52 protein-coding genes (2 of these 52 running past the window's edge) are annotated in these 56,797 nt (G+C 63.9%); 35 read left to right on the top strand and 17 right to left on the bottom strand.

Going from position 1 to position 56,797, the window contains the following annotated elements; genetic code table 11:
- Window positions 1–31, bottom strand: the beginning of a protein-coding gene (locus I5R65_RS01775) for a LysR family transcriptional regulator (protein WP_196872011.1). It extends 884 nt beyond the left edge of the window; only the first 31 of its 915 coding nucleotides appear in the window; its start codon is at window positions 29–31; the stop codon falls past the left edge of the window.
- Window positions 32–225: 194 nt separating this feature from the next.
- On the opposite strand from I5R65_RS01775, the gene mdlC reads away from it, so the two are divergent.
- The 4 genes from mdlC to I5R65_RS01755 all read left to right on the top strand — a co-directional run bounded on the left by mdlC (window position 226) and on the right by I5R65_RS01755 (window position 5,921).
- Window positions 226–1,824, top strand: a complete 1,599-nt coding sequence (mdlC, locus tag I5R65_RS01770; protein WP_196872010.1) for a benzoylformate decarboxylase — start codon at window positions 226–228, stop codon at window positions 1,822–1,824.
- An 82-nt stretch (window positions 1,825–1,906) separates the two neighbouring features.
- On the top strand, window positions 1,907–3,358 hold the full coding sequence (locus tag I5R65_RS01765; protein WP_196872009.1) for an aldehyde dehydrogenase: 1,452 nt from the start codon (window positions 1,907–1,909) through the stop codon (window positions 3,356–3,358).
- Window positions 3,359–3,567: 209 nt separating this feature from the next.
- The gene (locus tag I5R65_RS01760) at window positions 3,568–4,947 is read left to right on the top strand and encodes an MFS transporter (protein ID WP_196872008.1); all 1,380 of its coding nucleotides are present in this window, start codon (window positions 3,568–3,570) and stop codon (window positions 4,945–4,947) included.
- On the top strand, window positions 4,944–5,921 hold the full coding sequence (locus tag I5R65_RS01755) for a ketopantoate reductase family protein (RefSeq protein WP_196872007.1): 978 nt from the start codon (window positions 4,944–4,946) through the stop codon (window positions 5,919–5,921). Before I5R65_RS01760 ends, I5R65_RS01755 begins: the two co-directional genes overlap by 4 nt.
- Before the next feature lie 63 nt (window positions 5,922–5,984).
- Here the strand turns inward: I5R65_RS01755 and I5R65_RS01750 are convergent, their stop codons facing one another.
- Complete coding sequence (locus tag I5R65_RS01750; RefSeq protein WP_196872006.1) at window positions 5,985–6,737, bottom strand: SDR family NAD(P)-dependent oxidoreductase; 753 nt, start codon at window positions 6,735–6,737, stop codon at window positions 5,985–5,987.
- A 182-nt stretch (window positions 6,738–6,919) separates the two neighbouring features.
- Here I5R65_RS01750 and I5R65_RS01745 point away from each other — a divergent pair, with 182 nt between their 5' ends.
- From I5R65_RS01745 to I5R65_RS01710, 8 genes are all read left to right on the top strand, one after another.
- Window positions 6,920–8,386 (top strand): aldehyde dehydrogenase, encoded by a 1,467-nt coding sequence (locus tag I5R65_RS01745; RefSeq protein ID WP_196872005.1) that lies wholly within the window; start codon window positions 6,920–6,922, stop codon window positions 8,384–8,386.
- A 2-nt stretch (window positions 8,387–8,388) separates the two neighbouring features.
- Complete coding sequence (gene xylB, locus I5R65_RS01740) at window positions 8,389–9,915, top strand: xylulokinase (protein ID WP_196872004.1); 1,527 nt, start codon at window positions 8,389–8,391, stop codon at window positions 9,913–9,915.
- Window positions 9,912–10,616 carry a phosphoglycolate phosphatase gene (gene gph / locus I5R65_RS01735; RefSeq protein ID WP_196872003.1) on the top strand — a complete coding sequence of 235 codons (705 nt, stop codon included), beginning with the start codon at window positions 9,912–9,914 and terminating at the stop codon, window positions 10,614–10,616. The genes xylB and gph overlap by 4 nt, the downstream gene beginning before the upstream one ends.
- Window positions 10,613–11,452 carry a MurR/RpiR family transcriptional regulator gene (locus I5R65_RS01730; protein WP_196872002.1) on the top strand — a complete coding sequence of 280 codons (840 nt, stop codon included), beginning with the start codon at window positions 10,613–10,615 and terminating at the stop codon, window positions 11,450–11,452. Before gph ends, I5R65_RS01730 begins: the two co-directional genes overlap by 4 nt.
- Window positions 11,453–11,500: 48 nt before the next feature.
- Window positions 11,501–12,214, top strand: coding sequence for a ribose-5-phosphate isomerase RpiA (gene rpiA, locus I5R65_RS01725; protein WP_196872001.1), 714 nt, complete (start codon window positions 11,501–11,503; stop codon window positions 12,212–12,214).
- A gap of 175 nt (window positions 12,215–12,389) precedes the next feature.
- Window positions 12,390–13,469: a sugar ABC transporter substrate-binding protein gene (locus I5R65_RS01720; RefSeq protein ID WP_196872000.1), complete on the top strand. Its 1,080-nt coding sequence runs from the start codon at window positions 12,390–12,392 to the stop codon at window positions 13,467–13,469.
- 71 nt (window positions 13,470–13,540) lie between these two features.
- The gene (locus I5R65_RS01715; protein WP_196871999.1) at window positions 13,541–15,061 is read left to right on the top strand and encodes a sugar ABC transporter ATP-binding protein; all 1,521 of its coding nucleotides are present in this window, start codon (window positions 13,541–13,543) and stop codon (window positions 15,059–15,061) included.
- Between the two features lie 40 nt (window positions 15,062–15,101).
- Complete coding sequence (locus I5R65_RS01710) at window positions 15,102–16,112, top strand: ABC transporter permease (RefSeq protein ID WP_196871998.1); 1,011 nt, start codon at window positions 15,102–15,104, stop codon at window positions 16,110–16,112.
- 99 nt (window positions 16,113–16,211) lie between these two features.
- On the opposite strand, the gene prpF is transcribed toward I5R65_RS01710, so the two are convergent.
- The 3 genes from prpF to I5R65_RS01695 all read right to left on the bottom strand — a co-directional run bounded on the left by prpF (window position 16,212) and on the right by I5R65_RS01695 (window position 20,809).
- Complete coding sequence (prpF, locus tag I5R65_RS01705; protein WP_196871997.1) at window positions 16,212–17,402, bottom strand: 2-methylaconitate cis-trans isomerase PrpF; 1,191 nt, start codon at window positions 17,400–17,402, stop codon at window positions 16,212–16,214.
- Window positions 17,399–20,020 carry a Fe/S-dependent 2-methylisocitrate dehydratase AcnD gene (acnD, locus tag I5R65_RS01700; protein WP_196871996.1) on the bottom strand — a complete coding sequence of 874 codons (2,622 nt, stop codon included), beginning with the start codon at window positions 20,018–20,020 and terminating at the stop codon, window positions 17,399–17,401. The genes prpF and acnD overlap by 4 nt, the downstream gene beginning before the upstream one ends.
- Before the next feature lie 66 nt (window positions 20,021–20,086).
- Window positions 20,087–20,809 carry a GntR family transcriptional regulator gene (locus I5R65_RS01695; protein ID WP_196871995.1) on the bottom strand — a complete coding sequence of 241 codons (723 nt, stop codon included), beginning with the start codon at window positions 20,807–20,809 and terminating at the stop codon, window positions 20,087–20,089.
- A 262-nt stretch (window positions 20,810–21,071) separates the two neighbouring features.
- Between I5R65_RS01695 and I5R65_RS01690 the strand changes: the two genes are divergently transcribed.
- From I5R65_RS01690 to I5R65_RS01615, 17 genes are all read left to right on the top strand, one after another.
- A complete protein-coding gene (locus I5R65_RS01690; RefSeq protein ID WP_196871994.1) occupies window positions 21,072–21,809 on the top strand; it encodes an IclR family transcriptional regulator in 738 nt (245 codons plus the stop codon).
- 120 nt (window positions 21,810–21,929) lie between these two features.
- A complete protein-coding gene (locus I5R65_RS01685; protein ID WP_196872148.1) occupies window positions 21,930–22,682 on the top strand; it encodes a glutamine ABC transporter substrate-binding protein in 753 nt (250 codons plus the stop codon).
- A gap of 184 nt (window positions 22,683–22,866) precedes the next feature.
- Entirely contained in the window at window positions 22,867–23,532 is a 666-nt protein-coding gene (locus I5R65_RS01680; RefSeq protein ID WP_196871993.1) for an amino acid ABC transporter permease, read from the top strand.
- Window positions 23,532–24,305: an amino acid ABC transporter ATP-binding protein gene (locus tag I5R65_RS01675; protein WP_231395033.1), complete on the top strand. Its 774-nt coding sequence runs from the start codon at window positions 23,532–23,534 to the stop codon at window positions 24,303–24,305. Before I5R65_RS01680 ends, I5R65_RS01675 begins: the two co-directional genes overlap by 1 nt.
- Entirely contained in the window at window positions 24,295–24,942 is a 648-nt protein-coding gene (locus I5R65_RS01670) for a HutD family protein (RefSeq protein ID WP_196871992.1), read from the top strand. Before I5R65_RS01675 ends, I5R65_RS01670 begins: the two co-directional genes overlap by 11 nt.
- Before the next feature lie 116 nt (window positions 24,943–25,058).
- Complete coding sequence (locus I5R65_RS01665) at window positions 25,059–26,489, top strand: formimidoylglutamate deiminase (protein ID WP_196871991.1); 1,431 nt, start codon at window positions 25,059–25,061, stop codon at window positions 26,487–26,489.
- Between the two features lie 10 nt (window positions 26,490–26,499).
- A complete protein-coding gene (gene hutG, locus I5R65_RS01660) occupies window positions 26,500–27,300 on the top strand; it encodes an N-formylglutamate deformylase (protein ID WP_196871990.1) in 801 nt (266 codons plus the stop codon).
- A gap of 234 nt (window positions 27,301–27,534) precedes the next feature.
- Window positions 27,535–27,972: a universal stress protein gene (locus tag I5R65_RS01655; RefSeq protein WP_196871989.1), complete on the top strand. Its 438-nt coding sequence runs from the start codon at window positions 27,535–27,537 to the stop codon at window positions 27,970–27,972.
- A gap of 219 nt (window positions 27,973–28,191) precedes the next feature.
- The gene (nhaA, locus tag I5R65_RS01650; protein WP_196871988.1) at window positions 28,192–29,376 is read left to right on the top strand and encodes a Na+/H+ antiporter NhaA; all 1,185 of its coding nucleotides are present in this window, start codon (window positions 28,192–28,194) and stop codon (window positions 29,374–29,376) included.
- Window positions 29,377–29,866: 490 nt separating this feature from the next.
- A complete protein-coding gene (locus I5R65_RS24375; protein ID WP_255525470.1) occupies window positions 29,867–29,992 on the top strand; it encodes a hypothetical protein in 126 nt (41 codons plus the stop codon).
- Window positions 29,993–30,551: 559 nt separating this feature from the next.
- Window positions 30,552–31,496, top strand: coding sequence for a sugar ABC transporter substrate-binding protein (locus I5R65_RS01645; protein ID WP_196871987.1), 945 nt, complete (start codon window positions 30,552–30,554; stop codon window positions 31,494–31,496).
- A gap of 148 nt (window positions 31,497–31,644) precedes the next feature.
- Complete coding sequence (locus I5R65_RS01640; RefSeq protein WP_196871986.1) at window positions 31,645–33,213, top strand: sugar ABC transporter ATP-binding protein; 1,569 nt, start codon at window positions 31,645–31,647, stop codon at window positions 33,211–33,213.
- 53 nt (window positions 33,214–33,266) lie between these two features.
- Window positions 33,267–34,256, top strand: a complete 990-nt coding sequence (locus I5R65_RS01635) for an ABC transporter permease (protein WP_196871985.1) — start codon at window positions 33,267–33,269, stop codon at window positions 34,254–34,256.
- 16 nt (window positions 34,257–34,272) lie between these two features.
- Window positions 34,273–35,292 (top strand): LacI family DNA-binding transcriptional regulator, encoded by a 1,020-nt coding sequence (locus tag I5R65_RS01630; RefSeq protein ID WP_196871984.1) that lies wholly within the window; start codon window positions 34,273–34,275, stop codon window positions 35,290–35,292.
- Between the two features lie 10 nt (window positions 35,293–35,302).
- Window positions 35,303–36,214, top strand: coding sequence for a ribokinase (gene rbsK / locus I5R65_RS01625; RefSeq protein ID WP_196871983.1), 912 nt, complete (start codon window positions 35,303–35,305; stop codon window positions 36,212–36,214).
- 27 nt (window positions 36,215–36,241) lie between these two features.
- Window positions 36,242–36,634, top strand: a complete 393-nt coding sequence (rbsD, locus tag I5R65_RS01620) for a D-ribose pyranase (RefSeq protein ID WP_196871982.1) — start codon at window positions 36,242–36,244, stop codon at window positions 36,632–36,634.
- Window positions 36,635–36,780: 146 nt separating this feature from the next.
- Window positions 36,781–38,793, top strand: coding sequence for an AsmA family protein (locus I5R65_RS01615; protein ID WP_196871981.1), 2,013 nt, complete (start codon window positions 36,781–36,783; stop codon window positions 38,791–38,793).
- 12 nt (window positions 38,794–38,805) lie between these two features.
- Here I5R65_RS01615 and I5R65_RS01610 read toward each other — a convergent pair whose 3' ends face one another.
- Window positions 38,806–39,636 carry a VOC family protein gene (locus I5R65_RS01610; protein WP_196871980.1) on the bottom strand — a complete coding sequence of 277 codons (831 nt, stop codon included), beginning with the start codon at window positions 39,634–39,636 and terminating at the stop codon, window positions 38,806–38,808.
- A 230-nt stretch (window positions 39,637–39,866) separates the two neighbouring features.
- Between I5R65_RS01610 and I5R65_RS01605 the strand changes: the two genes are divergently transcribed.
- Complete coding sequence (locus I5R65_RS01605) at window positions 39,867–41,915, top strand: hybrid sensor histidine kinase/response regulator (protein WP_196871979.1); 2,049 nt, start codon at window positions 39,867–39,869, stop codon at window positions 41,913–41,915.
- A 451-nt stretch (window positions 41,916–42,366) separates the two neighbouring features.
- Here the strand turns inward: I5R65_RS01605 and I5R65_RS01600 are convergent, their stop codons facing one another.
- A complete protein-coding gene (locus tag I5R65_RS01600; protein WP_196871978.1) occupies window positions 42,367–42,771 on the bottom strand; it encodes an HD domain-containing phosphohydrolase in 405 nt (134 codons plus the stop codon).
- A 453-nt stretch (window positions 42,772–43,224) separates the two neighbouring features.
- Here I5R65_RS01600 and I5R65_RS01595 point away from each other — a divergent pair, with 453 nt between their 5' ends.
- Entirely contained in the window at window positions 43,225–43,638 is a 414-nt protein-coding gene (locus I5R65_RS01595) for a DUF2306 domain-containing protein (protein ID WP_196871977.1), read from the top strand.
- A gap of 14 nt (window positions 43,639–43,652) precedes the next feature.
- Here the strand turns inward: I5R65_RS01595 and I5R65_RS01590 are convergent, their stop codons facing one another.
- From I5R65_RS01590 to I5R65_RS01565, 6 genes are all read right to left on the bottom strand, one after another.
- A complete protein-coding gene (locus tag I5R65_RS01590) occupies window positions 43,653–44,348 on the bottom strand; it encodes a VIT family protein (protein ID WP_196871976.1) in 696 nt (231 codons plus the stop codon).
- A gap of 231 nt (window positions 44,349–44,579) precedes the next feature.
- Window positions 44,580–45,020, bottom strand: a complete 441-nt coding sequence (locus tag I5R65_RS01585) for a YeeE/YedE family protein (RefSeq protein ID WP_196871975.1) — start codon at window positions 45,018–45,020, stop codon at window positions 44,580–44,582.
- 23 nt (window positions 45,021–45,043) lie between these two features.
- On the bottom strand, window positions 45,044–45,478 hold the full coding sequence (locus tag I5R65_RS01580) for a YeeE/YedE family protein (protein ID WP_196871974.1): 435 nt from the start codon (window positions 45,476–45,478) through the stop codon (window positions 45,044–45,046).
- A 2-nt stretch (window positions 45,479–45,480) separates the two neighbouring features.
- Window positions 45,481–45,798: a helix-turn-helix transcriptional regulator gene (locus I5R65_RS01575; protein ID WP_196871973.1), complete on the bottom strand. Its 318-nt coding sequence runs from the start codon at window positions 45,796–45,798 to the stop codon at window positions 45,481–45,483.
- A gap of 156 nt (window positions 45,799–45,954) precedes the next feature.
- Window positions 45,955–46,206 (bottom strand): hypothetical protein, encoded by a 252-nt coding sequence (locus tag I5R65_RS01570; RefSeq protein ID WP_196871972.1) that lies wholly within the window; start codon window positions 46,204–46,206, stop codon window positions 45,955–45,957.
- 199 nt (window positions 46,207–46,405) lie between these two features.
- Window positions 46,406–47,299 (bottom strand): LysR family transcriptional regulator, encoded by an 894-nt coding sequence (locus I5R65_RS01565; RefSeq protein WP_196871971.1) that lies wholly within the window; start codon window positions 47,297–47,299, stop codon window positions 46,406–46,408.
- A gap of 99 nt (window positions 47,300–47,398) precedes the next feature.
- Here I5R65_RS01565 and I5R65_RS01560 point away from each other — a divergent pair, with 99 nt between their 5' ends.
- From I5R65_RS01560 to I5R65_RS01550, 3 genes are all read left to right on the top strand, one after another.
- The gene (locus tag I5R65_RS01560) at window positions 47,399–48,979 is read left to right on the top strand and encodes an NADH-quinone oxidoreductase subunit L (protein WP_196871970.1); all 1,581 of its coding nucleotides are present in this window, start codon (window positions 47,399–47,401) and stop codon (window positions 48,977–48,979) included.
- A gap of 23 nt (window positions 48,980–49,002) precedes the next feature.
- A complete protein-coding gene (locus tag I5R65_RS01555; protein ID WP_196871969.1) occupies window positions 49,003–51,534 on the top strand; it encodes a YbcC family protein in 2,532 nt (843 codons plus the stop codon).
- 70 nt (window positions 51,535–51,604) lie between these two features.
- Entirely contained in the window at window positions 51,605–52,075 is a 471-nt protein-coding gene (locus I5R65_RS01550) for a hypothetical protein (protein WP_231395032.1), read from the top strand.
- 18 nt (window positions 52,076–52,093) lie between these two features.
- Here I5R65_RS01550 and I5R65_RS01545 read toward each other — a convergent pair whose 3' ends face one another.
- The gene (locus tag I5R65_RS01545; RefSeq protein WP_196871968.1) at window positions 52,094–52,969 is read right to left on the bottom strand and encodes an MBL fold metallo-hydrolase; all 876 of its coding nucleotides are present in this window, start codon (window positions 52,967–52,969) and stop codon (window positions 52,094–52,096) included.
- A gap of 123 nt (window positions 52,970–53,092) precedes the next feature.
- Window positions 53,093–54,070, bottom strand: a complete 978-nt coding sequence (locus tag I5R65_RS01540; protein WP_196871967.1) for a site-specific integrase — start codon at window positions 54,068–54,070, stop codon at window positions 53,093–53,095.
- A gap of 186 nt (window positions 54,071–54,256) precedes the next feature.
- On the opposite strand from I5R65_RS01540, the gene I5R65_RS01535 reads away from it, so the two are divergent.
- Window positions 54,257–55,321, top strand: a complete 1,065-nt coding sequence (locus I5R65_RS01535; RefSeq protein ID WP_196871966.1) for a DNA-binding protein — start codon at window positions 54,257–54,259, stop codon at window positions 55,319–55,321.
- 45 nt (window positions 55,322–55,366) lie between these two features.
- Here the strand turns inward: I5R65_RS01535 and I5R65_RS01530 are convergent, their stop codons facing one another.
- Window positions 55,367–56,161, bottom strand: coding sequence for a sulfite exporter TauE/SafE family protein (locus tag I5R65_RS01530; RefSeq protein WP_196871965.1), 795 nt, complete (start codon window positions 56,159–56,161; stop codon window positions 55,367–55,369).
- Between the two features lie 11 nt (window positions 56,162–56,172).
- Window positions 56,173–56,797: the final stretch of a bifunctional protein tyrosine phosphatase family protein/NAD(P)/FAD-dependent oxidoreductase gene (locus I5R65_RS01525; RefSeq protein ID WP_196871964.1), read on the bottom strand. Its footprint extends 1,043 nt past the window's final position; 625 of the gene's 1,668 nt are visible here — the last part of the coding sequence; its start codon lies off the right edge, out of view; it ends in the stop codon at window positions 56,173–56,175.

The raw sequence follows: 56,797 nt of genomic DNA, 5'->3' as shown, positions 1-56,797 counted from the left end.
ACATTTCCAGCTGCTGCAGGTTGAAACTCAATGAAGTCTCCAGGTGATGGCGCGGACAGTGCGGATAGGGGTGAGGGCGGCAGGATGGCTCACCAACAGGTCAGCTACACATTACCAAATGTTATGACTTTTATCCAATTTGGCAATTTTCAAAGACGTGACGAGCTTACATACTGCCTCCCATCATCCACCCGGCCCAGCCATGAGGCCTTCCACAGGATCTGTATGCAGGAGACACCATTGCCCGCCATCACCGTGCGTGATGCCGTATTCGACCTCATGCGTCGACTCGACATGAGCGCCGTCTTCGCCAATCCCGGCTCCACCGAATTGCCGATGTTCCGCGACTTTCCCGCCGACTTCCGCTACGTCCTCGGCTTGCAGGAGGCCGTGGTGGTCGGCATGGCCGATGGCTACGCCCAGGCCAGTGGCAAGGCCGCCATGGTCAACCTGCATTCGGCGGCCGGGGTCGGCAATGCCATGGGCAATATCTTCACCGCCTTTCGCAACCGCACCCCGCTGATCATCACCGCCGGCCAGCAGGCACGCTCCATCCTGCCTTTCGACCCGTTCCTGGCGGCCTCGCAGGCGACCGAACTGGCCAAGCCCTACGTCAAGTGGAGCGTGGAGCCGGCGCGCGCGGCCGACGTTCCCCGTGCGCTGGCGCGGGCCTATCACATCGCCATGCAGGAGCCGCGGGGCCCGGTCTTCGTCTCCATTCCCGTGGATGACTGGGAGCAGCCGGCCGAGCTGCTGGCCGCCACCGAAGTCACCACCTGCAGCCGGCCCGAAGCGGGTGCCATCACATCGCTGGCCGCCGCGCTGGCCTGTAGCCGGCGTCCGGCCATGGTGGTCGGTGCGGAACTTGACCGCGCCGGGGCCTGGGAGGAGGCCATCCGTCTGGCCGAGTCCTGTCACGCACGGGTGTTCGTCGCACCGATGTCCTCGCGCTGCAGCTTCCCCGAAGACCATAGTCTGTTTGCCGGTTTCCTGCCGGCCATGCGCGAGAAGATCGTGCAGCTGCTGGAGGGTCACGACCTGGTCTTCGTGGCGGGGGCACCGGCTTTTACCTATCACGTTGAAGGCAGTGGCCCACACCTGCCACCGGGGGCGACGCTGTACCAGCTCATCGATGACCCGGTGACCGCCTCCTGGACCCCGCAAGGCACGGCCATCGTGGGCAATATCCGGCTGGGCCTGCAAGACCTGCTGGCGCAGATGGCGCAGCACCCGCCGGCGACCCGCCCGCAGCCGGCCCTGCGTGAAGCGCGCACACGCCCCGCCCCGGAGGCGCCGATGTCCACCGCCTTTGCGATGCAGACCCTGGCCGACGTGCGGGCGGCAGAGGACATCGTGGTCGAGGAAGCCCCCGGCTCTCGGCCGACCATGCAAGCCTACTTGCCCTTCAACCGGCCCGGCAGCTTCTACACCATGGCCAGCGGTGGTCTGGGCTATGGGATGCCGGCGGCAGTGGGTGTGGCGCTGGCACGGCCGCACCAGCGCGTGATCGGGCTCATCGGCGATGGCTCAGCCATGTATTCGCCGCAAGCCATCTACAGTGCGGTACAACTGGGCCTCCCCATTACCTTCGTGATCATCAACAATGGCCGCTACGCCGCGCTGCAGGACTTCGCACCGGCCTTCGGCTTCGGCGCTGACGATGTGGTCCAGGGCACCGACCTGCCGGGACTGGATTTCGTCGCGTTGGCGCAGGCCATGGGATGCCAGGGCGTGCGCGTGAGCGATCCCGCCGAATTGGCCGGCGCATTGCGCGCGGCCTTGTCTGCCCATGCACCACGCCTGGTGGAAGTGTTGGTGCGATGAGCTTTCTGCCTGGCTGCGCCCACGCGACGCTGAACCGAACATCGTGAACCGAACCCCGAAATAAAGACAACAGGAGGAGACCATGAAGGAAGTCAACATGCTCATCAACGGCCAGCGCCGTTTCGCCGTAGACGCTGCCTGCTTCGAGCGGCGCAATCCGCTCGACCATAGCGTGGCCTCGCGCGCGCCAGCGGCCACCGTGGCCGATGCCCGTGCGGCGGTGCAGGCGGCGGCCGACGCCTTTCCCGCCTGGGCAGCCATCGGCCCTGGCGAGCGCCGCAGCTTGCTCACCCGCGCAGCCGATGCGCTGCAGGCCCGCGCCGAGGCGTTTGCAGACGCCATGGCCGCCGAAACCGGGGCCTCGCACCACTGGGCTGCCTTCAACGTGCATCTGGCTGCCGACGGCCTGCGCGAAGCCGCGGCCATGACGACCCAGATCGCCGGCGAGATCATCCCCTCGGAAGTCCCCGGCAACCTTGCCATGGGCTTGCGCCAGGCCGCTGGCGTGGTGCTGGGCATCGCTCCCTGGAACGCGCCGGTGATCCTGGGCGTACGTGCGATTGCCTTGCCGCTGGCCTGCGGCAATACTGTCGTCTTCAAGGGCTCCGAAATCTGTCCGGCCACGCATGGCCTCATCATCGAAGCCATCCAGGATGCCGGCCTGCCTCCGGGCGTGGTCAACTTCATCACCAACGCACCGCAAGACGCCGGGCCAATTGTGGACGCCATCATCGGCAACCCGGCGGTGCGACGGGTCAATTTCACCGGGTCGACCCGCGTGGGCCGCATCATCGCCGCACAATGCGCCAGGCACCTCAAGCCCGCCGTGCTGGAACTGGGTGGCAAGGCGCCTTTCATCGTCCTGCACGATGCCGACATCGAGGCGGCCGTACAGGCAGCAGCCTTTGGTGCCTTCGCCAATTCGGGGCAGATCTGCATGTCCACCGAGCGCATCATCGTCGACGAGCGCGTCGCCGATGACTTCGTCGCGCGTCTGGCCGCCAAGGCGCGCAGCCTGCCGCTGGGCGATCCGCGCCAGGGGCCGGTGGTATTGGGCTCGGTGGTGGATCTGGCTACCGTACAGCGCTGCAACGCCCTCATCGACGATGCCTTGGCCAAGGGCGCTACGCTGGTCTGCGGCGGCAAGGCCGAGAGCACGCTGATGCCGGCGACCCTGCTGGATCATGTGACGGCGCAGATGAATATCTACCACGAAGAGTCCTTCGGACCGGTCAAGCCCATCGTACGGGTCAAGGATGACGAGGTCGCCATCGCCTGTGCCAACGACAACGAATATGGCTTGTCGGCAGCGCTGTTCAGCCGCGATGTCGCCCGCGCCCTGAGCCTGGCGCGCCGTATGGAATCGGGTATCTGCCACATCAATGGCGCCACCGTCCACGACGAGGCACAGATGCCCTTCGGCGGCGTCAAGTCGAGTGGCTTCGGCCATTTCGGCGGCAAGGCTGGCATCGCCGAATTCACTGACCTGCGCTGGGTCACGGTGCAAACCACGCCACGTCATTACCCGTTCTGATCCGGACGGCATCAGGCGCGCACAGATCCGGCCTGACTGAACACCATAACAACAATCGCAACAGCGGGCCGATCACCCTCGGACCCGTGCGATATCAACGAGGAGACCGCCATGACAATGACATCCTGGCTCTTGCCGCATGACTGCGCGTTCGCGCGCGTCGCTTCATCCACCCCCGCGATCACCGTTGGCACTGCCCGGGAGCGCGCATGAGCACCCACACCGTAGAGCAAGGCAAGACCGTCGATATCGGACGCGTACTGGATGAGGGCGCATTTACCGGCTTCCAGAAGCTGGTGGTGTGCCTGGCGGCGCTATCGATCGTCATGGACGGCTTCGATGGGCAACTGATCGGTTTCGCCATCCCCAGCCTGATCAAGGAATGGGGGATCACGCGCAACGCCTTCGCTCCAGCGGTCGCCGCCGGCCTGGTCGGCATGGGCATCGGCAGCGCCTTCGCCGGGCTGTTTGCAGATCGCTTCGGTCGTCGTCTGGCCATCATCGGCAGCGTCTTTGTCTTCGGCCTGGCCACCAGCCTGATCTCGCTCTCTCCGGATATCACTACCATTGCCATTCTTCGGTTCTTCGCCGGCCTGGGTATCGGCGGGGCCTTGCCGACCTCGACCACCATGACGGCTGAATTCAGCCCGGCCCGCAGACGCACGCTGGCGGTCACGGCCACCATCGTCTGCGTTCCACTGGGCGGCATGCTGGCGGGCTTGTTCGCCAACCTGGTGTTGCCGCACTACGGCTGGCGCGGACTGTTCCTGCTGGGCGGTCTGCTGCCGATCGCATTTTCGGTGCTGCTGTGGTTCGTCATCCCGGAGTCGCCGCGTTACCTGGCGCGCCAGCCGCATCGCTGGGATGAGTTGCGACGCCTGCTGCTGCGCATGTCGCGCGCGGTCGCAGCTGATACCCGCTTCAGCGATGCGCGTGAGCAGAGCACACACCCGCGCGCGGGATTCGGCGCGCTGTTTGCCCCCGGGCAGGCTCGCGACACCATGGCACTGTGGATCGCCTTCTTCATGAACCTGCTGGCTGTCTATAGTGCATTCAGCTGGCTTCCCACGATGCTGGCCGGAGAAGGCCTGAGTCCCTCGGTGGCCGGCAGCGGCTTGACGGCCTACAACGTCGGCGGCGTCCTCGGGGCATTGCTGTGTGCGCTGATCATCGGCCGCTTCGGTTCACGTGTGCCGATGTTGCTGTGCTGCCTGGCCGCCGCCGCGACCGCATTGCTGCTGCGCGGCCTGGACGTGGCCAGCCAGACCACGCTGCTGGTGGTGGGAATAGGCTTGCACGGGCTCTTCGTCAATGCCGTCCAATGCACGATGTACGCGCTCTGCGCCTATATCTATCCGACCCAGGTGCGCGCGACCGGCACTGCCGCAGCACTGGCTTTCGGTCGGCTGGGCGCCATCCTGAGCGCCTTTGCCGGCGCCATCGTGATCACCCAGGGCGGTGCCTCCGGTTATCTGGCAATGTTGGCAGGGGCGATGCTGTTCGTCTTTGTCGCACTGCTTTCGGTGCGCAAGCACATTCCTCGTGCTACGGCAGCTTCCGCGCATGGGAAGCAGGAGCATTCAGCATGAACATTGCCATCGTTGGGGCCGGCGCCATGGGAGGCCTGTTTGGCGCGCGTCTGGCACTGAGTGGACAGCAGGTCAGTTTCATCGAAGTCACACCAGCGACGATAGCCGCGATCAGCAGTAACGGCCTGTCCTTGAGCGATGACAAGGGTGTGCATACGGTGAGGGTGCCGATCGGTACGGCCGACACCTTCTCTGCGCCGTTTGATCTGATCGTCTTTTTTACCAAGGGCTTCCATACCCGCGGCGCCGCTCACGCCGTGGCGCATCTGGTGGGGCCAGGAACCTGGGCGCTATCGGTGCAAAATGGCCTGGGTAATGCGGAAATCATTTCCGAAGTGATTTCGCACGAACGCATCATCGTCGGCATGACCAACTTGCCCGCCGACCTCAGGTCTGCCGGGGTGGTGCACAGCCATGGTGATGGCCAGGTCGGGATCTGGACGCTGTCGGGGCAGCAGCGCCCGCAGGTGAGCCAGATCGCCGATATCTTCAGCCTCGCCGGCCTCCATTGCAGCGCCGACCCGCAGGTACAACAAGCCATCTGGGAAAAGATCGCCTTCAATGCGGCGTTGAATTCGGTCTGTGCCGTCAGCGGCGGCAATGTCGGTACGGTCGGATCGAGCGGTGAAGGCCGTAGCCTGGCATTGCGCATCGCGGCCGAAACGGTGGCCGTGGCCCATGCACTTCAGATCCCGGTCAGTCTGCCTCAGGTAGAGCAGGCGATAGATCATGCGTTCAGGATGCACACAAGCCACAAGCCATCGATGCTGCAAGATATCGAAGCCGGACGGCAGACTGAAATCGACTTCATCAATGGCGCCGTGATCGAGCAAGGCGTCAAGCAGGGGATTGCGACCCCGACCGTGACGGCACTGTATCAGCTAGTCAAAATGATGCAGGCCAATGCCGTGTTGAAGAAAAGTGGTGGTCCTATCGGAGAGGCCTCTCTCAAAGGTCGACAGGACGGTCAATGATGGCAAAAACCGTCAATGTCGCGGACTACCGAACCTTGGCAGGGTAGCGACCAGTTTCAAGCGTCAGATGCAGGTATAGCCGCCGTCGGCCTGGATGACGGCGCCAGTGATGAGGCTGGCCGACTCCGAGGCCAGAAACGCCACCACTGCCGCGACTTCGTCCGGGCGCCCCATGCGCTGCTGGGGGGTGAGATCCATCCAGCGCGCGATCAAGGCCTTTTCCTTTTCCAGCTCCTGCAGCAGCGGCGTGGCGATGTAGGTCGGCGCCACCGCATTGACCCTGATTCCGCGCATGGCCCATTCCACCGCCAGCGAGCGCGTGAGGTGGTGCACGGCAGCCTTGGTGGCGTTGTAGTGACACTGTGGCTGCGGCACGTTGACGATCATCCCCGACATGGAGCCGATATTGACGATGCTGCCGCGCCCGCGTTCCAGCATGCGCCGCCCAAAAGCCCGGCAGGTCTTGAAGACGCCACCCAGGTTGACTGCCAGCACCCGCTCCCATTCGTCGTCGCCGATGCTTTCCGCCGGCGTGTTGCTGACCACGCCGGCATTGCAGACCAGGATGTCCAGCGGCGGAAGTCTGGCGGCCAGGGCATTCAATGCCGTGCTGTCCGTCACGTCCAGCGCGAACGCCTGGCCCGGCCGCGCCAGCCCGGTGGCGATGGCGAGCGCACGATCTCCGTCAAGATCGGTACAGACCACTGTAGCCCCTTGCCCTGCCAATGCCATTGCACAGGCGGCGCCGATACCTTGCCCGGCACCGGTGACCAGAGCCAGCTGGCCGGTGAGATCGTGGGATGAGTGAGTTTTCATATTTGTGTCTCCTTGAAATCATAAATTAATAGTAATGCTACATATGTGGTGCTTTTGTTTGATAGGGGAAATCTTTTTCTATGTTTCCTGTTGAGTTTTTAGAAGAAATATGGCGATCCGAAGTTGTGAATCACGGCTTTATCTAGTTATACTAGATTTTTCGTCGTTCAAGGAGGCGCATCATGCAGGACGTGTTGGCCCGGCTGTCGGGCAAGCTGTTTATCGCCGGCCAGTTCGTTGAAGGGCAGGGCGCGCGGCTGCAGGTGCGCAATCCCGCCCGCAACACGCCCATCGGCGACATTGCCGTGGCCACCTCTGACGAGATCGATGCTGCCGTCGCGGCCGCCGAGGCCGCATGGCGCTCCTGGTCGCGCCAGCCGGCACGGGTCCGTGCCGATGCCTTGCACAGGCTGGGCAGCCTGATCCTGGACGACGCGCCCACCATGGCCCAGGTGATGACGGTGGAACAGGGCAAGCCTCTCAACGAGGCCCTGGGCGAGATCAGGAAGCTGGCCGAAGCCTGCCGTTTCTATGCCGAAGAAGCCCAGCGCGTGCATGGCGAGGTCATTCCCAATGACCAGCCCGGCTACCAGAGCCTGGTGATCCGCGAGGCCATCGGCGTGGTGGCGGCCATCACGCCCTGGAACTATCCGGCCGAGCTGGTCGGCTGGAAGCTGTGCGCGGGCGTGGCAGCAGGGTGTGCGGTGATCATCAAGCCCTCCGAATTCACGCCCTTCACCGCACTGCATATCGCCGAGAAGGCCATGCAGGCGGGCATTCCGGCCGGTATCGTGACCGTCCTGACTGGCGACGGTGCCAGCGTCGGGCAAGCGCTGGTGGAACATCCGTCTGTCTCCAAGATCGCCTTTACCGGATCGAGCCAGACCGGTTTGCGCATCCAGCAATCCTGCCCCTCGATCAAGCGCCTGTCGCTGGAACTGGGCGGCAATTGCCCCATGCTGGTGACGCGCCACGCCGATCTGGCGCAAGCGGTACGGGGCGCCGTGCGGCGCTCCTTCCGCAACATGGGGCAGATCTGCATCGCCATCAATCGCATCTATGTCGAACGCGCCGTCTACGCGGACTTCCTGGCGCAGTTCGCCACGGCCACGCGCGCACTGGTGATCGGCGACGGGCTGTTGCATCCGCAGGCGGACGTAGGATCGATGGCGCAGCTCGCCCCTTTGCAGAAAACCCGGGTGCACCTGCAGGATGCGCTTGATCGTGGCGCCAGGCTGGTGGCCGGCGGCACTGCACCGGTCGGGGAGCAATTCGCGCAGGGTTTCTTCTTCCAGCCCACCATCGTGGCCGACTGCACCCACGCCATGCTGGTCATGCGCGAAGAGACCTTCGGCCCGCTGGTCGGCGTGGCGCCTTTCGATAGCCTGGATGAGGCCATCGCGCTGGCCAACGACACGCCCTACGGACTGGCCGCCTACGCCTATACCCAGGACCTGCAGGAAATCCATCGCTGCGCAGCCGAGCTGGACGTCGGCAATGTGGCCATCAACCATGTGGACGCCGGCATCATGAATGCGCCCTATGGCGGGCGCAAGCAGAGCGGGGTGGGCGTGGAACACGGACGGGAGGGCTTGCTGGAGTATTTCCAGTTCAAGCATGTGCGTCTGCATCACGGCGTGGGAGCCTGATCGTGGCTGCCTGCCTGCTGGGCATCGACCTCGGCACCTCCGCCTGCAAGGCCTTGCTGCTGTCGACTGATGCGCGCATCCTCGCCAGCGCCAGCGTTGGCTATCCGGTGTCGCAGCCACGCGAGCGCTGGGTCGAGCAGGAACCGGCCCACTGGATAGCAGCGGCGCGCCAGGCCGTGGCGCAGGCACTGCAGGCCGCCGGGCCGGTGGAGGTGCTGTGCATCGGCCTGTCGGGGCAGATGCATGGTCTCACTGCACTGGATCAACATTACCGGCCGCTGCGCCCGGCCATCCTGTGGAACGACCAGCGCAACCAGGCTGAGGCCGACCAGATCACGCAGGCCGCCGGTGGCTTGCCGGCCTTGCTGGCGCATACCGGCAACCGCATGCTGGTCGGCTATACCGGCGGCAAGCTGCTGTGGATGCAGCAGCACGAGCCGCAATGGTATGAGCAGCTGCGGGTTGCTCTCAATCCCAAGGACTATCTGCGATACGTGCTCACCGGCGAGATTGCGACCGAGGTCTCCGATGCCTCCGGCACAGGCCTGTTCGATGTACGACGCAGACGCTGGGCGACTGAGCTGATGGAGGTCGCCGGGCTGGACTCCACGCATTTCCCCGCCTGCTTCGAATCGCAGGTCGTCAGCGGCCATGTGCACGCACAGGCGGCCGCCTTGTTCGGCATCGCACCGGGCATTCCGGTCATCGGGGGTGGCGGCGACAGCGTGATCCAGTCACTGGGTGCGGGCGTGGTGGCACCCGGCACGCTGCAGACCACCATCGGCACTGCCGGCATCGTCGCCGCCGCGCTCGATCAGCCCCTGTCGTCGCCGGATGGGCGGATACAGGTCTTCTGCAACGTTGCTGCGCAGCGTTGGCATGCCATGGGCGTGTCACTCAATGCCGGCGGGGCGCTGGCCTGGTTCCGCAACGTGCTGTGCACCGACGCGGCCGAACCGCCTTCCTTCGAGGCCATCGTCGAAGCTGCCGGGCGCAGCGTTCCGGGGGCGCATGGCTTGCTGTTCCTGCCTTACCTCAACGGCGAACGCTGCCCCCATCCCGACCCTTCTGCCCGTGCTGCATTCATTGGCCTCAATGCCCGCCATGTTCATGCCGACCTGTCGCGCAGCGTGCTGGAGGGCGTAGTGCATTCCCTGTGCGACATGCAGGCCCTGATGCGCGCCATGGGCGTGCCTTCTGCCGCGGTCAGTACTTCCGGCGGCGGAGCGCGCTCGGCGTTGTGGCGGCAGATCCAGGCCGACATGCTGGGTTGCGATGTCCTCACGCGCCAGGGTGCGGCCGAAGGGGCGGCCCTGGGTGCAGCCTTGCTGGCCGGCATCGGCATGCAGGTATGGCCGGACATCGACCACGCCGCCAGCCTGCTGCCGGAACTGACCCGAGAGCGCCCCGATCCGGCCCGGCGCTCCCGCTATGCGGACGCCCGCGCCATCTATCAGCAACTCTATCCGCTGCTCACCGGCAGCTTCGCGCGCCTGGGCGCATTGGCAGAGTACGGGGAGGCAGCATGAACCAGCATGCACCCACAGCCTACGAGGCGCTCATCTTCGATCTGGACGGCACCTTGATCGACAGTGCGCCCGACATCGCCGCTGCCGTCAATGCCTATCTGGCCGAGCAAGGCCGTGCGGCGCTGGAAGTGGAGTATGTCGAACGCTTCATCGGCAACGGTCCGCGCCGCCTGATCGATGACATCCTGATCGAACAGGGTGTCACGCTTTCTGCAAGTGCACTGGATGCGGCCGTAGAGCGATACATCGGGCACTACCGCCGCAATCCGGCCAGTCACACCCGCTTCTTTCCCCATGTGCGCGAAGACCTGACCAAGCTGCATGCTGCCGGCATCCGCCTGGGCATCTGCACCAATAAGCCACACGCCCTGACGCGCCAGATACTGGATTTGCTGGAACTCTCGCCGTTGGTGGAGGTGGCGCTGGGGGCTGACGCGGTGCCGGCCTGCAAGCCCGATCCCGGTCACCTGCTGGCGGTGGCCGCGCACATGGCGCTGGCCGATGGCGCCTGGGCCTATATCGGCGATACCGCGGTCGACCAGGCGACAGCGGCCGCGGCCGGCGTACCGTTCTTCGTGGTGCCCTGGGGCGGCGGTAGCGAGGTCAGGGTGGAGCAGGCCCAGCGGCTGCATCGCCTGGAAGACCTGCTGTCTTATAGAATCTCGCCTTTGGCCAAAGCAGACGATAAAGGACAGTCATGAGCAATAGCCTGCTGCAGCAGATACTGCGCGAGCAAGAGGAAATGAAGACGGCCGAATTGCGCATCGCGCGCTTCGTCAGCCAGGAGCCGGGCGAAGTGATCCACATGACCATGGCCGCGCTGGCTGAGCGTTGTGCCGTCAGCGACCCGACCATCATGCGTTTTTGCCGCCGCTTCGGCTTCAACGGCTATCAGGATTTCAAACTGAGCCTGGCCCAGAGCCTGGTGCCGACGGCCCCGTTCGTCTACGAGCAGATCACCAGGCACGATGATATCGGCAACATCGTGCGCAAGACCTGCCACAACTCGCTCTCCGCCATTCAGCGTGCACTGGATGATCTGGTCCCACGCCAGATCGAAGAGGCCGCAGCCTTGCTGCAGTCGGCCAACTGGATCGGCATCTATGCCAGCGGCATTTCGGAGATCACCGCGCTGGATGCCGAACACAAGTTCCAGCGCCTGGGCCTGCGCTGCTCGGCGGTGATGGAGGAAAAGAAGCAATGGATGCATGCCGAGCGTTCGCGCCCCAATGAAGTGGCGCTGATCTTCTCGCAATCGGGACATACCAAGCGCATGGTGGAACTGGCCATGGCCGCCCGCGCAGGTGGCGCGCGGGTGGTGTCGGTGACCGCGGCCAACAGCCCATTGGCGGCGGTCACCGATGCCCTCATTGCCGTATTGCCCTATGACCACACCGAATTCATGACGCCGCTGGCTTCGCGTCTGAATCACCATCTGGTGGTCAACATGCTGGTGACCGCCATTGCCGTGGCCAGCAACAGCGAATTCCCCGACCAGTTGCCGGCGCTCGATTCCTGGATGACGGACAAGATCTAGCGCTTTGCCCACCCGCATCCGGGCCAGTGTTTTCAAGAGGAGATATCCATGCAGTTGAACCAGAACGAAGCAAAGAAACTGGCCGGCCGCCGCGCCATCGAGGAATTCGTGCGCAATGGCATGCGCCTGGGACTGGGCTCGGGAACCACTTCGCACTTCTTCGTGCGGGAACTGGCCAAGCACATCGCCGATGGCCTCGACGTCACCTGTACCGCCACCTCGCGCTCGACCATCGACGTCGCCCGCGAAGTCGGCATCCCCATCATGGATCCCAATGAAATCGGCCAGCTCGACCTGACCATCGACGGCCCGGATGAAATCGATCGCGACTTCCAGATGATCAAGGGGGGCGGTGCCTGCCTGCTGTGGGAAAAGATCATCGCCCATGCCTCCACCCGGATGATCACCATCTGCGACGAGAGCAAGATCGTCGACCGGCTGGGCGCTTTTCCGCTGCCGGTGGAGGTGGTGCAGTTCGCCTGGAAGCAGACCGAACGCATGATCGCCAGGCTGTTGCAAGGGCAGGGCATCGAGGCGCGCATCGTTCGTCGTACCAGAGACGAGCGGCCGGTGGTGACCGACAGCGGCAATTTCATCCTGGACTGCCATTGCCAGGACATCGCCAATGCCCCGTTGCTGGAGACGGAGCTCAACCGCATTCCCGGCGTGGTCGAGAACGGCTTGTTCACGCGCGAGGCAGCCGGCATGGTGGTGGGCTGCTTCGATGGCACTGCCCATGTTCGCTTGCGCGCAGAGATCTAGTAAAACTCCGTCTGTCTGGCACAAGCATTCTTTTGCCTTGCTTTACGTTTTTTCTTGTTGCGTTTTTCCCCGAGGATGGCCCCCTGATGTAAGCAGAAGCACTTTCACTGATAGTCGGCATGGCCTCGCTTGCATCGTTTTATAGCAAAACTATATAAATAATTTGGAGGTAGACATGAAGCACAATCACCAATCCACCCGTCGCCAGATCGTTCTGGGTAGCCTGGCACTGGGTACGATGGCCACCACGCGCTGGGCGTCGGCGCAGCAGAAGCTGCTGATCCCGTTCAGCAACAAGAGCCTGGACTATTACTTCTTCGTGATCGAGGAGGCGGCCGTGAAGCGCGCCGTCGAAGCCAACCAGGGCAGCTTCCAGGCCACCAACGCCAGCTTCGACAACACCCGCCAGCTGGAGCAATGGCAATCGCTGATGCTCTCGCGTCCGGCGGCGCTGGTGTCGGACCCGATCGACAGCCAGGCCATCGTCAGTGCGCTGCGCCGCTACAACCAGCAAAAGATTCCGGTGGCCATCATCGATACCCCGGCCGAAAGCGGCAACGTCGCCATCACCGTCAGCTTCGACAACCGCCTGGGCGGCGTCATGGCTGCCAGGGAAATCATCAACCGCCTGATCAAGAAGCACGGCAGCCCCAAGGGCAAGGTCCTCAACTGCTACGGCGCGCTGGCCAGCGTGGCCTGGCGCCAGCGCAAGGAGGGCATGGATGCCGAGTTCGCCAAGTATCCCGGCATCACCTACATTGCCCGTCCCACCGAAGGCAAGCTGGACCAGATGCTCTCCGTGACCCTGGCCACGCTGTCCGAACACCCTGACCTGGACGCCGTGCACGCGCCCAGTGATTCACCGGCACGCGGTATCGCCACCGCCCTGCAGCAGAAGAACCGCTGGAAGAAGGTCGATGAAAAGGACCACGTCATCTTCGTCACCATCGATGGCGAGCCGGTGGCGCTGCGCTGGATCCAGGATGGCTACATGGACGCCTGCGTCTCGCAGGACCCGATCGCCTATGGCGAGGTGGCGGTGGAAATGCTGGTCAAGTATTCCATCCCCGGCAAGGAAGTCCCCATCGGCCCGTACGAGAACAAGAAATACTTCTGGGAGAAGGGGCAGATCGTCAAGGGCGCGACCGGCCCCACCCTGATCATCCCGCCCTTCGTGATCGACCGCAGCAATGCCACCGACCAGCGGCACTGGGGCTACGTGGCCGAGAAGGTCTGGGGCATCGCCTACACCTGATGGCTTGCAGGGCGATGAGCCAATAGCGGATCACCACTCGCACCACTCGCACCACTCGCCGAGGAGGCGCCATGACCACCCAAGCAGCCCCCCGTGCAGCGGTACAGGCCCACCCGGACCTGGCCCTGCGCGTGGAAAACATCAGCAAGCGCTATGGCGCCTTCCATGCACTGCGTTCCATCAACCTGGGCATCCGCCGCGGCAGCATCCACGGCCTGCTCGGCGAGAACGGCGCCGGCAAGAGCACGCTGGTGGGCATCATCTCGGGCCAGCGCGCTCCCAGCGAAGGCCGTATTTTCCTGAACGGCCAGGAAGTCCAGGGCACCGACGTCAAGCGTATGGAAGCCGCCGGCGTCTTCCTGGTACCGCAGGAACCGATGATCATCGAGCACATGTCGGTGATGGAAAACCTGATGCTGGGCATCTGGCCGGCCTCACGCGGCTTCATCGCCTGGCGCCGCATGCGCGAGAACGCCACGCGCATGCTGGCCGGCACCGGGATCGAGGCCGACCGGCTGGCGGGTAGCCTGGATGCCGTCGCCCGTCGCAAGCTCAATATCCTGCGGGCCATGTTCTCCGGTGGCAGCGTCATCATCCTGGATGAGCCGACAGCCTCGCTGACGGTGCCAGACCGTCTGCAGCTGTTCGATTTCATGCGCCAGCTGCGCGCATCCGGTGTGACCTTTCTCTTCATTTCCCACTTCAACGATGAAATCCTCGACATCTGCGACGCCGTCACCGTGCTGCGCGATGGCGAACTGGTGGCCAACTGCGAGGAGGTGGGCAGCCTGAACTCTTCCCGGCTCTCCGAGTTCGTCCTCGGGCACGAACTGGACCTGTTTCAGCGCGATCGCAGTCAGTCACCCAAGGGCGAAGAGGGCATCTGCCTGAGCGGCGTGCGGGGAGAGCGGTTGGACGTGGAGCGGCTGGACATCCGTGTCGGCGAAATCGTCGGCTTCACCGGCTTGCCGGGGGAGGGTGCCAAGGAACTGGCACGTAGCCTGTTCGGGCTGAGGCCGCTGCAGACCGGGCAGATCGCCTTTGCACGCGAGGCGACGGCCCGCGTGCCGCAGACGCCTGACCAGGCCTTCGCCATGGGCATCGCCTATCTCTCCGACGACCGCCGTCGCGACGGTGTGGTGGGGCATCTGTCGATCCGCGAAAACATCGCGCTGTCCTCACTGCGCCAGCGCATCCGGCGCGGCCTGGTGGATCGTGGACAGGAGCAGCAGGTCTGTTCCTCCTACTTTAACCGCATGGGCATCAAGGCCGGCAGCGTTGACGAGGCCGTCAATACCCTCAGCGGCGGCAACCAGCAAAAGGTCTGCCTGGGGCGTGTGCTGGCGACCAGGCCGCGCCTGCTGATCCTGGACGAGCCGACCCGTGGCATCGATGTGGGCGTCAAGCAGGACGTCCTGCGCATCCTCGATCAACTGAGCCGCGCCGGCGTGAGCGTGATCATCGTCTCCACCGATGTCGACGAACTGGCTCGTGCAGCGGATCGCGTCTGCATTTTCCAGCGCGGGCGTATCGCCCATGTGGTCGAGGGCGACGACATCAGTACCGACAGGCTGCGCCAGCTTTCGCAATGAGCGCCGCCCAGAACAGACCATGAAAAAAGGAGACCCCCGCATGACAAGCGCAACAGAAATCGGCAATGCTGCCGACGCTGCCCAGCCCGCCAGAGGACCACGCCGACCGCGCCAGGTACTGGGCTGGGTACTGCGCAATGTGGTCTGGATCTGGCTGGTGGCCCTGGTGCTGGGCTTCGGCCTGTTCAGCCAGTTCTTCCTCAGCGTGATGAACCTGCAGAACATCCTGGTCCAGGCCACCGTGCTGGGCCTGCTGGCACTGGCAGTGGCCCTGCCGCTGCTGGTGGGCGAGATCGACCTGTCGCTGCCGGCCAACCTGGGTTTTTCCTCGGCCATCGGCGCCTGGCTGTATGCCAGCGTCGGCGGGCCGTGGTGGATCACCATGCTGGCCGGCGTGGCGGTGGCCACCCTGATCGGCTGGTTCAACGGCCTGTGCATCACCCGACTGCGCATGGTCTCGCTGATCCAGACGCTGTCCATGATGATCGTGCTGCAGGGCGCCTTGCTGGCGCTGACCCAGGGCAAGACCATCACCAACCTCGACGATGGCTATATCTGGATCGGTTCGGCCACCCTGGACGGTTGGCCGGTGATGCCCGTAATTTTCGTGCTGGCCTTGCTGGCGATGTCGGTGCTGCTGCGGCGGACCGTGCTGGGTCGCTCCATCTATGCGGTGGGCGGCAATGCGCTGGCCTCGCATGCGGCCGGCATCCGGGTGCACCGGATCAAGATCATCTGCTATGCCCTGGCCGGCTTCCTGGCGGGTGTTGCCGGTTATCTGCTGGCCTCCTGGCAGATCGCCATCACCTCCAACCAGGGCGCGAGCTATCTGCTGTATGCGATTGCTGCCCCCATCATCGGCGGCGTGAGCGTATTCGGCGGGCGTGGCAGCGTGTTGGGCATCCTCGGTGGCGTGCTGTTGCTGACGGTGATACAGGTGGGTCTGGCCATTACCAATGTGCCGTCCTTCTACGTGGGCATGATCGGTGGCGTGATGATCTTCATCGCCGTGGCCATCGATGCGATCCGCGTGCGCTTCTTCGTGCAATAGCCAATCACCAATCACCAGCAATGAAAAAGGCACGCCGACGCGTCAGTGCGTCGGCGTGCCTTGTGCTGGCGTCCTGGCTGGCCAGAGGCGATCAGCTCCTTAGAACGCGTCGCCCGGCACCCGCACCCAACCTTCCATCAGCACACGCGCACTGCGGCTCATGATGGCCTTGGTGACCACCCACTGACCGTCTTCCAGCCGGGCTTCGGCCCCTACGCGCAGGGTGCCCGAGGGATGGCCGAAGCGCACGCTGTTGCGCTCGCCGCCACCGGCGGCCAGGTTGACCAATGTCCCGGGAATGGCCGCAGCCGTGCCAATGGCCACCGCTGCGGTCCCCATCATGGCGTGGTGCAGCTTGCCCATGGACATGGCGCGTACCAGCACATCGGTATCCTTCACGCCGACCGTCTTGCCGCTGGAGGAAGCATATTCCTTGGGCTTGGCCACGAAGGCGACCTTGGGGGTGTGCTGGCGGGTGGCGGCTTCTTCCACCTTGGCAATCAGTCCCATGCGGATGGCGCCATGGGCACGGATGGTCTCGAAGCGGGCCAGGGCGGCGGGGTCACTGTTGATGGCGTCCTGCAGCTCGGTGCCGGTGTAGCCGATCTCTTCCGCATTGAGGAAGATGGTCGGGATACCGGCATTGATCATGGTCGCCTGGAAGCTGCCCACGCCGGGCACGTCCAGGGTATCGACCACGTTCCCGGTGGGGAACATGGCGCCGCCCGCTCCATCTTCCTCGGCGGCCGGGTCCATGAATTCCAGCTGCACTTCGGCGGCCGGGAAGGTCACCCCGTCCAGTTCGAAATCCCCCGTCTCCTGCACCTGGCCACCGCGTACCGGCACATGGGCCACGATGGTCTTGCCGATGTTGGCCTGCCAGATGGTGATGACGGCCACGCCATCCTGCGGCACCTTGGAGGGATCGACCAGACCGGCAGCGATGGCAAAGGGGCCGACGGCGGCCGACAGGTTGCCGCAATTGCCGCTCCAGTCCACGAAGTCCTGGTCGATGGAGACCTGACCGAAGAGGTAGTCGACGTCATGTCCCGGGCGCTCGCTGCGGGCGATGATGACCGTCTTGCTGGTACTGGAGGTGGCGCCACCCATGCCATCGATCTGTTTGCCATAGGGGTCGGGGCTGCCGATGACGCGCTGGAGCAGCTTGTCGCGGGCGCGGCCCGGCACGCGGGCGGCCTCGGGCAGGTCGTCCAGCTTGAAGAAGACGCCCTTGCTGGTGCCGCCACGCAGGTAGGTGGCGGGAATGCGGATTTGCGAGACCTGGCTCATGCTTGTTCCTTTGCGTTCTGGCCGGCACTGGCGGAGGCTTCCAGGAAATCCTGGGCGAAGCGTTGCAGCACGCCGCCGGCTTCGTAGATGGAGACTTCTTCGGCGGTATCGAGACGGCAGGTCACCGGCACTTCGACGCGTTCGCCGTTCTTGCGATGGATGACCAGGGTCAGGTCAGCGCGCGGACGGCGCTGGCCGATGACGTCATAGGTTTCGGTACCGTCGATGCCATAGGTATTGCGGTTCTCGCCGGCCTTGAACTCCAGCGGCAGCACACCCATGCCGATCAGATTGGTACGGTGGATGCGTTCGAAGCCCTCGGCCACGATCGCTTCCACACCGGCCAGGCGCACGCCCTTGGCGGCCCAGTCACGCGAGGAACCCTGGCCGTAGTCGGCACCGGCGATGATGATCAGCGGCTGCTTGCGTTCCATGTAGGCTTCGATGGTTTCCCACATGCGCAGGACACGGCCTTCCGGTTCCAGGCGGGCCAGCGAGCCTTGCTGCACGCTGCCGTCGGCCTTCTTCACCATTTCGTTGAACAGTTTGGGATTGGCAAAGGTGGCGCGCTGCGCGGTCAGGTGGTCACCGCGGTGGGTGGCGTAGGAATTGAAGTCTTCTTCCGGCAGGCCCATCTTGGCCAGGTACTCGCCGGCTGCGCTATCGAGCAGGATGGCGTTGGAGGGCGACAGGTGGTCGGTGGTGATGTTATCGCCCAACACGGCCAGCGGGCGCATGCCCGAGAGCGTGCGTTCGCCGGCCAGCGCACCTTCCCAGTAGGGGGGGCGGCGGATGTAGGTGCTCTGCGCGCGCCAGTCGTACAGCGGGTTGACCGACTGGCTGCGGTCCACGCGGGCTGCAAACATCGGCGTGTAGACGTTGCGGAACTGCTGCGGCTTGACAGCGGTCGCGACCACGGCGTCGATCTCCTCGTCGCTGGGCCAGATGTCCTTCAGGCGAATCTCGCGGCCGTCGGCCGACCTGCCCAGCACATCCTGCTCGATGTCGAAGCGGATGGTGCCGGCAATCGCATAGGCCACCACCAGCGGGGGCGAGGCCAGGAAGGCTTGCTTGGCGTAGGGGTGAATGCGGCCGTCGAAGTTGCGGTTGCCGGATAGCACGGCGGTGCTATAGAGGTCACGCTCGATGATCTCTTGCTGAATCTTCGGGTCGAGTGCGCCGGACATGCCGTTGCAGGTGGTGCAGGCGAAGGCCACGATACCGAAGCCCAGCTTTTCCAGGTCGGCGGTCAGGCCGGCTTCGTCCAGGTACAGTTCGACCGCCTTGGAGCCAGGTGCCAGCGAGCTCTTGACCCAGGGCTTGCGCGTCAGGCCCAGGCGGTTGGCATTGCGCGCGAGGAGGGCGGCGGCGATGACGTTGCGCGGATTGCTGGTGTTGGTGCAACTGGTGATGGCGGCGATGATGACAGCGCCGTCGGGCATCTTGCCCGGTTCGTTCTCGACCTTGCCGGCGATGCCCTGTGCGGCCAGTTCGGAGACCGGCAGGCGCTTGTGCGGATTGCTGGGACCGGCCAGCGTACGTACCACCGTGGAGAGGTCGAAGTGCAGCACGCGCTCGTACTCAGCCTTGGTCAGGGTGTCGGCCCAGAGGCCGGCTTCCTTGGCATAGGTCTCCACCAGCTTGACCTGCTCGTCGTCACGGCCGGTCAGCTTGAGATAGTCGATGGTCTGCTGGTCGATGGAGAACATGGCGGCGGTCGCACCATACTCCGGGGCCATGTTGGAGATGGTGGCGCGGTCGCCCAGGGTCAGGCTGGCGGCGCCGTCGCCGTAGAACTCCAGATAAGCGCCCACCACCTTCTGCTTGCGCAGGAATTCGGTCAGCGAGAGCACGATGTCGGTGGCGGTGATGCCAGGCTGGCGACGACCGCTCAGTTCCACGCCGATGATGTCGGGCAGGCGCATCCAGGAGGCGCGGCCCAGCATGACGTTTTCGGCTTCCAGGCCGCCCACGCCGATGGCGATGACGCCCAGCGCATCCACGTGCGGGGTGTGGCTGTCGGTGCCGACCAGGGTATCGGGGAAGGCCACGCCGTCCTTGGCATGGATCACCGGCGACATTTTCTCCAGGTTGATCTGGTGCATGATGCCGTTGCCAGGCGGGATCACCTCCATGTTCTCGAAAGCCAGCTTGGTCCAGTCGATGAAGTGGAAACGGTCCTCGTTGCGGCGATCCTCGATGGCACGGTTCTTTTCGAAGGCCTGCGGATCGTCGCCGCCACATTCCACCGCCAGCGAATGGTCCACGATCAATTGCACCGGCACCACCGGGTTGACCTTGGCCGGGTCGCCCCCCATGTCGGCAATCGCATCACGCAGTCCGGCCAGGTCCACCAGTGCGGTCTGACCCAGGATGTCGTGGCAGACCACGCGCGCCGGGAACCAGGGGAAGTCCAGTTCGCGCTTGCGTTCGATGAGCTGACGCAGCGAATCGGTCAGCGTGGCCGGGTCGCAGCGCCGCACCAGGTTCTCGGCCAGTACGCGGGAAGTGTAGGGCAGTCCTTCCCAGGCGCCGGCACGGATGGCTTCCACCGCAGCGCGGGCATCGAAATAGTCCAGGCGGGTGCCGGGCAGGGGCTTGCGATATTGGGTATTCATGGCAGTTGGCTCGTGTCTCGTTGATGGAATGGTGGTAATCGCTGCGGTCGCTAAGGTGGATGCCGTTCAGGCCCGGTCGCGCTTGTTGCTGATGCTGCCAGTCACGCCTTGCGCGATCTGCTGTTCGATGTTGCGGCGGGAAGCGCCGATGTGGCGCCGCATGAGCAGATCGGCCAGCTCGCCATCGCCATCGGCCAGGGCATCGAGGATGCGGTGGTGTTCGGCAAACGCCTGGCGCGGGCGATTGGGGGTGGCGGAATACTGGATACGGTACATCCGGGCCAACTGGTACAGCTCACCGCAGAGGATGCGGGTCAGGATCTGGTTGCCGCTGGCCTGGATGATCTTGTAGTGGAAGTCGTAGTCGCCTTCCTGCTGGTAGTAGCCGCGCCCGGCCTGGAAGGCTTCATCCTTCTCATGCGTGTCCAGCACCCGCCGCAGTTCGTCCAGCTCGGCGCGGCTCATGCGCTGGGCCGCCAGACGACAAGCCATGCCTTCCAGCGATTCGCGGATCTGGAACAGTTCCACCAGTCCCTCCAAGGTCAGCGACACCACCCGGGCGCCAACGTGGGGCACCCGCACCAGCAGGTTCTGGCCCTCCAGGCGGTGGATGGCTTCACGCAGTGGCCCACGGCTGATGCCGTAAGTACGGGCCAGTTCGGGTTCGGAAATCTTGCTGCCGGGAGCGATCTCGCCTTGCACGATGGCGCTCTGTATCTTGCGAAACACATGTTCGGAGAGCGTTTCTCCGTCGCGTTCGGTACTCGGCAGTGCAATCAGCTCACTCATCTCATTTTCACCGTGTCGACAATCTGTGTGATTTTATGGCGTTAATCATAGCACTTTGATTAAAAAATGAAAGAAGTGTCGACACCGAAACAATTTAGGCACCAGGTAGTAAAAAAATAGCATGAGGAAATTTTCGTTACAGGTGAGAAAATTCACCCGCCGCTTGGGAATACGTGAAATGTCCTTTCAAATTTTTTCAAATTATTTCCCTATATGCGGGAATCGTTCACCTAGAGTGAGAATTTAACCTTATATTTCCGTCATGGACTCTCCACAAACCTCTACCATTGTTGACCGCGTACTCCACGTCCTCGCAGGCGTGGCTCGTGCCGGCAAGCCCGTGAGTGCCAAGCAGATTGCTGCGATGGTGCAACAGCCGGTCAGTACCGTCTATCGCCACCTGGCCTCGCTGAAGAAGTGGGGATTGCTGCAGGAGCATATGAACTCGGGCACCTTCGAGCCCGGCCCGACGGGTGTGCAACTGGCCTGGGGTTTTGACCAGAATTCCAACCTGATCAGCCAGAGCCGGGAAGAAATCATTTCCCTGGTCCAGCGTAGCGGCGAAAGCGTGGGCCTGCTGGTACCGATCAATGGTCAGATGGTGTGCATCGCCATGGAAGAAAGCGACCAGCCGCTGCGCTGTTCCTTCACCAAGGGCAGGGCGCATCCGCTGCTCAAGGGCGCCTCGGCCAAGAGTCTGCTGGCCTTCATGCCGCGCAAGCTGCAACAGAAGCTTTTGGCCGACCAGCTTGTCGACAAACCAGAAGAGGCCGCCGCGCTGGAAGCCCAGCTCGACGAAATCCGCCGTCGCGGCTATTGCATCAGCGAGAGCGAAGTCGACCTGGGCGTGTGGGGCGTGTCCGTTCCCATCATGACGTCCAATGGGCGCCTGGAAGGCACCATCACCCTGATGGCCCCGGCACTGCGTGTGGGTAACCGCGAGCAGGAACTGGTGCGCATGACGGTGGAAGCGGCGCAACGCATCTGTAATCGTTTTTAAGCTTGCCCGGTCGCGCCGTCCTCGTGCGGCGCCGGCTGGATGCCCTAGGGATTTGCAGTCCATCGCGCCGGAATGCTCCGGCGTCCAGTCCATGTCGTCGTTTCTATTGAGGAACTCATGATGAAGATTTCCAAGCTTCTTTGCGCCTTTACCGCCAGCCTGGCCATGCTGACGGCCGCCATGCCGGCTGCCCATGCTGCCGACAACGTGATCCGTGTCGGCACCGATGCCACCTTCCCGCCGATGGAATTCGTCAAGGACGGCAAGCGCACCGGTTTCGACATCGAACTGATCGAAGCTCTGGCCAAGACCATGGGCAAGAAGGTCCAGTGGGTCGATATCGACTTCAAGGGCCTGATTCCCGGCCTGATCTCCAACCGCTTTGACATCGCCGCATCGGCCATCTACATGACCGACGAGCGCCGCAAGGTGGTCAACTTCAGCGATCCCTACTACCGGGGCGGCCTGGCCGTGCTGGTGCGTCGTGACGATACCAGCATCAAGGTGCCGGACGACCTCAACAAGGGCAAGCGTGTCTCGGTCCAGGTGGGCACCAAGTCGGTCAGCTACCTGAAGGACAACTACCCGGGCGTCGAGCGCGTGGAAGTGGAAAAGAACCAGGCCATGTTCGACCTGCTGGCCACCGGCCGCGTCAATGCAGTGGTGACCGGCCGCCCGGCGGCGGTGGAGTATGCCCGTACCCAGCCGCAGGTCCGCGTGCTGGACAAGGGACTGACCACCGAGCTGTATGGTTATGCCATGCGCAAGGGCGATACCGAACTGGCCGAGCAACTCAACAAGGCCTTGCAGACCCTGCGCGTCAATGGCACCTATACCGCATTGACCGATAAGTGGTTCGGCAAGAGCGAGTAAGCGCTACGCTTCAAGCACCGGCTTCGCCCGGGGCAGCGGCCGGCATGTGCCGGTGAGGCCGACGGCCGCTGTTTTTCCTGCATTTTTTCCTGCAGTTTCACGTAGTTTCCTTCCTTGAGACCGCACAAGGCCCGGCCCGTTGACGATCCGACCGGGAATGGGTCCTCTTTTGCCGGAGCATTTCATGAATCTGGATTTTTCAGGCGTCTGGGACAGTTGGCCGGCGCTCCTCCACGGCACCCTGGTCACGGTGGAAATCACCGCCGCCTCGCTGGTGTTGGGCTGCGTGCTGGGCCTGCTGGTCGGCCTGGGACGTCTCAATGCGCAGCGACGCTTCGTCTATGGCATCTGTACCGTCTACCTGACCCTGGTCCGCGGCACGCCGCTGCTGGTGCAACTGTTCCTGTGGTTCTTCGGGCTGCCGCACCTGGGCCTGATCCTGCCGGCCTATGTCTGCGGCATTCTCGGGCTGGGCATCTATAGCGGGGCCTATGTCTCCGAGATCGTACGCGGTTCCATCCAGTCCATCGAGCGCGGCCAGATGGAAGCGGCCCGCTCGCTGGGCCTGCCTTACCGCATGGCCATGCGCCGGGTGATCCTGCCACAGGCCTTCGTGCGCATGATCCCGCCCCTGGGCAATGAATTCATCGCGCTGATCAAGAACTCGGCCCTGGTGTCGTTGCTGACCATCGCCGACCTGATGCACGAGGGCGAAAAGATCATCAGCGTGACCTACCGGTCGCTGGAGACCTACCTGGCCATCGCCGTCATCTACCTGGTCCTCACCACCTCTACCACGTTGGTGTTGCGCCGGATCGAGAAAGTATTGCGTTCGGAAGGGAGGGTGTGATGTCGCAGCCCATCGTCGAAATCAAGGGATTGCAGAAATCCTTCGGCAGTCATGTCGTACTCAAGAACATCGACTTTGCAGTTCAACCCAGCCAGGTGGTGGTGGTCATCGGCCCCAGCGGCAGTGGCAAGAGCACTTTCCTGCGCTGCCTGAACGGCCTGGAGACCGCCGAAGGCGGCACCGTGGTGGTCAGCGGCCATCCGGTGGTGGAGGGCGGTCGCATGATGCCCGAAACCAAGCTCGATGCCTTGCGCGCCGAAGTGGGCATGGTCTTCCAGTCATTCAATCTGTTCCCCCATCTGAGCGTGCTGGACAACATCACCCTGGCGCCGACCTGCCTGCGTGGCGTACCGCGCAAGGAGGCACAGGAGCAAGGTCTGCGGCTGTTGAAGAAGGTCGGCCTGGAGCACAAGGCCAAAGACTTCCCCGGCACGCTGTCCGGTGGCCAGAAGCAGCGCGTGGCGATCGCCCGCGCCCTGGCCATGGACCCCAAGGTGATGCTGTTCGACGAACCGACCTCGGCGCTCGACCCGGAACTGGTGGGCGAAGTGCTGCAGGTGATGAAGGACCTGGCGGCCGAAGGCATGACCATGCTCATCGTCACCCATGAAATGGGCTTTGCCCGCGAGGTCGCCGATGTGGTGGTGGTGATGGACCATGGCAGCATCGTCGAATCCGGGCCGCCCTCGGCCATCTTCACCGCGCCGCGTGAAGCCCGTACCCGCAGCTTCCTGCAAACCATGCTGGCACGCGAGGTGGCCCATGGCGCTTGATCTGAACCTGATGCCAGCCACGGCGCGCACGGAAAAGCAGGCCAGTGCCATCCAGTTCGTCGGCGAACTGGGCCGTGTCGCCGCCGTCCCCTGGAAGAACGAGGGGGGGCAGACGCGTGAGCTCTGCGTGGAGCCACCGCAGTCGGATTTCGCCGGTTTCCTGTGGCGGGTCAGCGTGGCCGACGTGGGTGCCGACGGCGCGTTCTCGACCTTTGACGGCATCGACCGCACCATCGTCTTGCTGGAAGGTGGTGGCTTTGGCATGTATGCGGACGGGCAACTCTTGCACGACCTGGCAGAATGCTTCGTACCGCATGACTTTCCAGGTGAACAAGGCATCAGCGTACAGTTGCATGGCGCACCTACGCTGGACTTCAACCTGATGGTGCGGCGCGAACGCGCCGTCGGCAAGGTGGTGGTCTTGCGCGAGCAGAATTCGCGCTGCTTGCCGGCCGATACCGCACTGCTCTACGTAGCGCGTGGTGCGGCTTGTCTTTCTGATGAAAGCGGCCTGCAGCAAGCCCTGCGCTGCGGCGAATTTGCCCGCCTGCGTGACGGCCAGGGCGCACGGCTGCCTGACCTGCTGTGTACCCCCGGCAGCGTCGTCCTGGCGGTCTGCATCCACCTCAAGCCCTGACCAGGGAGCGCAGATGTAGTACCCGCATTGCCGGCACGCTCATCTTCCACCCGCTGCAAGCGGTATGGCCGGGCCGGGCATCCATTTTTTGAAACGCCAATAATAAAGGTGAGCACATGGCATCGCCTCGCGAACAAGACCCTCAACAACTCACCCATGCCGGTGGCGCGATCTTCTGCCCGCTGGCGCTGCTGCCGGAAGGCTGGCGCCGCAATGTCATGCTGCGCTGGGACGGGACCGGCACGCTCATCGAAGTAAGTGCCGACCTGCCCCCAGGGCAAGCCGCAGTAGCCAGCGGCCCGGTGATCGCCGGCATGCCCAATCTGCACTCGCATGCCTTCCAGCGCGCCATGGCCGGGCTGACCGAAGTCATGGGCAGCCCCTCCGACTCCTTCTGGAGCTGGCGCAAGCTGATGTACCGCTTCGCCCAGCGCCTGCAACCGGAACATCTGGAAGCCATTGCCCGCCATCTCTACATCGAGATGCTCAAGGCCGGCTATACCTCGGTCTGCGAATTCCATTACCTGCACCATGCCCCTGGCGGCGCGGCCTATGCCGATCCGGCCGAACTGGGGCTGCGGGTGATGCAGGCCGCCGGCGACGTCGGCATCGGCATGACCTTGCTGCCGGTGCTGTACCAGTACGGCGGCTTCGGCAGCCAGCCGACCTTGGCCGAGCAGGCGCGCTTCATCGGCTCGGCGCAGAGCCTGCTGGCCCTGCGCGAGCGCCTGCTGCACGCCTTGCCGGAAAATCCCATGCGCCGCTATGGCGTGGCGCCGCATTCGCTGCGGGCGGTGTCGCCGGCCGGGCTGGACGAACTGGTCAGCGGCTTGCGCCACCAGTCCGGCGGGCAGGACGCTCCGGTGCATATTCATATCGCCGAACAGGAACGTGAAGTTCAGGACTGTCTGGCCTGGTGCGGCCAGCGGCCGGTGCAGTTGCTGCATTCGCTGCAGGCGGTCGATGCACGCTGGTGCCTGGTACATGCCACCCACATGGACGCCGCCGAATACCAGGCCGTGGCCGCCAGTGGCGCCGTCGTGGGGCTATGCCCGACCACCGAGGCCAACCTCGGAGACGGCATCATCGATGCGGCCCGCCTGCTGGAGTCCAATACCCGCTGGGGCATCGGCTCGGACAGCAATATCGCCATCAACCTGCGCTCTGAACTGCGCCTGCTGGAATATGGACAGCGCCTGCACCATCGGCGGCGCAACGTGCTGGCTTCCGAAGCCGAGCCCATCGTCGGCGAGCGCCTGTATGCCCGCGCCGTGGCGGGTGCCGCCGCGGCCAGCGGACGCCCGGTGGCGGGGCTGGCCGTGGGCCAGCGTGCCGATTTCATCGTCCTCGACGGCGAGGACATCAACCTGGCCGACCGCAGCCCGGAGCAACTGCTGTCGGCGCTGGTCTTCTGCGAACATGACGGCCAGCCCATCCACGATGTCTACGTCGGTGGTCGCCAGGTGGTCGCGGCCGGCCGTCATGCGCTGGAAGACAGCGCCCGCCGCGCCTATCGCAGCGCCGTCGCCGAACTGTTGAAGGATTGAGGAAGAAACCATGTCGAACGATATCTACCAGTTGCACCAGGGCAGCACCCCCTTGCTGATTTCCATGCCCCACGTCGGCACGCAATTGCCGCAGGACCTGCAATCGTCCTTCAGCGAGACCGGCCTGCAGGTTGACGATACCGACTGGCACATCGCCGAGCTCTACGACTTTGCCAGTACGCTGGGCGTTTCGGTGCTGCGGCCTTTCCACTCGCGCTACACCATCGACCTGAACCGTCCGGCCGATGGGCAGAGCCTGTATCCGGGGCAGAACACCACGGGCCTGTGCCCCTTGACCACCTTCGACAACGTCGCCCTGTATCGTCCCGGCTGCGAGCCGGATGAGGCCGAGATCGCGCGCCGTCTGCAGATCTACTGGCATCCCTATCATGCGGCCCTGCAGGGCGAACTGGCGCGCCTCAAGGCCATCCACGGTTATGCCTTGCTGTGGGATGCGCATTCGATCCGCTCGGTCATCCCCCATCTGTTCGAGGGCGAACTGCCGGTCTTCAATTTCGGCAACGCCAGTGGTGCGGCCTGCGCGCCAGGCCTGGGCGAAGATCTGCTGGCGCTGGCGCAGCAACTGGCGCCGCACTACCCGGCGGTGCTCAATGGCCGCTTCAAGGGCGGCTATATCACGCGCCACTATGGACAGCCGGCGCAGCAGGTCCACGCCATGCAGCTGGAACTGGCCCAGCGCAGCTACATGCAGGAAGAGGCCCCGTACGCGCTGGATGACACCCTGGCCGGTCAGCTCAAGCCGGTGCTGCAGCGACTGGTGGAGCGTTTCCTGGCGTTTCGTCCGGCATAGACGAGCGCCCTTGATGTCTGCAGACGGCCTGCCATTGCGCAGGCCGTTTTTGCATCCGGACTGCCCATGCAGGGCGTCATTTGATCCAGCGCAAATGCGCGTGCAAGGGGCGAGGGGAGCCTGTGGCGCTTGATGCATGTCAAGTCGCTTCAGATGGTGCGGCCTTAGTATGCAGTCATACGAGTTCGACGCAATACGAGTTCGACGCCAATTCTGTCACCCGCTGAGGTCATCATGTTCAAGAACATACTGCTGGCAACCGATGGTTCCCGTTTGTGCAACGAGTCCGTGAAGGCGGCCATCGCACTGGCCAAGAGCTGTGGCAGCAATCTGGTGGGCCTGTCGGTGGCCGGCAATCTGCGGGCGCTGTCCATCCCCGAGGTGAGCGTGGGGGTGGACGTAGCCCGTACCGGTGAAGCGGGCCGCGCCCGTGCCATGGCCAGCGTCGAGATGATCACCGAGATGGCGCGCGAACAGGGTGTGCCCTGCACGGTTCAGGTGGCCCAGGGTGGCCGCCCCTACGAGGAAATCATGCGCGTGGCCGAACGCGAGCACTGCGATGCCATCTTCATGGCCTCCAAGGCGCGTTCGACACTGGGCCGCTTGCTCATGGGCAGCCAGACGCAGAAGCTGCTGGCACGCAGCAAGGTGCCGGTTCTGGTGTTCCGTTGATCCATCAAGGCGCGTCCCTGTAGCGGGGCGCCCGGTATAAGGTTTGTGGTGTGGAGGGTCGGGCCGTTCCTGTGGAGAGGGACGGCCCTTTTTTTTGTTCATTTTGTTTGCGCTCGATGTACCGGTGGGAGCCGTCCCAACCGTCGTCAAGACTTGGAGAATGGGCGCTGCCTTGTTACAGTCTGGCCTGGTTCATGAAACGACAACAAGGAGCAGCCATTGGCCCACACCCCTCACCAATCCCAGGGCGGTAACGCCTTTACCCGATTCTTCGCGCATGAAGCGGCCGGCGGCATCGTGCTCGCCATTGCCGCCGTACTCGCGCTGGTGGTCAGCAACAGTGGCTGGCGTCAGGCCTACGAGGGTTTCACGCGGATTCAGGGTACGGTCGATATCGGCGGGCTGGTGGTCTTGTCCAAGCCCTTGCTGCTGTGGGTCAATGATTTGTGGATGGCGGTGTTCTTCTTCCTGGTCGGGCTGGAGATCAAGCGCGAATTCGTGGAAGGCGAACTGGCCTCGCGCAAGATGGCCATCCTGCCCGCTGCCGCTGCCCTGGGCGGCATGGTCGTGCCGGCCGGCATCTATGCCCTGATCAATCTCGGCGACTCGGTTGCCCTGCGCGGCTGGGCCATCCCGGCTGCCACCGATATCGCGTTTGCCATCGGCATCGTCATGCTGCTGGGCTCACGGGTGCCGACTTCGCTCAAGGTGTTCCTGACGGCCGTGGCCATCATCGACGATCTGGGTGCCATCGTCGTCATCGCCCTGTTCTATACCGACAACCTCTCACTGGGCATGCTGGCTGGCGCCGGCGTGGGCAGCCTGGTGCTGCTGCTGCTCAATCGCAGCGGCGTGCGGCGCGCCGATGTCTATCTGCTGGTGGGGCTGGTGATCTGGGTCTGTGTGCTCAAGTCCGGCATCCACGCTACGTTGGCCGGGGTGGTGACGGCGCTGGCCATTCCCATGCGCGATGCCGACGAGCAGCCGCTGGCCGGCGCACTGGAACACGGGCTGCACCCTTGGGTGGCCTTCCTGGTGTTGCCGATGTTCGCCTTTGCCAATGCCGGCGTTTCGCTGCAGGGGATGTCGCTGGGCAGCCTGTTCGAGCCGATTCCACTGGGGATTGCCGCCGGGCTGGTATTGGGCAAGACCATCGGCGTCTTCGGCGCCGCCTGGCTGATGGTGCGCAGCGGCCTGGCCGATGCACCGGCCGGCGCTACCACGCGCCAGTTCGTCGGGGTGTGCATGCTGTGCGGCATCGGCTTTACGATGAGCCTGTTCATCGGTGGCCTGGCCTTCCAGGGCCTCAGTGCCGATTTCGAGGCCAAGCTCAAGCTCGGCGTGCTGGGCGGCTCCATCCTGGCGGGCCTGTGCGGAACGCTGGTGTTGTGGCGCAAGATATAAGCGGCGTGAACATCAGGCCATCGTGAAATGTCGGGGCGGCAAGCAGGGCGGATGCCGCCTGAAAACATCCCAATTCCGCGTGGAATTCGCATCACGTCGTCGTTTGGCGACTATTCCACAACTTTCGGTTTTGCAACGCAAAAGATTGATCAAAAATTAAGTTTTTGCACACCGTTAGTGCATATCCGCCCTGCAATGGGCTTATGTGCTCATCCGTGAGAATGCGCACTACTGCTTGGTTCCGTTGATGCAGGGCAGGGCGGGCGCCAAATGCTGCTGCGCGGAATAATGGATTCTTTACATCATCATTTGGCAGTAGGAAGATATTTGCACGGGCCTTTATCGGCGCGGCGTGGAAGGGCGCCGGGCCGTTTTCGGGTGACAGCAAGGCCCGCAGCAAGTGGGGGATGTTGTTGTTTCGACATTTTCATCCCTTGGGACGATAAGCGGCGCGAATAACAGCGCAGCAGTCATATCAGAGGAGACAAACATGAACCTGATGGAAATGCTCATGGCCTATGGCGGTCAAATGTTGGTGTGGTATGCCTTGTACGTGGTGGTGGGTAGCTGCGCCTTTGGTGCCTACGTCTGGCGCCGTACGCATTTCGGTCACTGATCCTCCCACCGGATAACCCGGGTGTGCGCCGGCATCGGTCTGGCGCGTGACGGAGCAGGGCGCACGCAAAGTGCGCTGCCTGCCTGACCCGGCGACCAGGCGCAGAACCAGTGCCAGCCTGAAGTATGCCGTTCCCATCCCGGGCAGGGGCCCGGACATGGGCGCGGTGCTGCGCTGGTCTCCGCCATGTTTGCCGATGTCTGCCTTCTTGCTTGGCTTCGCCCATGGCTGCCTTCCTCCGCTCTCCATTTCCTGTATGTCCTGTTTTTCCGTTCCCCGTTTTTTGTACTTCAATTGCGCTTGGAGCATCACATCTGCGCGTCCCGCCGTGTGCTTTTAGGCAGCAGATCGACCGCAAATCTGCCTTGGAGGCGCTCTGTGCCTTGCCGACAGGCTTTCCCTAAACTTCTGTCTACACCTCGATAAGCTGAAAAAAGCTGCACTGCAGCTTTATTTTCTAATTTCGCGGTGCTATTCTCCAAACCGCGCAAACGTTTGCGCACCGATAACGGCGTCTATCTTCTAGGAAACGCCGGCAACATCAATACTGGAGACCCAGATGAACAAATTCACCCGCCGCCATTTCGCCATTGCTACCCTGGCTTGTGCAGTCCTCCCCGGCGCCGCCCTGGCGCAGACCCCGGCCAAGCCCAAGGTGGCGCTGGTCATGAAGTCGCTGGCCAACGAGTTCTTCCTGAACATGGAAAACGGCGCCCGCGAATACCAGAAGGCCAATGCCGGCAAGTTCGACCTGATCGCCAACGGCATCAAGGATGAGCAGGACACCGCCAACCAGATCAAGATCGTCGAGCAGATGATCGTCTCCAAGGTCAACGCCCTGGTCATCGCTCCGGCCGATTCGAAGGCCCTGGTCCCGGTGGTCAAGAAGGCCATCGACGCCGGCATCATCGTGGTCAACATCGACAACAAGCTGGATGACGCGGCGCTGAAGGAAAAGGGCATCACCGTGCCCTTCGTCGGTCCGGACAACCGCAAGGGCGCCAAGCTGGCCGGTGATTTCCTGGGCAAGCAACTGCAAAAGGGTGACAAGGTCGCCATCATCGAAGGCGTCTCCACCACCTTCAATGCGCAGCAGCGCACCCTGGGCTTCCAGGACGCCATGAAGGACGTCGGCGCCAATGTGGTGACCGTGCAGTCCGGCCAATGGGAAATCGACCAGGGCAACAAGGTCGCCGCCTCCATCCTGAACGCCCATCCGGACATCAAGGCCATCCTGGCCGGCAATGACAACATGGCGCTGGGCGCCGTGGCTGCCATCCGCGCCGCTGGCAAGACCGGCAAGGTGCAACTGGTCGGCTACGACAACATCAACGCCATCAAGCCGATGTTGAAGGATGGCCGCGTACTGGCCACCGTCGACCAGTTCGCCCAGCAGCAGGCCGTGTTCGGCATCGAGACCGCGCTGAAGGCTATCTCCGAGAAGAAGCCGCAAAGCGCACTGGGTGGCGTGGTCGAGACCAAGGTCTCGCTGGTCACCAAGTAAGCTGGCGGCAAGCGCGGCGCAGGCCTGCACTAGTGCGCTAGTGCAGCCACCCACGCCTCACTTGCAAGGTGCCTGCGCCGGTTCTGCGGCGCAGGCCTTTGCTTCCTCATCGTCCTTTCTGCCGCCACTCCATGCGCGCCAAAGACCCATGCAGCCCAACGACTCCCCCTCCCGAACCGCCGCCTTGCTGACCCTGTCAGGCATCGGCAAGAGCTACGCCGCACCGGTACTGGATGGCATCGACCTGGACCTGTACCCAGGCCAGGTGCTGGCCCTGACCGGTGAAAACGGTGCCGGCAAGAGCACGCTTTCCAAGATCGTCTGCGGCCTGGTCGATGCCAGTGCCGGCCAGATGACGCTGGACGGCCAAGCCTATCAGCCGGCCTCGCGCACCCAGGCCGAGGCGCTGGGCATCCGCATGGTGATGCAGGAACTGAACCTGATCCCCACGCTGTCGATTGCCGAAAACCTGTTCCTGGAAAAGCTGCCGCGTCGCTTCGGCTGGATCGACCGCAAGAAACTGGCCGAGGCCGCCCGTACCCAGATGGAAGTGGTCGGCCTGGGCGAACTGGACCCGTGGACGCCGGTCGGCGACCTGGGTCTGGGCCATCAGCAGATGGTCGAGATCGCGCGCAACCTGATCGGCAGCTGCCGTTGCCTGATCCTGGACGAACCCACGGCCATGTTGACCAACCGCGAGGTGGAACTGCTGTTCTCCCGCATCGAGCGCCTGCGCGCCGAAGGCGTGGCCATCATCTACATCTCGCACCGGCTGGAGGAGCTGAAACGCATCGCCGACCGCATCGTGGTGCTGCGTGACGGCAAGCTGGTCTGCAACGACGACATCGGCCGTTACTCCACCGAGCAACTGGTGCAACTGATGGCCGGTGAACTGACCAAGGTTGATCTGGACGCCCGGCATCGCCGCATTGGCGCGCCCCTGCTGCGCGTGCGCGGCCTGGGTCGCGCCGGCGTGGTGCAGCCGGCCAGCTTCGCGCTGCATGCGGGCGAGGTGCTGGGCATCGCCGGCCTGATCGGTTCGGGCCGCACCGAACTGCTGCGACTGATCTTCGGCGCCGATCGCGCCGACCAGGGCGAAGTCTTCATCGGCGACGGCCAGCAACCGGCGCGCATCCGCAGTCCCAAGGATGCGGTCAAGGCCGGCATCGCGATGGTCACCGAAGACCGCAAAGGGCAGGGCCTGCTGCTGCCGCAAGCCATCAGCGTGAACACGTCGTTGGCCCACCTGGGTCGTGTCAGCCGGGGCGGCATGCTGGATCACGCGGCCGAAGCCGACGTCGCCCGCGACTATGTGAAGAAGCTGCGCATTCGCAGCGCCAGCGTGGCGCAGGCAGCCGGCGAACTGTCCGGCGGCAACCAGCAGAAGGTGGTGATTGCGCGCTGGCTGTACCGCGATTGTCCGATCATGCTCTTCGACGAACCTACCCGGGGCATCGACATCGGCGCCAAGTCCGACATCTACCGCCTCTTCGCCGAACTGGCGGCACAGGGCAAGGGCCTGCTGGTGGTCTCCAGCGACCTGCGCGAACTGATGCAGATCTGCGACCGCATCGCCGTCATGAGCGCCGGCCGCATCGCCGAGACCTTCAGCCGTGACGACTGGTCGCAGGAGCGCATCCTGGCGGCCGCCTTCAGTGGCTATGTCGGACGCCAGCAAGCCGCCGAAGCGGCCCACGTGGCCGGCAACACGGCCTGAGCGGGCCGCCTGCGCCCAGCCAGAACATCAACTGCCAAGAATTGACGAGACAGATGCAAACTTCCTCTACCCCCACTCCTGCCGCCAGCCGACAAGCGGCCTACCTGGCCGGTTTCAAGAACTACCTGGGCCTGATCGCCGCGCTGTTGGCGATGTGCGTGATGTTCGCCTTCCTGAGCGAGAACTTCCTCAGTGCGGCCACCTTCATCACGCTCTCCAATGACATCCCGCCGCTGGTGGTGATGTCGGTGGGCATGACCTTTATCCTCATCATCGGCGGCATCGATCTGTCGGTCGGCTCGGTGATGGCGCTGGCGGCTTCCATGCTGTCCATGGCCATGGTGCGCTGGGGCTGGCCGCTGTACGCCGCCGCCGCCCTGGGCGTGGTGGTGGCGGCGCTGTGCGGCACGCTGACCGGTCTGGTGTCGGTGCACTGGCGCATCCCGTCCTTCATCGTTTCGCTGGGCGTGCTGGAAATCGCCCGTGGCCTGGCCTACCAGGTCACCAACTCGCGCACCGAATACATCGGCAGCGCTGTCGACGTGATCAGCTCGCCGGTGCTGTTTGGCATGTCGCCGGCTTTCCTCTCGGCCATCGCCATCGTCATCATTGCGCAACTGGTCCTCACGCGGACCGTCCTCGGTCGCTACTGGATCGGAATCGGCACCAACGAAGAAGCGGTGCGCTTGTCGGGGGTCAATCCGAATCCCAGCAAGATCCTGGCCTTCGCCCTGATGGGCGGGCTGGCCGGCATCGCGGCGCTGTTCCAGGTGTCGCGTCTGGAAGCGGCCGATCCCAACGGCGGCGTGGGCATGGAACTGCAGGTGATCGCCGCCGTGGTCATCGGTGGCACCAGCCTCATGGGCGGGCGCGGTTCCATCGTCAGCACCTTCATCGGCGTGCTGATCATCTCGGTGCTGGAGGCCGGCCTGGCGCAGGTGGGCGTGAGCGAGCCGATGAAGCGCATCATCACCGGCGCAGTCATCGTGGTGGCCGTGATCCTGGACACCTATCGTCGTCGCGGCCAGCGCCACGCACGCTGACGGCAGCGGCTACACCATGTCCACCATCAAGGATGTCGCCCGACTGGCCGGGGTGTCCTACACCACGGTCTCGCATGTGCTCAACCAGACCCGTCCGGTCAGCCCGGAGGCCAAGGAGCGCGTGCTGGCCGCAGTCAAGGAACTGGACTACGTGCCCAGCGCGCTGGCGCGTTCGCTGCGCAGCAAGGTCACCGGCAGTATCGGGCTGATCATCCCCAACAATACCAATCCCTACTTTTCGGAGCTGGCGCGGGGCATCGAGGATCACTGCTATGGCGCCGGCTACAGCGTCATCCTGTGCAATTCCGACGACGACCCGGCCAAGCAGCGCGACTACCTGCTGGTCTTGCAGACCAAGCGCTGCGACGGCCTCATCCTCGCCACGCTGAACCAGTCCGATCTGAACCCGGCCGGCAAGCTGGACATCCCCACCGTGCTGCTGGACCGCGCCCCCAAGGAACTGGACATCGATCTGGTCAGCACCGACAACGCCCTCGGCGGCAGCCTGGCAGCCCGTCATCTGCTGGACCTGAAGCGGCGCCACGTGGCCTGCATCGCCGGCCCGCAGGGGCTGGACCTGTCCGACGAGCGGGTGCATGGCTTCCGCCAGACGCTGGAGGAGGGCGGTGGCAAGCTTGCGCCCGATGACCTGCTGCATGCCGACTTCAGCGGCATCGGCGGTTACCAGGCGGCCATGCGACTGCTGCAGGAGCGTCCCGCCGATGAGCGTCCCGACGCCATCTTCTGCTGCAACGACATGATGGCCATCGGCGTGCTGCGCGCCGCCGGTGAACTGCAGATCGAGGTGCCGGGCCAGCTGTCGGTGGTCGGCTTCGATGACATCGAACTGGCGCAGTTCGTCCATCCGCCCCTGACCACGGTGGCCCAGAACACCCGCCGGCTGGGCAATCTGACGGCGCAGTTCCTGCTGGAACGCATCGCCGACCCGGACCTGCCGGCGCGTCGCGAGACGGTGGCGCCACAATTGCAACTGCGGGGCTCGACCGCCCCGTTCGACAACAAGATCAAGAGATAAGAGAAAGCACATGATCGTCATCATCGGCAGCGTCAACATGGACCTGGTTTTGCGCGTGCCCCGCATGCCCATGCCGGGTGAAACCCTGGCGGGCGACAAATTCATGACCATCCCCGGCGGCAAGGGCGCCAACCAGGCCGTGGCCTGCGCCCGCCTGGCCGCACCCGGCACCGCCGTGGCCATGGTGGCCTGCGTGGGCGACGACGCCTTCGGCGCCCAGATGCGCCAGTCCATTACCGCCTGCGGCATCGATGACCGTTACCTCGACGAGGTGGCAGGCGAAGCCACCGGCATTGCCTCCATCATGGTCGATGCCAACGCCCAGAACAGCATCGTCATCGCTGCCGGCGCCAATGGCCGCCTGGATGTGGAACGTATCGAACGCGCCCGTGCGCTGATCGAACAGGCGTCCATCGTGCTGCTGCAACTGGAAGTGCCGGTCCCGACCGTGATCCACGCCATCGAGCTGGCCCATTCCCTGGGCAAGACCGTGGTGCTGAACCCGGCACCGGCCCAGGCGCTGCCCCGCGAACTGCTGCAGAAGGTCGATTACCTGATCCTCAACGAGATCGAAGCCGCCATGCTGGCCGAAGAGCGTTCCGCCGCGCAGTCGGATGACATCCCGCTGCTGGCCGCGCGCCTGCATGCACTGGGCGCCCGCAACGTGGTGGTGACCCTGGGAGAGAAGGGTGTCTACGGCGCCTTCGCCGATGGCCAGCAACACCATCTGCCGGCACGCAAGGTGCAGGCGGTCGATACCACGGCCGCCGGCGATACCTTCATCGGCGGCTTCATCGGCGCCATCGCCCAGGGGCGCGACCCATTCGACGCCATTGCCTATGCCCAGGCCGCGGCCGCCCTGAGCGTCACGCGCATCGGCGCCCAGACCTCCATCCCGACGCGCGACGAAGTCGTGCTCTGATCGTTTGATTTCGCTGCCAGGAAAGCCATGAAAAAGACCGCCTTGCTCAACGCCGCCATCTCCCAGCTGATTGCCTCCATGGGCCATGGCGACACCGTGGTCATCGGCGATGTCGGCCTGCCGGTGCCGGCCGGCGTGCCGCTGATCGATCTCGCGGTGACTCGCGGTGTGCCGGACTTCATGACCGTGCTGCAAACGGTGCTGAGCGAGCTGCAGGTCGAGTTCCACCTCGTGGCCGACGAAATGCAGACCGCCAGTCCCACCCTGGCCGCCCAGGTCGAGGCGCTGGGCCTGCCCGGCAAGCGCAGCGTGGCGCATGAAGAGTTCAAGCGCCACAGCGCCCGTGCCAGGGCCTGTATCCGCACCGGCGAATGCACGCCTTACGCCAATATCATCCTCGGTTCCGGCGTGGTGTTCTGAACCAGCTGCCCGGCACCCCGCCATCCCTCTGACAAGCAGCCGGCCGGTTCTCCTATAGCCAGCAGCCTTGTTGCAGCTGATACTGTCGCGTTTGGATGAAACCTAGGCCGTCAGGACAGAACCATGCAAAGTGAAGGAAGGCAGACATGCGCGTGCACCGGGTGAGGGCGCCAAAGCGGCCACTGCTGGCCAGCCTGGGCCGCCTGCTGACCTGGTGCGTGGCCGTGCTGGTGGCGCTGGCCGCCTTGCTGGCTCTGCTGGTGGCCCTGTTCGACTGGAACCTGGCCAAGCCCTGGATCAGTCGCCAGCTCTCGACCATGCTGGCCCGGGAAATACGGGTCGACGGCCCGATCAGCCTGTCCTGGTCGCTGGCCCCGGCGACACCGCAAAGCGACACATCCTGGCTGCCGCAACTGCACTTTACCGCACGCGACCTGCAGATCGGCAACCCCGACTGGGCGCACAGCGCCGACCATCTGGTCCGTGCCAGCCTGCTGGACCTGCACTTTTCCCCACTACCGTTATTGCGCTGGCACTGGCACATCACCGACATGCAGGTGACCGGCCTGGACCTGGTCATGGAGCGAGCCGACGAGCGTCGCAAGAACTGGCGCTTCTCCGACCAGCCGCGGTCGCGCTGGAGTTTCGATATCCACCAGATCGTCTTCGACCATGCCCTGATCCGCTATGTGGATCAGCCGCTGGACCTGGACCTGCGCTTTGACGCCAGGCCGCTGGACTCGGATGCCACGCGCACGGTCGACGGGAGCGGCACGCCACCCGCCTTGGTGCTGCAGGCAGCCGTTTCGGGTCGCTATGGCGATGCGGTAATCCGGGGGCAGCTGCGCGGCGGCCCCTTGCCGGACCTGCTCAACGAGGGCAGTGTCTACCCGCTGCGGGCAGAAGTGGAGGTCGGCGAGGTCCACACCGTCGTCGGCGGCAATCTCATCAACCCTCATCAGCTGCACCGCGCCGATCTGCAGATCCGCCTGAGCGGCGACAGCCTGGACCGTCTGTATGCCGCCACCGGCGTCCCCTTGCCGGCCACCCGGGCATTCAGCACGGAAGGCCGGCTGACCATCAGTCGGGTCGATAGCGAGACCAAGGCCTGGGACTGGCGCTATGAAGGTTTCACCGGCAAGGTGGGAGAGAGCGATTTCGCCGGCGACGCCCACTACTACCGGGGACCGCCCAAGAACCACCTGACCGTGAAGGCCCATGCCGATCTATTGCGGTTGGAGGACTACCTGCCGGCCGCCGACGGCAAGCGGGCCGACGGCAAGCCCGAAGACCGCGTGCTGTCGCAAAAGCCGGCGCAGCCGCAGCGCTGGGCCAGGCTGGATGCCGAGATCGATCTGAAGGCCGGTCGCATGCAATTGCGGGGCGGCATGGATTGGCAGGACGCCAGCACCACCCTCAGGCTCAAGGACCAGGTCCTGACTGCCGCACCTCTGAAATTTTCCATGGCCGGCGGCCAGGGCGATGGTGAAGTCACGCTCGATGGTCGCCACAGCGAGATCCGATCAAATCTGCAAGTGAACCTGCATGCGGTGCAGGTGCGCCAACTGTTTCCGAAACTGGCCAGGATCGACGCCAGCTTTGGCAAGCTGGACGGCCAGGCCACACTGAGCGGCAGCGGCAATTCGGTGGCCGCCACGCTCGCCAGTGCCGATGGCCGGATCAAGGCCGATCTGAGCGAAGGCACCATCAGCCAGTTCATCCTGGAAGCCGCTGGTCTGAACCTGGCCAATGCGGTGTTCGCCAAGATGTACCGCGACCAACAGGTCAAACTGTTGTGCGGGGCTGCCGACGTGACGATCAAGGACGGTTTGGCACAGGTCCGGCACGGCATTCTCAATACCGAGGATGCGGCCATCGACATCACCGGCCAGGTCGACCTGGGCCACGAAAAGCTGGCACTGGACGTGTATCCGCGGACCAAGCAGGTGCGCATCCTCTCGTTGCGCACGCCGTTGTATGTGAAAGGCAGCTTCGCCAAGCCCGATATCGGCGCCAGCACGCAGGGCCTGGCGGCACGGGCCGGTGCCGCAGCGGCCCTGGCCCTGGTGGCGCCGGTGGCGGCGGTGATCCCGTTGATCACTCCGGGCCAGAAGATACCCGACGATTGCGCCCCGCATGCGGGGGAGCCATCACACTAGCCGGCCCGGGCCTCAGGCCAGAAACTCGAGCAGTGCCTGAAACGCCGGCAGGGCCACGACCAGTCGCTGTGGCTCCTGGTGCAGCGGCAGCCCCATGGCGTGAGCCCCCTCGCTGATGCGCGGCAGGTTGCCCCCCGAGAAGCGTAGCGCCGCAAAAGCCGCCGGGCGCTGTGGCGCGAAGGCCGCCAGCGCACCGAATCGCGCCTGCACGGCCGCTGCATCGGCGCACTCGAGTGCGAAGCCGTCTACCCATTCGCCCAGGCGGGCATAGGCGGCCTGAGCCGCCTGCGGATTGGCGTCGCTCACCAGCATGCCGGCGATGCCTTGTACGCCATTGGCATGGCCCATCCACTCGGGACGCCACACCAGTTCCGGCGTGAAGTGATGGCAGGCGTAGACACGGCCCGCTGCAAACTGGCCGGGAATCAGGCGCACCGTGGAAAAGCGGGCATCAGTGGCAACCCCGTCCAGCAGCACCGGCCGCGAGAAGTGTTGCACCGGCTGTACCGCCAGGCCCAGGGCCTGCCAGGCATCGTGGCAGGCCGGCACGTCGGCCACCGCATAGACCAGGCCGTCCAGACCCAGCGGGCTGTCCAGGATTTCCTGACGCACCTTGTCGCTGTCGCGGGGCTGGCCGATCAGTTCCAGGTAACCACCGGGGAACATCACCAGGTGGTTGACCGACCCCAGCGTGTGATGACCACGCGGGGTGATCGTGAAGCCCAGGCCCTGCAACTGGGCATGGGCCGCGTCGATGTCGTAATGGGTGTTGAGAACGAGGTGATCCAGCCGTGCGGGAATATTTTGCGCAGGCGGGAGCGTTTTGGACGGACCTTGGGTCATAGAAGCCAATCAACAAAAATGAAGCTGCCAGGATGCGGCAGGCGGCCATTTTACGTTCAGCCGCTTAGCCTGTCATGGCGGGGGATTTGTCCGAGAAAGTGGCCGTGATGCCAGGCTTTCCGCTAAGCTTGCCAACAAGCTCTACCATGGCGACACAAGCGGGCTGCCGCAGACAGCGCAAACAGACACGTAAGACGAGGAAGGGCGTTAACTTGGATCAGCAACCGGCAATGGAGGGGAGCAGCCCCCTCAGCAGCGCCTATCGTCACGCCTTGCTGGAGGCTATCGATGATGGCTTTTGCATCATCGAGTTCATTGATGGGCCGCATGGCCCCTTGAGTGACTATGTGCACATCGAGGCCAATTCGGGCTATTACCGCCACACCGGCATCGAGGGCATCGTCGGCAAGCGCCTGCGCGAAATCGAACCGGAGAACCCCCAGGTCTGGCTGGATGTGTATGGGCAGGTCCTGTTGACGGGGCAGCCGTTGCGCTTCGAGCAGGAATTCCAGGCGGTCGGGCGCCATATCGAGGTCTCGGCCACCCGCGTGGGTCCGGTGGAGATGCGCCAGGTCTCGGTACTGTTTCGCGACATCACGGCACGCCGCCGCACCGAGGCCGCGCTGCGCGAAAACGTCCAGCGCGTGCAGCTGGCGATGGAGGCCGGTGCCATCATCGGTACCTGGATCTGGGATATCCCTTCCGACCGCCTGAACGTCGACGAGGGCTTTGCCGTGGCTTTCGGTCTGGAGCCTGGTCGCGACCTCTCCCGGCTATGTATCGCCGATGTGATGGAAGCGGTCCATCCCGACGACCGCGACCTGCTCTCGGCGCGCATCCGCGAAACCCTGGCCCGGGGTGGCACCTACGCTCACCAGTACCGCACGCGCCGGCGCGATGGCCGCTATTACTGGCTGGAAGCCAACGGCCGCGTGGAGCTGACCCCGGATGGCGTGCCCAGCACCTTCCCGGGCGTGTTGATCGATATCGAGGGGCGACGTGCCGTCGAGGCCGAGCGTGATCGCGCACTGGCGGCCTTGCGCTCCCTCAACGAGACCCTGGAACAGCGTGTGCAGGAGCGTACCGCCGCCTTGGTCGATGCCGAAGAGGCCTTGCGCCAGGCGCAGAAGATGGAGGCGGTCGGGCAACTGACCGGCGGCCTGGCGCACGACTTCAACAATATCCTGGCCGGTATCAGCGGTAGCCTGGAACTGATGAAGGTGCGCATGGCCCAGGGCCGCATCAGCGATATCGAACGTCATCTCAATGGCGCCCAGTCCGCCGTCAAGCGTGCCGCCGCGCTGACCCAGCGCCTGCTGGCATTTTCACGACGCCAGACTCTGGACCCGAAGCCTGCCGACCTGAACCGCATCGTGGCCGACATGCACGAACTGATCGGCCGCAGCGTCGGCCCGGCCATCACCGTGGAAACCATCGCCGCCGGCGGCCTCTGGCACACCTTCGTCGACATCGGGCAGCTGGAAAACGCCTTGCTCAACCTCTGCATCAATGCCCGGGATGCCATGCCGCATGGGGGGCGCCTCACCATCGAGACCGCCAATCGCTGGCTGGACGACATGGCGGCCATGCAGCGTGGCGTGCCACCCGGCCAATATGTCTCGCTCTGCGTGAGCGATACCGGTACCGGCATGTCGCCCGACGTGGTGGCACGCGCCTTCGATCCCTTCTTCACCACCAAACCCACGGGGCAGGGAACCGGGCTCGGCCTGTCGATGGTGTACGGCTTTGCCGGCCAGTCGGGCGGCGCGGTGCGCATCTATTCCGAACTGGGCCAGGGTGCCACCATTTGCATCTACCTGCCACGCCACCTGGGCGATGCGGGCGAGGACGACCTGGTCATGCCGGAAGAAGCCAGTGCCGCGGCGGCACCGGGCAGCAAGACCATTCTGGTGGTGGACGATGAACCGCTGGTGCGCTTGGTAACGGTCGAGGTCCTGTCGGACCTGGGCTATAGCGTACTCGAAGCCGAGGACGGGCCGATGGCACTGAAGCTGCTCAATGCCTACCCGGAGCTGGATCTGCTCATCACCGACGTTGGCCTGCCCAATGGCATGAACGGCCGTCAGCTGGCTGACGCCATCCGCGCCCCGCGCCCCGATCTACCGGTACTGTTCGTGACCGGTTATGCCGAAAATGCGGTGCTCAATCACGGCCACCTGGAAAGGGGCATGCAGGTACTGACCAAACCGTTTGCGGCAGAGGTGCTGGCGCGGCGGGTGCGGGAGTTGGTGGGGGATGAGCGCGATACGGCGACCTGACGGGTGAGGCCTGCGCTTGTGCCGCAGAAAAACGTGGGCTTGCTGTGCCGATGACATGGTATGCACGTTGTGCAAAATCACGGTGTCGGTAACCAGCTGCTTATATTTAGAACTCATTTCATAAATAGGCGCGAGTGCGAGCGAGTCCCGTTTGGGATGAAGTGCAAGGCGCGAATTTGGGTCAAGACTGGGCGTCTTGACCCAAATTCGTAACGCAGCAATTCGCCCAAACGGGCCGCTCCCTGCGGGTTCTGCCCAGAAAGCATCTCACGACTATTTATGAAATGAGTTCTAATAACTTTGCGCTGCTCATGCCCGATGTTTCAGGCGATGACACCGTCGCCGCCGAAGAATACAAGCGATTTTTTTTCGGCTCGCCGTACCGCAGAAGAGACGATCCACATAATGGTTTGTCATCAGCAAGGCAATCTCTTTCTCAGGCAAACTTTTCCTATTGGAAAAATGTTTGGATGGCCGCTTGATCCACATCGAGTTGAGACAGATGCATAAACTCCTGCACGTACTTAAAACATATTCCACTACGTAATGGTAGAGGCAGACTGTCGAGCATGATGATGGTTTGCACGATATGGTCATTAATTAAGTACCGCTCCTCAGCAGTAAGCGTTCCGCGACCAATCGAAAGATTGTAAATTCCCCCCAGGTTAAGCCGGTATTGAGGGACAGGCATTTTGATGCCCAGGTTGGCATATACGACTGGATCTACGAATTCCGCATGGCGTTCAATCAAGTGCTCTGGCTTATCGTCCAACAAGTATTCTTGAGTCCCCACCGCATGGAATGCGCTCTTTTTCCTTGCGCGTTCTTCCCACGACAAACCGAGTGAATCATCCATCGTTCGGATCCATCTTCCATTTGCAAGACCTGCCTGGAAATTGTTTCCGGAGTCCAGGGATGCATCCCTCTGGAAAGCGAAAAGACCGTGTCCATGTCGCTATGGGACAGTGATGCCGGTATACCGAGCGAATGTGAGACGCGTCGCATATCTCCCATGGCGCTCTGTGTAGCCGCCGCTTTTATCGCGCTGGCTGATTGTCTGACAGGCTGACCGGGCAAGTCATCTTCTTTATTCTTGACGATGGAAGCAACATGGGGGCAGCGGACTGGTGAGGTTCCTGCTGCTGCTCCTATTTAGGGACAACGCCACCCAGGACTGGATCATGGCCCAACTCCCGTTTGCGGGTTAGTGCAAGCGTTTGGCGACATCAAATCCGAATGTCGTCGCAAATGCCTTGAGCCGTTGGCGACGGCGCAGCACCATCAGCCATCCAAATCCTGATCGCTCGCCATGTCCCTCACTTTTCCAGTGAGCCTGCATCTGGGCGCTGCCATTAGTGCCGTATTGATCGGCCCGTTCGCCCTCTGGACCCGTCTGGGCCGAACGGTACGGCCGCGTTGGCATCGCGCCTTCGGCTATGCCTGGCTGACCTGCATGATCATCACCGTGCTGTCAGCGCTCTTCATCCATTCGCATGAATTGCCCAATGTCGGCGGTTTTTCGCCGCTGCATCTGCTGGTGCCGTTGACGGGTTTCGCTCTCTATCGCGCCATCACTGCGGCGCTGCGCGGAGATATCATCCAGCATCGCCGGACCATGCAGGGCACGTATATCAGCGCCTGTCTGGTGGCGGGCCTCTTCACGCTGCTACCCTCACGCTATCTGGGGCAACTGGTCTGGGGGCAATGGCTGGGGTGGGGATGACCGGTTCGGCGCGCCTACAGCGCTGCGCCAAAGAATGAACCGATGGCCGCAGTGCTGGCCATGGCCAGCGAGCTCCACAGACTGACCCGTAATGCCCCCTTCCAGAGATTGGCGCCTCCGGTCCTGGCCGCTACCGCGCCCAGCACCGCCAGTGACAGCAGCGCAGTGATCACGATCGCCTCCAGCAGCGCGCCCGTGGGGGCCAGCCATACCACGGCCAGCGGCAGGGCCGCGCCCACCGCGAAGCTCAGCGCCGAGACCAGTGCCGCCTGCACCGGGCGCGCCGTGGTGGTCTCGGAAATACCCAGCTCTTCGCGGGCATGGGCATCCAGTGCGTCATGGGCCATCAGTTGGGTCGCGACCTGGTGTGCCGTTTGCTGGTTCAGGCCGCGCCGTATGTAGATCGCCATCAGTTCGCGATGCTCGCCTTCGGGATCGGCGACCAGTTCTTCCTGCTCCTGGCGCAGGGCGGCCTTTTCGCTGTCGGCCTGGGAATGGACGGAGACATACTCGCCGGTTGCCATCGACATGGCTCCGGCGACCAGTCCAGCCACACCGGTCAGCAGCACATTGTCGTGGCTGGCGTTGGCAGCGACCACGCCCACCAGCAGGCTGGCGGTGGAGACGATGCCGTCGTTGGCGCCCAGGACGGCAGCGCGTAGCCAGGAGATGGCATCGACCTTGTGATGTTCGAGATGGAATTTGGGCATGGCAATGCGGCTGGGGAGATGTAGGAATGGCGCAGATTCTAGGGGGCGTCTGGAGATAAGGCCACGACAATTAGCGAAAATGAGGGCAATTCGCATTTGTTGGCAGTGGTGTGAAGAATCTGACCAGGCCTGGCCACGGATCGAACTTCACGCAGTCCGCCCGGTGTGACAGCCGGGCCACAGTGGCGGGTGGCCGCCCGCGCTTTTGCCTTGGATGCTGGCGTCCGCGACTCAGCCTGTTCGCCCGTCGCCGGACCGGCGTTCCAGCCATCGGAACAATCCCATGCCCGCCACCAGTGCGACCACGAAGACCGCTCCCTTCATTTTTCCTTCACCCAGCAAGACCAGAGCCGGTCCCGGGCAGATGCCTGCGATGGCCCAGCCGATGCCGAATAACAGGCTGCCCAGGATGAGGCGGCGATCGATACGGGTGCTGCGCGGCAGCTGCATGGTTTGCCCCAGCAGGGACGACTTCATCTGTCGGGCGCGGGCGAAAGCGATGACGCCCACGCCGATGGCTCCGCCCATCACGAAGGCCAGTGAAGGGTCCCAAAGACCGGCCAGGTCCAGGAAGCCGAGTACTTTGGCGGGATCAGCCATGCCCGAGACAATCAATCCCAGGCCGAACAACAGGCCGGCCAGCAGTGCAGCAAATGTGAGTCTGGTATTCATGGTCGCTCCGGTCGGTGCTTCATTCAGAATCCCGCTACGTGGCGCAGCAGATAGACGCTCGCGAAGCCGGCGGCCATGAAGCTCGCAGTGGCCACTGCCGAACGCGGCGAAAAGCGGGACAAGCCACACACGCCATGCCCGCTGGTACAGCCGGCGCCATAGCGCGTACCCACGCCCACCAGCAAGCCGGCCAGCACGATCTGCGGGTAGCCGGCATCGATGTGTACCGGAGGAAGGGGAGTGACGGCGCCATAGAGCAGCGGCGCCAGCAACAATCCCAGCACGAACGAGAAGCGCCAACCGGTTTCCCCGGAGCGGGGTTCCAGCAGACCTGCCACGATGCCGCTAATGCCGGCAATGCGGCCATTGAACAGTATCAGGAGCGCGGCCGCCGCCCCGATCAGCATGCCTCCCGCCAGCGACCAGCCAGGGGTAAAGCTGTCCCACGCAATGTGCATGTTCATTCCTTCGGGCAGTAGAGTTGATACATCAGTTCGAGCATCTTCAGCAGCCGCTCATCAGCGACACGGTAGTAGACACGCTTGCCATCGCGTCGGGTGGTGACCACGCCTTCATTGCGTAATACGCCTAGTTGTTGCGACAGGGTGGGCTGGCGGATGTCGAGCGTTTCCTCCAGCTCGCTGACGCACATTTCTTCCTGTGACAGCTGGCACAGGAGCAACAGGCGGTCTTCATTGGCCAGCGCCTTCAGCGCTGTCACCGCCTCGCCTGCGGCATGGCGCATCTGTTCGGCCTGTAACGGCGGGGCAGGATTCATGGGATTTCAATATTCAATTAAATATTATATTAAAACATATAATAAATGATAGGCGCCGGTGGCGCAAGAAATCGGCGGATGCAGGAGGAAGGGGGAGAAAACCTGCTCGAACGTCTGGCAATGCGCTGGCCGCCCCAGGGCGGTGGTGCGCGCACTTCAGGAGGAGGCGTGCAACAAGTCAATCAGATGCCGGCTGGCCTGCTTGGCCGCGGCCATGGCTTCCTCGGCAAATGCGAACGGGGCGTCCTGGCCGCATGACTTGAGTTCGCCGTTGATGTACAGATCCCAGGTCCAGCCACCGGCACCAGCCCGACCATTCGCGCCCGTGGCGCCACCGTCGGGAATGCCCGGACATTTGAGCTCAATCCGGACCAGCTCGTTGCGATACCTGAAAAGTGCCTTCCTCATCCTTGCCCGCCGCGTTTTTTATTGTGAAACAGGCGGCTTTAACGAAGCGCGTCCTGATCTGCTGAAGTGTACGCTATTACCCGATTGACAATAGGGGTATCGGCGTGAATGCATAAAATGCAATCATTTGCATTGCATCAATAGAACTCATCTATTGTTTTTTCGCGCCGATTGCCCCTTCAAACAGGTACGACGCTGTTCAGGCTGTGGGCGGGCTTGCGCTGAGCAACTTGTCCAGCAGTTCGTCGTGATGGTGATGGGGCGTGGTGATGGCATAGAAGCTTTCCACCAGTTCGCTGGTCTGGCCGGCCACCACCAGGGCGCCATTGCGCAGTTCATCCTGTACCACCACCTCGGGAAGGACCGTCAGCCAGCCGCTGTCGCGGGCGATCAGGCGCAGCATGGCCATGTCGTCGACCTCGGCGCGCATGCGCGGCCGTACATCGTTGGAAATGCAGAGGGCATCGAATTGCATGCGCAAGGCGTGACGCGGGCCGGGCAGGGCCATGTCCACCCCTTCCAGGTCGTGCGGGATACGCAGGCTGCGGCTTTCCCAGCGGTGTGCGGGGCCGACCACCGATACCGCCTGGCTGCCCAGGAAACGGCAATGAAGTGGGCGATCCGGGTCCGAAGGCACTGTTTCGTTGGCCAGTACCACATCCAGCTGGTGTTGCACCAGGCGCTCCAGCAAGCCCTCCAGCAGGCCGGATTCCAGAGTGAGTGACAGTGAAGCATCGGACATCATGGGACGCAGCCAGTTTTCCTGGTAATTGCGCGAGAGCGTGGCCACGCTGCCTACCCGCAGGCGGGTGATGCCTGCTGAGCGGCCTTCCAGGCGCCCCAGCATCTCCTGGCTCAAGCCGAAGATGTTGTCGGCATAGGTGAAGACCAGTTGCCCGGTATCGGTCAGGCTCAGTCGACGTCCTTCGCGCAGGAAGAGATCTTCCTCCAGTTGTTTTTCCAGCTGACGAATCTGGGCCGACACGGCCGATTGGGAGGTATGCAGATCTTCAGCGGCACGGGTCAAATGCCCCAGCTTGGCAACGCGCCAGAAATAGCGGAGATGATGGAAATTAAGCTGTTCTAGTCGCATTGTTCTTATTTATCGATTGATACGTTCATATAAATGTAATTTACAGAACGATCTTTGACAAGCATCATCCGCCCATCGCAATGCATGAGGCTTCTTGTCATGACCATCATTTCTGTCCTTTCCTACACATCCTGGGTGCCGCCCGGCTTGATGCTCGTCACGGCGATGCTGGCTGCCTGCTCCGCGCGGGCAGCGCCACGTCTTTGGCGTTTCTACCAGGCCATGTCCGGCCTGGCGCTGTTGCTCGCGCTGGGGACGCTGGTCCTGGGCCGCCATGGTGCTCCCTGGCCCGGGGTGTTAGGCCTGTCCACCCTCGGGCTGGTGCTGGCGGTGCTGGTACAAGGCCTGGGGACGGTGATCGGCAGCTTTTCGGCGCGCTACCTGCAGGGGGAGGGCGCTCAGCGACAGTACATCGCGGCCCTGTCGGTGGTGCTGATGGCCGTGCACCTGCTGCTGCTGGCCGACCACTGGCTGGTGCTCATCGGCGCCTGGGCGCTGGTGGGGCTGGCGCTGGAAAAGCTGCTGTGCTTCTACCCGGAGCGTCCCTTTGCCCGCCTGGCGGCGTACAAGAAGCGCATCGCCGACCGCCTGGCCGACCTGCTGCTGCTGGCAGCGGCCGCACTGGCATGGTCGGTGGTGGGCAGCGCTTCATTCCCGGCCTTGTGGGCGCACCTGGCGCAACATGGCATGTCCGCGGGCCTGCAGGTGAGCGCACTCTGCCTGGTACTGGCGGTGATCCTGCGTACCGCCTTGCTGCCGGTGCATGGCTGGCTGATCCAGGTGATGGAGGCCCCCACGCCGGTCTCGGCCCTGCTGCATGCGGGCGTGGTCAACCTGGGCGGCTTCGTGCTGGTGCGCTTTGCGCCGCTGCTGGAGCAGGCCGTGGTGGCCCGCAGCGTGCTGCTGGTGATCAGTGGCGGGACGGTGCTGCTGGCCGGGCTGGTCATGCTCACGCGCATCAGCATCAAGGTGAAGCTGGCGTGGTCCACGGTGGCGCAGATGGGTTTCATGCTGCTGGAATGCGCTGCCGGCCTGTACATGTTCGCGGCCTTGCACCTGATCGGTCATTCACTGTACAAGGCGCATGCCTTCCTGTGCGCCTCTTCGGTGGTGCGCGACACCCGTCTGCAGGCCCTGCATGCGCCAGCCTTGCCGTCCACCGCAAGCGTGATCGCGGCCCCGCTGTGGAGTGCAGCGCTGGTACTGGCCATGCAGGGTGCCAGTGCCCATGTGGCCTGGCCTTGGTGGTGGAGCGGAGTGCTGGCGCTGGCCTGGGCGCCCTTGCTGTGGCTGCCGCAGCAGCCTGAGGTGTCGCGCCTGCGTAGCTTTGGCCTGGGGCTGGGTGGCGCTGCCGGTCTGACGCTGGCCGCCCTGGCGGCGCACCGGCTACCGCTGCAGATCACCGATTTCCCCCGTACCGGCTACGGTGTGCTGGCGCTGCTGACCATGCTGGCGCTGTATGTCTGCATGGGCTTGCTGCAGCTTCGCCCGCAGGTCATGGCTGCATGGCGCCGCCGTAGTTACGCCGGCTTCTATCTGGATGAAGCCTATACCCGCCTGGCCTTGACCCTGTGGCCATCCGACTGGGCGCCCGAGGCACGCCGGGCCGCTGCCCATCAACGAACAGATCAGAGCACAAATCAGACCGCGCCCAGCTTGCTGAGCGATGCCCAGCACTGACCCGGACCACAAGGAGATCACCCATGAATGCCTTCCTTCAGAATGCACAGGCAGCGCTGGCCAGCGCGCAGGCGCAGGCCTGGAACGACCAACACGACCGTTTGCTGGAGCAGGCCTGCCAGGACGCCTGCGGTGCCATTGCCCCGGCCTGGCCACTGGATCGCGCCATCGCCGTCAACCCCCACTGGACCCGCGTGGGCTTGCCGCTGCGCCAGGTCGCTGCGCGCATGTTGCTGCTGGGCGGCATCCAGGTCTTTCCGCCGCAGGAACAACTGCGCCAGGCCTGGGATCAGGGGCGCGTCACCCGCGATGACCTGCGCTACGCGCTGCAACAGTCGCAGGAAGCGGCCGACCGTGGCATCGACGAGGCCCAATGCCTGGCGATGCTGGCCTCGCCCACCCAGGTGCAGCGGCTGCCCTTGCTGATCGACGTCCTGGACAACGATCCGCAGCGCCATACCCGGCTGTCCTGGCGGCAGGCCATCACGCACCAGGTCAGCCAGACCTGCGCCGCCTATTTCGACCGTCACCAGGCCGACTGGCAACCCCAGCGCGGCATGGGCCTGTACGCCTTCTGGCGCGAGACGCTGGCGCATGACCACGGTATCGGCCTGCTGATGGGCCTGCCACACATCGCCGATGGTATCCGCGCCTTGCCGTCCAGCGCCCGCGAGGCCGAGCGCTGGGTCATGCAACACCTCGGGCTGCCCAGCGAAGTCTGGGCCGATTATCTGGAGGCGGTGCTGCTGACGGTCAATGGCTGGGCCTCCTGGTGCGCCTACCTGGGCTGGCAAGCGCGCCTGGAAGAGGGCAATGACGATCACCTGCGCGAACTGCTGGCCATCCGCATGGCCTGGGGCGCCTTGCTGCTGGAGTGCAAGGACGATGCCGCCGCCGGTCACGCTTTCCACACCGTCCAGCAGGCCTGGGCGCGTTCGCCGGAACGGTTGCAACAGGCGCAGCACGATCTGCTGGTGGACGAACTCTGGCAGGTGGCGCTGGAGGCCGGCTACCAGCGCCGCCTGGCGCAACAGCTGCAGCGCCAGGGTGAACCCGCCGCGAGCGCTGCGCCCACCATCGAGGTGCAGGCTGCCTTCTGCATCGACGTGCGCAGCGAGCCCTTGCGCCGCGCCCTGGAAAGCGTGCATCCGGGCATGCAGACCCTGGGTTTTGCCGGATTCTTCGGTCTGCCGGTGGCCTATACCCCGCTGGCCAGCCAGGCCAGCCGCCCGCAATTACCGGGCCTGCTGGCACCGGCCTACCAGGTGCGCGATGCCATCCAGCCGGCCGGCGCAGCCCAGGCCAGCAGCGTGCTGACCGACGCCGTGGGTCGCAGCCGACGCCAGACACTGTCCACCAAGGAGCAATGGCAGGGCAATACCCGCTGGCCGGGTTCGGCGTTTTCCTTTGTCGAGATGGCGGGCGTGACGGCACTGGGGGGCTTGTGGAAGTGGTTGCGCCCCGGGCAGGCCCAACGCGCGCGGGACGACCTGCACGGCTTGCCGAGCCGTTACCGCCAGCTCTGCCGTCCGCAACTGAACGCCATCGCGCTCCCCGACAAGATCGCCCTGGCCGCCCGCGTGCTGCACGCCATGGGACTGGACCGACAGATCGCGCCGCTGGTCCTGCTGGTGGGCCATGGCAGCCAGTCGGCCAACAATGCGCATGCGGCCGCCCTGGATTGCGGCGCCTGCTGCGGCCAGACCGGCGAGGTCAATGCCCGTACGCTGGCACAACTGCTCAACGAGACCGAGGTACGGCGCGGCCTGCTGGAGCAGGGGATCCTCATTCCCGAGGACAGTCGCTTCCTGGCCGTCCTGCACAACACCACCACCGACGAGGTAGAAGCCTTCGATCTGGACCTCTTGCCGACGACCGCCCGCCAGCGTTGGGATATCCTGCAACCGACCCTGGCCGAGGCCGGCGACCGGGTGCGCCGTGAACGCGCCGGCCGGCTTGGCCTGCAGGACAGGCTGACGCCACCGGCCCTGTTGAAGGCATTGCGCCGGCGCGCCAATGACGGTGCCGAGACCCGCCCGGAATGGGGGCTCACCGGCAATGCCGCCTTCCTGATTGCGCCCCGCGCGCGCACCCGTGGGCTGGATCTGGGCGGACGTTGCTTCCTGCACGATTACGACGCCAGTCAGGACGCCGACGGCAGCGTGCTGGAACTGCTGATGACCGCACCCATGCTGGTGACGCACTGGATCAACTGGCAGTACCACGCCTCCACCAGCGACCCGATGCGGCTGGGCAGCGGCAACAAGCTGCTGCACAACGTGGTGGGCGGGACCATCGGCGTCTTCGAAGGCAATGGCGGTGATCTGCGCATCGGGCTGGCGCGGCAGTCGCTGCATGACGGCCAGCAGTGGGTGCATGAGCCCTTGCGGCTGACGGTGGTGGTGGACGCGCCGCAGGCGGCCATCGACGACATCGTCGCCCGCCATGCCATCGTGCGGCAGTTGCTGGCGCATGGATGGCTGCACCTATGGCGCTTTGCCGGGGCAGGGTTCGCACAATGGAAGCAGGGCGGCTGGCAAACACTGGCCTTGTGAAAGCAGCGGCGGGAGGGTGATTTGAGGTAGCATGATCGCCGTTTTGCCTACCCTGATCGCCGGAGAATCCATGAAATCCAACCCGCCCGCCGTCGGCCCCTTGTCCGGACCTGGCCTCTCGCCCGGCTCGTGCCGTTCGCGCCGGGCGAGCGCCCCGCAACGGCGGGGCTCCCCACGGCGCTACCTCGCCTTGCTGTGGGCGGGGCTGGGCCTGACACTATCGGGCTGCGCCACCGAAGCCTATCGCGCCACCGAGAGCCAGTGCGCACCGGCGGCCTATGCGCAATACCCGGTGATCAGCCAGACCCGCATGGAAATGCGCACCCGCCCCATCCAGGTGCCGACCGGGCAGACCCGCTGCAGCTCGGTCACCAACGGCAACCGTACCGACACCGTCTGCCAGGACATCACCCGCACCGAGTACCAGCAATACCCGGTCTACGTCACGGTCGACATCAACGAATACGGCCGCAACCAGGTCATCGCCGCCTGTGCCCGCAGCCAGTGCCTGCGCACGCACGGCAATCCGGACTGCGAGTAAGGCGGCGGACCGCGCCGATCAGACCGCGTCCAGCGGAATCTTCAGGTAGCGCAGGCCGTTGTCTTCGGGCGGCGGTAACTGACCGGCGCGCATATTGACTTGCACAGAAGGCAGCAGCAATACCGGCATGCCCAGGGTGGCATCGCGGGCGCTGCGCATGGTGACGAATTCTTCTTCACTGATACCGTCGCGCACATGAATGTTGTTCTGGCGCTCCTCGGCCACGGTGGTCTCGAATTGCAGGGCTCGGCCATCGGGCTGGTAGTCGTGGCACAGATAGATCCGGGTGTGCGCCGGCAGGCTCAATACTTCGTGGATGGAGTGGAACAGGGTGCGCGCATTGCCGCCCGGGAAGTCGCAGCGGGCGGTACCGTAATCGGGCATGAAGAGGGTGTCGCCGACGAAGGCGGCGATCTCGCCGGCTTCTTCCACGACATAGGTGATGCAGGCCGGCGTATGGCCTGGCGTATGCATCACCCGGGCATGAAGTTCGCCGATCTGGAACTGTTCGCCATCGGTAAAGAGGTGATCGAACTGGCTGCCATCCTGGGCAAACTCACTGCCCGCATTGAACAACTTGCCAAATACGCCCTGCACCTGGCGGATATGCTCGCCGATGGCGATGCGCCCGCCCAGTCTGCGTTTGAGATAGGGTGCCGCCGACAGGTGGTCGGCGTGGGCATGGGTTTCCAGGATCCACTGGACCGAGGCGCCGAGTTCCTCCACGCGCCGGATCAGCAGGTCGGCGCTGGCCGTCGATGTGTGGCCGGACTTGGGATCGTAGTCCAGTACGCTGTCAAGCAGCGCGCATTGTCCGCTGGAGCGATCCAGCACGATGTAGCTGACGGTACTGGTAGCAGGATCGAAATGCCCTTCGATATGCAGCTTGTTCATGTGGATTCCTTCCATGTTGGTGGTTACTCTCTATCAAGATGCATGCCAGACGATGTTTTCTAAAGGCGTCAGTTTGCCACTGTGGGCATGCTTGCGGCAGCGTATTGCCTGAAAACGCTGGCGTTAACTGTCGGGCGCGTCGACTGCGGGTGGAGGCAAAGGCTTGGCCGGCAGCAGGCGCTCCAGCATGTCGCGATGATAGGGGTCGTGCGAATCCACATAGCGCGAGGCGGAGCCGATGTTCTTCCATCCCACGTATTCCATCAGCGCGCGCATGTCCCATCCGTTGGCGCTGGCCCAGCTGGCAAAGCCACGGCGCAGGGAGTGCGCGCTGTACAGATGCACATCGGCGATACCGGCCGCGCCCAGGATGCGCCGCAACAAGGGAATGATGCTGGCGGCATGGATGGCGTCCTCGCTGATGCGCCCCCAGCGATCGATGCCGCGCAATACCGGACCGCTGCGCACGCCGCTCACCGCCAGCCAGTCAAGATAGGCCGCCACCGGGCAAAGCCGCGACAGCGCCGGCGTCAGATAGGTGCTGCCCTTGAGACTGCGGTCGGTCTTGGTGCGCGGCAGCTGGATGCGCATGCCCTGGCCGGCCACCGCCTCGATGCGCTCCACTTCCAGGCGTGCCAGTTCATCACTTCGAAACCCTCGCCAAAAGCCGATCAGTAACAAGGCCTTGTCGCGCGCATGCCGTAGCAGATCGGCAGAGCGGCCCTGCTGGCGAGCCAGGTCCTGTTGCTGCTCCAGCCAGCCCACGGCCTGCTCCAGCGCATCCAGTTGCAGCGGGCGGGCACGCTTTTCCTGGGCCGGATGCAATTCCTGGATGCCGCGCAGCATCTTGCGCACCACCGGTGCCTTGGTCGGGTCCGGAAAACCTTGATCGAGGTGCCATTGACCGAGTGCAGAGACCCGCTGCTTGAGCGTGTTATGCGCCAGCACGCCGGCATAGCGGGCCAGGTAACGAAGAACGCCGTCCGCCGTGGCCGGCAGGAAGCCACCCCATTCCTCTTCGAAGTGCTTCACGGCGGAACGATAGCTGCGACGTGTGTTCTCGCGGGTGGCAGCGTGCAGGTAATCGTCAATGGCAATCATGGCGAGTCGCGCGCATCAGGCGCAAAAAGGAGAAGAGCAGGGCTGAAAAACAGCATTTTAGCCGATGGGAACAGATAATGAGCTAATATCCAATCTTAGTATTTAGATTAAATTTTATTATTTTCCTTCATTCGTATTACGTAATTACGTATTATGTAATACATCATTAAATAACAGGATGCGATCATGGCCCGTACCGGCTTGTACAAATCGGAAGTGAAGAAAGCCCGCGATAGCCTGTTGGCGTTGGGCCGGCATCCCTCCGTAGATGCGGTGCGGGTGGAGCTGGGCAATACCGGGTCCAAGACCACCATCCATAAATACCTGAAGGAATTGGAAGAAGAGGAGGGTGTCGGGCAACAGCCCCGCAGCATCAGCGCCGCCCTACAGGAGATGGTGGAGCGCCTGGCGTCCCAGTTGCAGGCCGAAGCTGATGACCGGGTGAATGCCGCCAGGGAAGAGGTGAGGACGGTCACAGCCCGGATGGAGCAGGCCCTGGCAGAAGCCAGCGCGGCCAATGCGGATTTGTCGACCCGGCTGGAGCTGGCCGGAAAAGCCCTGATCGCCGCCCGCGCCGCCCATGAAAGCAGCCGGGAGGAATGCCAGCAACAGGCCGTTGCCCTGCGTGCACTGGAGGTGCGCACCACCGCCTTGCAGGAACGCCTGCAGGAAAACGAGCAGCATCGGCTCTCCCTCGAAGACAAGCACCAGCACGCCCGCGCTGCCCTGGACCACTACCGCAGCGCCGCCAAGGAACAGCGCGAGCAGGATCAGCGGCAGCATGAGCAGCAACTCCAGACGGTACAGGCCGAACTGCGTCAACTGCGCCAGGAGCTCATCGTCAAGCAGACGGAAATCACCCGCGTCAACCAGGAAGGGGTGCGCCTGGTGGCCGACCTATCGCATGCGCGGCAAGCCCTGGTGGAGCAACAGGCACTGGCGGATCGGCGCGAGCAGCGGCTTGAAACGCTGCAGCAGGTGGCGGCCGGCAAGCAGGTGCTGGAGGCGCAACTGGCCGACAGGAATGACACGCTGGCAAGCTTGCAGGCCAGTCAGGCACAAGCCGAGGAAGCCCTGACCAGCGCCCGCAAGCAGTTGCAGGACACCGAAATAGAACTGGCGGCCGCCCGCGCCAGGCTGGAAACCCATGAAGCGCTTACGCTTGCATGGCACCAACAGAGAACTCAGGAAGGAGAGGGCGAGCAGCAGGCGCTCTCTTCGGGGCCAGAAGATGCCGGCTTGGAGCGGTGACTGGTAGAAAGGCTGACCTGCAATGAAAGCATGGATGCCCAAAGATCAGTAAAGCGACTTAATGATCAGACCGACGGACACTACCATGCACACTATCGAAAAGACCAGTTTCAGATGAGCGGGATGCCAGCGCATAGAAAGTTTCCCTCCAAGCAACATTCCTGCGATCGCCCCGGCGGAAAATGGCAGGCCAATATTCAGATCGAAGTGACCATTGACCATGCTGGTGCCGACGCTGACCAGCGAAATCAACGCGATGACCGCTAGCGATGTCGAGACAACCGACTGCATGGCGAGGTCGGTCACGCGCTGCAGGACCGGCACGATGACGAACCCGCCACCCACCCCGAGCAGGCCCGAGAGCACACCCGCCATGCCACCCATGACGGCCAGACGACTGGCACAACGAGGGGTCCAGAGGAAGCGCCCGCTCTTGTCACGCAGGCAGGGGCAGTCATCCGATACGGTGACGGCATTTGTCTTGCTGCGCCGCGCATCCCGCATACCCTTGACGGCGACCCACACCATGACAATGGCGAACAGCAGCGTCAGGTAGCGCGTATCGAGCTGATGGGCCAGCCACGTTCCCAGCGGCGTGAGGGCGATGCCGACTGCGGCGACCAGCAAGGCGGCCCGATAGCGCACGATGCCAGCCCGCAAACCGATCACCGCCCCCATGGCCGAAGCCATGCCCACCGCCAGCAAGCCAATGGGGCCGGCCTGCGGCACGCTCAGATGCAGGCCGAACACCAGCAACGGAATGGCCAGGATACCGCCACCGGCACCGGTGAGGCCCATGATGCAGCCCACCAAGGCACCCAGCAATAGACTCATGCTCATGCCCGCCTCCGTCAACCGACCATCTCGGGTTGCGCCAGCCACTCGTGACCCTTGAGCATGCCTTCCCAGTACAGCGGCGGCAGAATGCGCTCCTTGAGCAACCAGGCCAGGCGCGATGGACGCGTGCCATCCAGCATCCACGCCGGGAAACTGGGCGCCAGCTTGCCGCCATAGTTGAATTCGGCCAGAACGATCTTGCCGCGCTCTACGGTCAAGGGGCAGGAGCCATAGCCGTTGTAGCGGGCCTGAACGGATTGCCGGCCCAGGTTGTGGAGCACGTTGTGGGCGACCACTGGCGCCTGTTTGCGGGCCGCGGCGGCAGTCTTGGCGTTGGGCGAGTTGGCCGCATCGCCCAGCCCGAAGATGTTGGCAAAGCGCTTGTGCTGCAAGGTCGACTGATCAACATCGATCCATCCAGCCGGATCGGCCAGAGGGCTGCTGCGGATGAAGTCCGGCGCCGTCTGCGGCGGTACCACGTGGATCATGTCAAAGGGCACTTCCACTTTCTGCGAACTGCCATCGGGGGAGCTGACCGCAAAGGTGGCGATCTTGCGTCCACCATCGATGGCGGTAAGGGTCTGTCCGAAATTGAGATCGATGCCATAGGCCTGCACATACTCCATCAAGGCTGGCACG

This window comes from Herbaspirillum sp. AP02 (assembly GCF_015767275.1).
Classification (GTDB): Bacteria; Pseudomonadota; Gammaproteobacteria; order Burkholderiales; family Burkholderiaceae_D; genus Herbaspirillum.
This window is presented reverse-complemented; position numbering and strand designations above follow the sequence as displayed.

Excerpts from the sequence above, each read along its gene's own strand:
- I5R65_RS01565 (WP_196871971.1), bottom strand. The coding sequence starts at position 47,299 with ATGCGACTAGAACAGCTTAATTTCCATCATCTCCGCTATTTCTGGCGC.
- I5R65_RS01670 (WP_196871992.1), top strand. The coding sequence starts at position 24,295 with ATGGCGCTTGATCTGAACCTGATGCCAGCCACGGCGCGCACGGAAAAG.
- I5R65_RS01605 (WP_196871979.1), top strand. The coding sequence starts at position 39,867 with ATGGAGGGGAGCAGCCCCCTCAGCAGCGCCTATCGTCACGCCTTGCTG.
- hutG (WP_196871990.1), top strand. The coding sequence starts at position 26,500 with ATGTCGAACGATATCTACCAGTTGCACCAGGGCAGCACCCCCTTGCTG.
- I5R65_RS01530 (WP_196871965.1), bottom strand. The coding sequence starts at position 56,161 with ATGAGCATGAGTCTATTGCTGGGTGCCTTGGTGGGCTGCATCATGGGC.
- I5R65_RS01595 (WP_196871977.1), top strand. The coding sequence starts at position 43,225 with ATGTCCCTCACTTTTCCAGTGAGCCTGCATCTGGGCGCTGCCATTAGT.
- I5R65_RS01535 (WP_196871966.1), top strand. The coding sequence starts at position 54,257 with ATGGCCCGTACCGGCTTGTACAAATCGGAAGTGAAGAAAGCCCGCGAT.
- I5R65_RS24375 (WP_255525470.1), top strand. The coding sequence starts at position 29,867 with ATGAACCTGATGGAAATGCTCATGGCCTATGGCGGTCAAATGTTGGTG.
- I5R65_RS01635 (WP_196871985.1), top strand. The coding sequence starts at position 33,267 with ATGCAAACTTCCTCTACCCCCACTCCTGCCGCCAGCCGACAAGCGGCC.
- I5R65_RS01720 (WP_196872000.1), top strand. The coding sequence starts at position 12,390 with ATGAAGCACAATCACCAATCCACCCGTCGCCAGATCGTTCTGGGTAGC.
- I5R65_RS01675 (WP_231395033.1), top strand. The coding sequence starts at position 23,532 with ATGTCGCAGCCCATCGTCGAAATCAAGGGATTGCAGAAATCCTTCGGC.
- I5R65_RS01755 (WP_196872007.1), top strand. The coding sequence starts at position 4,944 with ATGAACATTGCCATCGTTGGGGCCGGCGCCATGGGAGGCCTGTTTGGC.
- I5R65_RS01640 (WP_196871986.1), top strand. The coding sequence starts at position 31,645 with ATGCAGCCCAACGACTCCCCCTCCCGAACCGCCGCCTTGCTGACCCTG.
- rbsD (WP_196871982.1), top strand. The coding sequence starts at position 36,242 with ATGAAAAAGACCGCCTTGCTCAACGCCGCCATCTCCCAGCTGATTGCC.
- I5R65_RS01580 (WP_196871974.1), bottom strand. The coding sequence starts at position 45,478 with ATGCACATTGCGTGGGACAGCTTTACCCCTGGCTGGTCGCTGGCGGGA.
- I5R65_RS01715 (WP_196871999.1), top strand. The coding sequence starts at position 13,541 with ATGACCACCCAAGCAGCCCCCCGTGCAGCGGTACAGGCCCACCCGGAC.
- I5R65_RS01665 (WP_196871991.1), top strand. The coding sequence starts at position 25,059 with ATGGCATCGCCTCGCGAACAAGACCCTCAACAACTCACCCATGCCGGT.
- I5R65_RS01760 (WP_196872008.1), top strand. The coding sequence starts at position 3,568 with ATGAGCACCCACACCGTAGAGCAAGGCAAGACCGTCGATATCGGACGC.
- I5R65_RS01695 (WP_196871995.1), bottom strand. The coding sequence starts at position 20,809 with ATGAGTGAGCTGATTGCACTGCCGAGTACCGAACGCGACGGAGAAACG.
- I5R65_RS01710 (WP_196871998.1), top strand. The coding sequence starts at position 15,102 with ATGACAAGCGCAACAGAAATCGGCAATGCTGCCGACGCTGCCCAGCCC.
- I5R65_RS01600 (WP_196871978.1), bottom strand. The coding sequence starts at position 42,771 with ATGGATGATTCACTCGGTTTGTCGTGGGAAGAACGCGCAAGGAAAAAG.
- acnD (WP_196871996.1), bottom strand. The coding sequence starts at position 20,020 with ATGAATACCCAATATCGCAAGCCCCTGCCCGGCACCCGCCTGGACTAT.
- I5R65_RS01585 (WP_196871975.1), bottom strand. The coding sequence starts at position 45,020 with ATGAATACCAGACTCACATTTGCTGCACTGCTGGCCGGCCTGTTGTTC.
- I5R65_RS01575 (WP_196871973.1), bottom strand. The coding sequence starts at position 45,798 with ATGAATCCTGCCCCGCCGTTACAGGCCGAACAGATGCGCCATGCCGCA.
- mdlC (WP_196872010.1), top strand. The coding sequence starts at position 226 with ATGCAGGAGACACCATTGCCCGCCATCACCGTGCGTGATGCCGTATTC.
- gph (WP_196872003.1), top strand. The coding sequence starts at position 9,912 with ATGAACCAGCATGCACCCACAGCCTACGAGGCGCTCATCTTCGATCTG.
- I5R65_RS01685 (WP_196872148.1), top strand. The coding sequence starts at position 21,930 with ATGAAGATTTCCAAGCTTCTTTGCGCCTTTACCGCCAGCCTGGCCATG.
- I5R65_RS01555 (WP_196871969.1), top strand. The coding sequence starts at position 49,003 with ATGAATGCCTTCCTTCAGAATGCACAGGCAGCGCTGGCCAGCGCGCAG.
- I5R65_RS01680 (WP_196871993.1), top strand. The coding sequence starts at position 22,867 with ATGAATCTGGATTTTTCAGGCGTCTGGGACAGTTGGCCGGCGCTCCTC.
- I5R65_RS01690 (WP_196871994.1), top strand. The coding sequence starts at position 21,072 with ATGGACTCTCCACAAACCTCTACCATTGTTGACCGCGTACTCCACGTC.
- I5R65_RS01745 (WP_196872005.1), top strand. The coding sequence starts at position 6,920 with ATGCAGGACGTGTTGGCCCGGCTGTCGGGCAAGCTGTTTATCGCCGGC.
- rpiA (WP_196872001.1), top strand. The coding sequence starts at position 11,501 with ATGCAGTTGAACCAGAACGAAGCAAAGAAACTGGCCGGCCGCCGCGCC.
- I5R65_RS01590 (WP_196871976.1), bottom strand. The coding sequence starts at position 44,348 with ATGCCCAAATTCCATCTCGAACATCACAAGGTCGATGCCATCTCCTGG.
- I5R65_RS01610 (WP_196871980.1), bottom strand. The coding sequence starts at position 39,636 with ATGACCCAAGGTCCGTCCAAAACGCTCCCGCCTGCGCAAAATATTCCC.
- I5R65_RS01615 (WP_196871981.1), top strand. The coding sequence starts at position 36,781 with ATGCGCGTGCACCGGGTGAGGGCGCCAAAGCGGCCACTGCTGGCCAGC.
- I5R65_RS01655 (WP_196871989.1), top strand. The coding sequence starts at position 27,535 with ATGTTCAAGAACATACTGCTGGCAACCGATGGTTCCCGTTTGTGCAAC.
- I5R65_RS01550 (WP_231395032.1), top strand. The coding sequence starts at position 51,605 with ATGAAATCCAACCCGCCCGCCGTCGGCCCCTTGTCCGGACCTGGCCTC.
- I5R65_RS01545 (WP_196871968.1), bottom strand. The coding sequence starts at position 52,969 with ATGAACAAGCTGCATATCGAAGGGCATTTCGATCCTGCTACCAGTACC.
- I5R65_RS01540 (WP_196871967.1), bottom strand. The coding sequence starts at position 54,070 with ATGATTGCCATTGACGATTACCTGCACGCTGCCACCCGCGAGAACACA.
- I5R65_RS01645 (WP_196871987.1), top strand. The coding sequence starts at position 30,552 with ATGAACAAATTCACCCGCCGCCATTTCGCCATTGCTACCCTGGCTTGT.
- I5R65_RS01630 (WP_196871984.1), top strand. The coding sequence starts at position 34,273 with ATGTCCACCATCAAGGATGTCGCCCGACTGGCCGGGGTGTCCTACACC.
- I5R65_RS01560 (WP_196871970.1), top strand. The coding sequence starts at position 47,399 with ATGACCATCATTTCTGTCCTTTCCTACACATCCTGGGTGCCGCCCGGC.
- I5R65_RS01570 (WP_196871972.1), bottom strand. The coding sequence starts at position 46,206 with ATGAGGAAGGCACTTTTCAGGTATCGCAACGAGCTGGTCCGGATTGAG.
- I5R65_RS01765 (WP_196872009.1), top strand. The coding sequence starts at position 1,907 with ATGAAGGAAGTCAACATGCTCATCAACGGCCAGCGCCGTTTCGCCGTA.
- I5R65_RS01730 (WP_196872002.1), top strand. The coding sequence starts at position 10,613 with ATGAGCAATAGCCTGCTGCAGCAGATACTGCGCGAGCAAGAGGAAATG.
- rbsK (WP_196871983.1), top strand. The coding sequence starts at position 35,303 with ATGATCGTCATCATCGGCAGCGTCAACATGGACCTGGTTTTGCGCGTG.
- I5R65_RS01750 (WP_196872006.1), bottom strand. The coding sequence starts at position 6,737 with ATGAAAACTCACTCATCCCACGATCTCACCGGCCAGCTGGCTCTGGTC.
- prpF (WP_196871997.1), bottom strand. The coding sequence starts at position 17,402 with ATGAGCCAGGTCTCGCAAATCCGCATTCCCGCCACCTACCTGCGTGGC.